At 43.8% G+C, this 57,671-nt stretch carries 55 protein-coding genes, 1 tRNA gene and 1 pseudogene (1 of these 57 running past the window's edge); 39 read left to right on the forward strand and 18 right to left on the reverse strand.

The genetic code is table 11. From position 1 onward, the window contains the following. Window positions 1-227: 227 nt before the first annotated feature. Entirely contained in the window at window positions 228-1,031 is an 804-nt protein-coding gene (locus tag OEV42_04810) for a transposase (GenBank protein MDH3973582.1), read from the forward strand. 57 nt (window positions 1,032-1,088) lie between these two features. Here OEV42_04810 and OEV42_04815 read toward each other — a convergent pair whose 3' ends face one another. The 4 genes from OEV42_04815 to OEV42_04830 form a co-directional block, all read right to left on the reverse strand. Continuing rightward, window positions 1,089-1,517, reverse strand: a complete 429-nt coding sequence (locus tag OEV42_04815) for a general glycosylation pathway protein (protein MDH3973583.1) — start codon at window positions 1,515-1,517, stop codon at window positions 1,089-1,091. Window positions 1,518-1,637: 120 nt separating this feature from the next. Beyond that, window positions 1,638-3,617 (reverse strand): glycoside hydrolase family 15 protein, encoded by a 1,980-nt coding sequence (locus OEV42_04820; protein ID MDH3973584.1) that lies wholly within the window; start codon window positions 3,615-3,617, stop codon window positions 1,638-1,640. Further along, window positions 3,610-4,770: a glycosyltransferase family 4 protein gene (locus tag OEV42_04825; GenBank protein MDH3973585.1), complete on the reverse strand. Its 1,161-nt coding sequence runs from the start codon at window positions 4,768-4,770 to the stop codon at window positions 3,610-3,612. The genes OEV42_04820 and OEV42_04825 overlap by 8 nt, the downstream gene beginning before the upstream one ends. A 721-nt stretch (window positions 4,771-5,491) precedes the next feature. Beyond that, window positions 5,492-5,818 (reverse strand): IS110 family transposase, encoded by a 327-nt coding sequence (locus OEV42_04830; protein MDH3973586.1) that lies wholly within the window; start codon window positions 5,816-5,818, stop codon window positions 5,492-5,494. 175 nt (window positions 5,819-5,993) lie between these two features. On the opposite strand from OEV42_04830, the gene OEV42_04835 reads away from it, so the two are divergent. The 13 genes and pseudogenes from OEV42_04835 to OEV42_04895 all read left to right on the forward strand — a co-directional run bounded on the left by OEV42_04835 (window position 5,994) and on the right by OEV42_04895 (window position 18,418). Continuing rightward, complete coding sequence (locus tag OEV42_04835) at window positions 5,994-6,404, forward strand: hypothetical protein (GenBank protein MDH3973587.1); 411 nt, start codon at window positions 5,994-5,996, stop codon at window positions 6,402-6,404. 37 nt (window positions 6,405-6,441) lie between these two features. Next, window positions 6,442-6,963 carry an ATP-binding protein gene (locus OEV42_04840; protein MDH3973588.1) on the forward strand — a complete coding sequence of 174 codons (522 nt, stop codon included), beginning with the start codon at window positions 6,442-6,444 and terminating at the stop codon, window positions 6,961-6,963. A gap of 291 nt (window positions 6,964-7,254) precedes the next feature. Beyond that, window positions 7,255-8,406, forward strand: coding sequence for a Fic family protein (locus tag OEV42_04845; GenBank protein MDH3973589.1), 1,152 nt, complete (start codon window positions 7,255-7,257; stop codon window positions 8,404-8,406). Window positions 8,407-8,549: 143 nt separating this feature from the next. Next, entirely contained in the window at window positions 8,550-9,485 is a 936-nt protein-coding gene (locus OEV42_04850; GenBank protein ID MDH3973590.1) for an NAD(P)-dependent alcohol dehydrogenase, read from the forward strand. A 165-nt stretch (window positions 9,486-9,650) separates the two neighbouring features. Then, window positions 9,651-9,803, forward strand: a pseudogene (locus OEV42_04855) (transposase). After that, window positions 9,802-10,023, forward strand: a complete 222-nt coding sequence (locus OEV42_04860) for a hypothetical protein (GenBank protein ID MDH3973591.1) — start codon at window positions 9,802-9,804, stop codon at window positions 10,021-10,023. The pseudogene OEV42_04855 and the gene OEV42_04860 overlap by 2 nt, the downstream one beginning before the upstream one ends. Next, window positions 10,020-10,916 (forward strand): hypothetical protein, encoded by an 897-nt coding sequence (locus OEV42_04865; protein ID MDH3973592.1) that lies wholly within the window; start codon window positions 10,020-10,022, stop codon window positions 10,914-10,916. The genes OEV42_04860 and OEV42_04865 overlap by 4 nt, the downstream gene beginning before the upstream one ends. A gap of 174 nt (window positions 10,917-11,090) precedes the next feature. Next, the gene (gene lexA / locus OEV42_04870; GenBank protein MDH3973593.1) at window positions 11,091-11,732 is read left to right on the forward strand and encodes a transcriptional repressor LexA; all 642 of its coding nucleotides are present in this window, start codon (window positions 11,091-11,093) and stop codon (window positions 11,730-11,732) included. Then, on the forward strand, window positions 11,729-14,803 hold the full coding sequence (locus OEV42_04875; protein ID MDH3973594.1) for an N-6 DNA methylase: 3,075 nt from the start codon (window positions 11,729-11,731) through the stop codon (window positions 14,801-14,803). Before lexA ends, OEV42_04875 begins: the two co-directional genes overlap by 4 nt. Further along, window positions 14,803-15,498 carry a hypothetical protein gene (locus OEV42_04880; protein ID MDH3973595.1) on the forward strand — a complete coding sequence of 232 codons (696 nt, stop codon included), beginning with the start codon at window positions 14,803-14,805 and terminating at the stop codon, window positions 15,496-15,498. Before OEV42_04875 ends, OEV42_04880 begins: the two co-directional genes overlap by 1 nt. 83 nt (window positions 15,499-15,581) lie before the next feature. Then, window positions 15,582-16,664, forward strand: coding sequence for a ribosome small subunit-dependent GTPase A (gene rsgA / locus OEV42_04885; protein ID MDH3973596.1), 1,083 nt, complete (start codon window positions 15,582-15,584; stop codon window positions 16,662-16,664). Between the two features lie 194 nt (window positions 16,665-16,858). Next, on the forward strand, window positions 16,859-17,374 hold the full coding sequence (locus OEV42_04890) for a hypothetical protein (protein ID MDH3973597.1): 516 nt from the start codon (window positions 16,859-16,861) through the stop codon (window positions 17,372-17,374). Between the two features lie 72 nt (window positions 17,375-17,446). Beyond that, window positions 17,447-18,418 (forward strand): bile acid:sodium symporter family protein, encoded by a 972-nt coding sequence (locus tag OEV42_04895; protein ID MDH3973598.1) that lies wholly within the window; start codon window positions 17,447-17,449, stop codon window positions 18,416-18,418. A 57-nt stretch (window positions 18,419-18,475) separates the two neighbouring features. Here OEV42_04895 and OEV42_04900 read toward each other — a convergent pair whose 3' ends face one another. Then, window positions 18,476-18,979 (reverse strand): hypothetical protein, encoded by a 504-nt coding sequence (locus tag OEV42_04900; protein MDH3973599.1) that lies wholly within the window; start codon window positions 18,977-18,979, stop codon window positions 18,476-18,478. Window positions 18,980-19,399: 420 nt separating this feature from the next. On the opposite strand from OEV42_04900, the gene OEV42_04905 reads away from it, so the two are divergent. Further along, on the forward strand, window positions 19,400-19,606 hold the full coding sequence (locus tag OEV42_04905) for a hypothetical protein (GenBank protein MDH3973600.1): 207 nt from the start codon (window positions 19,400-19,402) through the stop codon (window positions 19,604-19,606). Between the two features lie 218 nt (window positions 19,607-19,824). Here OEV42_04905 and OEV42_04910 read toward each other — a convergent pair whose 3' ends face one another. Continuing rightward, on the reverse strand, window positions 19,825-21,042 hold the full coding sequence (locus OEV42_04910) for a pyridoxal-dependent decarboxylase (protein MDH3973601.1): 1,218 nt from the start codon (window positions 21,040-21,042) through the stop codon (window positions 19,825-19,827). A 413-nt stretch (window positions 21,043-21,455) separates the two neighbouring features. Between OEV42_04910 and OEV42_04915 the strand changes: the two genes are divergently transcribed. Beyond that, window positions 21,456-22,001 carry a hypothetical protein gene (locus OEV42_04915; GenBank protein MDH3973602.1) on the forward strand — a complete coding sequence of 182 codons (546 nt, stop codon included), beginning with the start codon at window positions 21,456-21,458 and terminating at the stop codon, window positions 21,999-22,001. Between the two features lie 158 nt (window positions 22,002-22,159). Further along, window positions 22,160-22,636: a GyrI-like domain-containing protein gene (locus OEV42_04920; protein MDH3973603.1), complete on the forward strand. Its 477-nt coding sequence runs from the start codon at window positions 22,160-22,162 to the stop codon at window positions 22,634-22,636. Window positions 22,637-22,714: 78 nt separating this feature from the next. On the opposite strand, the gene zwf is transcribed toward OEV42_04920, so the two are convergent. Then, on the reverse strand, window positions 22,715-24,286 hold the full coding sequence (gene zwf, locus OEV42_04925; protein ID MDH3973604.1) for a glucose-6-phosphate dehydrogenase: 1,572 nt from the start codon (window positions 24,284-24,286) through the stop codon (window positions 22,715-22,717). Between the two features lie 3 nt (window positions 24,287-24,289). Then, window positions 24,290-25,258 (reverse strand): decarboxylating 6-phosphogluconate dehydrogenase, encoded by a 969-nt coding sequence (gnd, locus tag OEV42_04930; protein MDH3973605.1) that lies wholly within the window; start codon window positions 25,256-25,258, stop codon window positions 24,290-24,292. Between the two features lie 242 nt (window positions 25,259-25,500). Here gnd and OEV42_04935 point away from each other — a divergent pair, with 242 nt between their 5' ends. After that, on the forward strand, window positions 25,501-25,749 hold the full coding sequence (locus OEV42_04935) for a YfhL family 4Fe-4S dicluster ferredoxin (GenBank protein MDH3973606.1): 249 nt from the start codon (window positions 25,501-25,503) through the stop codon (window positions 25,747-25,749). Window positions 25,750-25,782: 33 nt separating this feature from the next. On the opposite strand, the gene OEV42_04940 is transcribed toward OEV42_04935, so the two are convergent. Continuing rightward, window positions 25,783-28,083, reverse strand: a complete 2,301-nt coding sequence (locus OEV42_04940) for an alpha/beta fold hydrolase (GenBank protein ID MDH3973607.1) — start codon at window positions 28,081-28,083, stop codon at window positions 25,783-25,785. 212 nt (window positions 28,084-28,295) lie between these two features. On the opposite strand from OEV42_04940, the gene argS reads away from it, so the two are divergent. Together argS and OEV42_04950 are read left to right on the forward strand one after the other, a co-directional pair. Further along, the gene (gene argS, locus OEV42_04945; GenBank protein MDH3973608.1) at window positions 28,296-29,990 is read left to right on the forward strand and encodes an arginine--tRNA ligase; all 1,695 of its coding nucleotides are present in this window, start codon (window positions 28,296-28,298) and stop codon (window positions 29,988-29,990) included. Between the two features lie 5 nt (window positions 29,991-29,995). Beyond that, on the forward strand, window positions 29,996-30,637 hold the full coding sequence (locus OEV42_04950) for an SPOR domain-containing protein (GenBank protein ID MDH3973609.1): 642 nt from the start codon (window positions 29,996-29,998) through the stop codon (window positions 30,635-30,637). 169 nt (window positions 30,638-30,806) lie between these two features. Here the strand turns inward: OEV42_04950 and OEV42_04955 are convergent, their stop codons facing one another. After that, a complete protein-coding gene (locus OEV42_04955) occupies window positions 30,807-32,312 on the reverse strand; it encodes a leucyl aminopeptidase (protein ID MDH3973610.1) in 1,506 nt (501 codons plus the stop codon). Window positions 32,313-32,537: 225 nt separating this feature from the next. After that, the gene (locus tag OEV42_04960; GenBank protein ID MDH3973611.1) at window positions 32,538-32,819 is read right to left on the reverse strand and encodes a hypothetical protein; all 282 of its coding nucleotides are present in this window, start codon (window positions 32,817-32,819) and stop codon (window positions 32,538-32,540) included. 273 nt (window positions 32,820-33,092) lie between these two features. Between OEV42_04960 and gap the strand changes: the two genes are divergently transcribed. The 5 genes from gap to OEV42_04985 all read left to right on the forward strand — a co-directional run bounded on the left by gap (window position 33,093) and on the right by OEV42_04985 (window position 36,749). Then, the gene (gene gap, locus OEV42_04965) at window positions 33,093-34,091 is read left to right on the forward strand and encodes a type I glyceraldehyde-3-phosphate dehydrogenase (protein MDH3973612.1); all 999 of its coding nucleotides are present in this window, start codon (window positions 33,093-33,095) and stop codon (window positions 34,089-34,091) included. Between the two features lie 166 nt (window positions 34,092-34,257). Further along, entirely contained in the window at window positions 34,258-35,466 is a 1,209-nt protein-coding gene (locus OEV42_04970; protein ID MDH3973613.1) for a phosphoglycerate kinase, read from the forward strand. Next, window positions 35,466-36,227: a triose-phosphate isomerase gene (gene tpiA / locus OEV42_04975; protein ID MDH3973614.1), complete on the forward strand. Its 762-nt coding sequence runs from the start codon at window positions 35,466-35,468 to the stop codon at window positions 36,225-36,227. The genes OEV42_04970 and tpiA overlap by 1 nt, the downstream gene beginning before the upstream one ends. Window positions 36,228-36,235: 8 nt before the next feature. Beyond that, a complete protein-coding gene (secG, locus tag OEV42_04980) occupies window positions 36,236-36,583 on the forward strand; it encodes a preprotein translocase subunit SecG (GenBank protein MDH3973615.1) in 348 nt (115 codons plus the stop codon). A gap of 79 nt (window positions 36,584-36,662) precedes the next feature. Further along, window positions 36,663-36,749 (forward strand) — tRNA-Leu (locus tag OEV42_04985). 163 nt (window positions 36,750-36,912) lie between these two features. Here the strand turns inward: OEV42_04985 and OEV42_04990 are convergent. Then, entirely contained in the window at window positions 36,913-37,299 is a 387-nt protein-coding gene (locus OEV42_04990) for a helix-turn-helix transcriptional regulator (GenBank protein MDH3973616.1), read from the reverse strand. A 562-nt stretch (window positions 37,300-37,861) separates the two neighbouring features. Between OEV42_04990 and OEV42_04995 the strand changes: the two genes are divergently transcribed. From OEV42_04995 to OEV42_05015, 5 genes are all read left to right on the forward strand, one after another. Then, entirely contained in the window at window positions 37,862-40,207 is a 2,346-nt protein-coding gene (locus OEV42_04995) for a PAS domain S-box protein (protein ID MDH3973617.1), read from the forward strand. A 227-nt stretch (window positions 40,208-40,434) separates the two neighbouring features. Beyond that, a complete protein-coding gene (locus OEV42_05000; GenBank protein ID MDH3973618.1) occupies window positions 40,435-41,064 on the forward strand; it encodes a response regulator transcription factor in 630 nt (209 codons plus the stop codon). Between the two features lie 397 nt (window positions 41,065-41,461). Continuing rightward, entirely contained in the window at window positions 41,462-41,812 is a 351-nt protein-coding gene (locus tag OEV42_05005) for a response regulator (protein MDH3973619.1), read from the forward strand. Window positions 41,813-41,853: 41 nt separating this feature from the next. Beyond that, on the forward strand, window positions 41,854-42,273 hold the full coding sequence (locus tag OEV42_05010; protein MDH3973620.1) for a response regulator: 420 nt from the start codon (window positions 41,854-41,856) through the stop codon (window positions 42,271-42,273). A 252-nt stretch (window positions 42,274-42,525) separates the two neighbouring features. Then, window positions 42,526-42,909 (forward strand): response regulator, encoded by a 384-nt coding sequence (locus tag OEV42_05015; GenBank protein MDH3973621.1) that lies wholly within the window; start codon window positions 42,526-42,528, stop codon window positions 42,907-42,909. A 119-nt stretch (window positions 42,910-43,028) separates the two neighbouring features. Here the strand turns inward: OEV42_05015 and OEV42_05020 are convergent, their stop codons facing one another. The 3 genes from OEV42_05020 to OEV42_05030 form a co-directional block, all read right to left on the reverse strand. Then, complete coding sequence (locus OEV42_05020; protein MDH3973622.1) at window positions 43,029-43,421, reverse strand: DUF2784 domain-containing protein; 393 nt, start codon at window positions 43,419-43,421, stop codon at window positions 43,029-43,031. A 72-nt stretch (window positions 43,422-43,493) separates the two neighbouring features. Further along, complete coding sequence (locus tag OEV42_05025; protein ID MDH3973623.1) at window positions 43,494-44,180, reverse strand: SagB/ThcOx family dehydrogenase; 687 nt, start codon at window positions 44,178-44,180, stop codon at window positions 43,494-43,496. 59 nt (window positions 44,181-44,239) lie between these two features. Further along, window positions 44,240-44,413 carry a hypothetical protein gene (locus tag OEV42_05030; protein MDH3973624.1) on the reverse strand — a complete coding sequence of 58 codons (174 nt, stop codon included), beginning with the start codon at window positions 44,411-44,413 and terminating at the stop codon, window positions 44,240-44,242. A gap of 379 nt (window positions 44,414-44,792) precedes the next feature. On the opposite strand from OEV42_05030, the gene OEV42_05035 reads away from it, so the two are divergent. The 8 genes from OEV42_05035 (at window position 44,793) to OEV42_05070 (ending at window position 54,814) form a co-directional block, all read left to right on the forward strand. Then, window positions 44,793-45,905, forward strand: a complete 1,113-nt coding sequence (locus tag OEV42_05035) for a Glu/Leu/Phe/Val dehydrogenase (protein ID MDH3973625.1) — start codon at window positions 44,793-44,795, stop codon at window positions 45,903-45,905. A gap of 108 nt (window positions 45,906-46,013) precedes the next feature. After that, on the forward strand, window positions 46,014-46,928 hold the full coding sequence (locus OEV42_05040) for a 2-oxoacid:acceptor oxidoreductase family protein (protein ID MDH3973626.1): 915 nt from the start codon (window positions 46,014-46,016) through the stop codon (window positions 46,926-46,928). Between the two features lie 140 nt (window positions 46,929-47,068). Then, the gene (locus OEV42_05045) at window positions 47,069-48,313 is read left to right on the forward strand and encodes a pyruvate synthase (GenBank protein ID MDH3973627.1); all 1,245 of its coding nucleotides are present in this window, start codon (window positions 47,069-47,071) and stop codon (window positions 48,311-48,313) included. Between the two features lie 96 nt (window positions 48,314-48,409). After that, window positions 48,410-49,318, forward strand: coding sequence for a thiamine pyrophosphate-dependent enzyme (locus OEV42_05050; protein ID MDH3973628.1), 909 nt, complete (start codon window positions 48,410-48,412; stop codon window positions 49,316-49,318). A gap of 122 nt (window positions 49,319-49,440) precedes the next feature. Continuing rightward, on the forward strand, window positions 49,441-51,147 hold the full coding sequence (locus OEV42_05055) for an AMP-binding protein (protein MDH3973629.1): 1,707 nt from the start codon (window positions 49,441-49,443) through the stop codon (window positions 51,145-51,147). 300 nt (window positions 51,148-51,447) lie between these two features. Then, a complete protein-coding gene (locus OEV42_05060) occupies window positions 51,448-51,843 on the forward strand; it encodes a hypothetical protein (protein MDH3973630.1) in 396 nt (131 codons plus the stop codon). 296 nt (window positions 51,844-52,139) lie between these two features. Next, window positions 52,140-52,733, forward strand: coding sequence for a cytochrome c family protein (locus tag OEV42_05065; GenBank protein ID MDH3973631.1), 594 nt, complete (start codon window positions 52,140-52,142; stop codon window positions 52,731-52,733). An 80-nt stretch (window positions 52,734-52,813) separates the two neighbouring features. Beyond that, the gene (locus tag OEV42_05070; protein ID MDH3973632.1) at window positions 52,814-54,814 is read left to right on the forward strand and encodes a diguanylate cyclase; all 2,001 of its coding nucleotides are present in this window, start codon (window positions 52,814-52,816) and stop codon (window positions 54,812-54,814) included. Window positions 54,815-55,251: 437 nt separating this feature from the next. On the opposite strand, the gene OEV42_05075 is transcribed toward OEV42_05070, so the two are convergent. Beyond that, window positions 55,252-55,992, reverse strand: coding sequence for an START domain-containing protein (locus tag OEV42_05075; GenBank protein MDH3973633.1), 741 nt, complete (start codon window positions 55,990-55,992; stop codon window positions 55,252-55,254). A 57-nt stretch (window positions 55,993-56,049) separates the two neighbouring features. Next, entirely contained in the window at window positions 56,050-56,610 is a 561-nt protein-coding gene (locus tag OEV42_05080; protein MDH3973634.1) for a class I SAM-dependent methyltransferase, read from the reverse strand. Between the two features lie 66 nt (window positions 56,611-56,676). Here OEV42_05080 and OEV42_05085 point away from each other — a divergent pair, with 66 nt between their 5' ends. Beyond that, a complete protein-coding gene (locus OEV42_05085) occupies window positions 56,677-57,435 on the forward strand; it encodes a Mut7-C ubiquitin/RNAse domain-containing protein (GenBank protein ID MDH3973635.1) in 759 nt (252 codons plus the stop codon). A gap of 19 nt (window positions 57,436-57,454) precedes the next feature. On the opposite strand, the gene OEV42_05090 is transcribed toward OEV42_05085, so the two are convergent. Continuing rightward, window positions 57,455-57,671, reverse strand: partial view of a porin family protein gene (locus tag OEV42_05090; GenBank protein MDH3973636.1) — the 3' portion only. The gene runs 731 nt beyond the window's last position; the window shows 217 of its 948 coding nt (coding positions 732-948); its start codon lies beyond the right edge, outside the window — the gene reads right to left on this strand; the stop codon is at window positions 57,455-57,457.

The following is a 57,671-nucleotide window of genomic DNA, read 5'->3' on the forward strand; positions in this document are numbered from 1 at the left end:
AGGTGTGCATGCTTAAGAAAGAAGAACATCGGAAAGCCGTATGCGGGAGAACCGCTAGTACGGTTTGATGAGGGGAGGCTGTGAACCATGTCTTATTATCGGCAGGTTCGCTGCCTTCTACTCTAAAGGTCAAGTGCTTGAAAATAAAGGATATTGCTTCAAAAAGAGGCCTGTTTTGGGCCTTAGAAGACCCATTTTAGGGTCAAAATGGGGGTTTTAAGAAAATAATGGCAAGAGCGAATAGATATTATATACCTGGTCATGTCTGGCATATAACGCACCGCTGTCACAAAAAGGAATTTCTCTTGAAGTTTTCGAGAGACAGGGAGAATTGGCTAAGCTGGCTTTATGAAGCAAAGAAGCGTTTTGGGCTGAGAATACTGAATTATACGGTCACGTCCAATCATATTCATTTGCTGGTCATAGATAGCGGGCAAAATGTCATACCAAAAAGCTTGCAATTAATAGCAGGAAGAACGGCTCAGGAATTTAATCAACGAAAAAGCCGTAAAGGGGCCTTTTGGGAAGACAGGGACCATGCGACTGCAATAGAAAGAGGTGAGCACCTGATGAGATGCCTGGTTTACATTGACCTGAATATGGTGAGAGCCGGTGTTGTAAAGCATCCCTCGGAATGGCTTATGTGTGGATATAATGAAATACAAAACCCTCCAGACAGATATACATTGATCGATCAGCAGGGACTTGTTGATTATTGTAGCGTGGGTAGTAAAGATCAATTGATAAAAGAACATAGACAATGGGTAGAGGAAGCACTGAAAAAAGAGGAGAGCCGCCGAGAAGCCAGCTGGTCAGAAAGTATTGCTGTGGGTACGAGGAGCTTCATAGAAAGAACAAGGGCGCAACTTGGTTTAACGGCAAATAATGGGCGATTAAAAGAAAAGGGTGACCAATATGTGCTTAGAGAAGAGGTAAATGCTTACAGTGTTCATTTTGACCCAAAAATGGGGGCTCTAAGCCCTGAAAACAGCTATTATTGGAATGATAATGCTTATATAACAACAGGTTAGCTTGGTCCGACCCCATTTTCGTCCATTTTCGCATTTTTATACTGCGATATTTTGCGACTATTTGGCTTCATCCTGAGTCAGTTTCTGATACACACCAAGACCGATCACCACTAAAACTGCGGCAACTAACAAGAACGTTGGATAAATCAAATGACTAATTTCTTTCTTCCCTGCATCAAAAATGAAGACCAGGGCTTCCAGGCTTACTGCGATAGCAATGATGACGAGAAACTTTATTAATGTCTCTCTCTGCTTTGAGGGAGACTTCGTTCCGCTGTTGTGGAGGACTTCTTCCTCCAGCAAAAACTTGGAAACATCAAAGACTGCCATACCAATCACCATTAATCCGATTCCATCGAGAAGGGCTTTCACAAGAAGGGTTTTTTCGTGTACTGAGAGCCAAATGCCCCATAAGCCAACGGCCATCATTGTGAGGCTGATCAGAGCCAGACTTAATCCGCTCAAACCATAAACTACGCGCCCCATTCGGTCAGCGAAGCATTGTATTCTATTCATGTAAATTCCTTTTCAAATAAACACATCCTATTAAATAAATGGAGAGTAAAAAGAAGGACCGTTCCCTTTGAAAATACGGGGGCACTTCACCTATTTACCTCTTTTTTTAGCTTTTTCAAAGTCCTTCTTTTTTTCCGTGTACCTGAGGACCGTCCAGACATAGGCCGAGTGACTCCAGGTAAGGGGGGAGACGCAAAGCGGTTCACCGCTCAGGGGATGGACCTGCTCGGCAAGAACGCCTGAGGGAAGGGCATATTTCCCGCACCACTCGATATAGGGGAGCGCTTGAAGAAGCTCTGACCTGTCTTTTGCCAGGTCGATATAGTATTCAGCCAGCCAGAGTGTTGAAATAAACCATGGATTGCCCGGAATGCTATCGGGGCTGTCGTCGGCACGCTGATAGACATCCCCCTCGTATCTGGCGCACCCTTCTACGGGCGTTTTCAGCCAGAGCTGTTCACGTATTGCTTCGGCTGTTTCAACCATCCGCTCATCACCGGGGTCTAGAACGCCAAGAGTAGCCAGGCTTAGGAGACTGATATCGATCACCTCGTCAAGCTTGTATCCCTCCTTAGTCCTGGAACCGGACCGGGCAAAGCGCTTCAAGCCCTCATGGTAGAGGTGGCTACAGACAGCATCTGTCATTTCATGGGCCGCGAGATCGTAGTTTGCGGCCAGGGCGTCATCCTTGAAGAGTCTCGCAAAATTCGCCGCCGCCCTGAGACCGGCAATAACGGAGGCCACCGTATAGGTATGCAGCGCGTAACGCTCTTCCCATAGATCGTAGGAAGGCAGGGGAAGCATCGTTTCAGGGTCGCGGTAAGAGACTAGAAAGTCGGCGGCTTTTTTAATGATCCTGCCGTAAAGGGGCCTGATAAATTCTATATCCTTCAGGCTCTCATAGTGCATCCAGAGTGCCCATAGCGTGAGTGCCGTCGAATCTTCCTGGATGGGAAGGACCTCCTTGCCTTCAACGAGCCAGGAATGCCAGTTGCTGGCTAGAGAGCCGTCGGGATTGTAATGCTGGAACATATAGCCCTCGTCGGAGAGGATGCGGGCGCAGAAGTCGAAATATTTTATGCAGGCGTGGGAGTATCCCGCCTTTGCCAGCGCAGCAGCAACGAAGGCGCCGTCCCTCCCCCACATGTAGGAATAGGTATCTTTGCCGAAACGGATGATGTCGGAATCATTGGCGGCAATAATCGCTCCGCCGTTGTCGATCTGCGTCCTTAGTATAAGCAGGCTTCGCCTGTATATGTCGGTCACCGATCGGGGCAGGCCTTCCGGCTGAGGGGAATCTTTATGTACCCATGTATTCCAGTATCTGGAGGACCGCCTGATCAGTTCTACCGGACTCTTTTTGTGAACTTCCAGGTTGAGGTCTGCCACCTCTTTGTAGGTGGTGCCTGCCGCCATCCAGTAATAGGTCTTTATTTTCCCTCTTGCAGGTAGATCGAGCCAGATCCCGATAGTGGAATGAGGAGAACCCCAGGCAGAAGGATTAGCGCCGAGCTCCCCCTTTTCGGCCTCTTGTGCGGTGCCGAGTTCCCCCGGCCCCCCTCTTCCCCCGCAGGTGAAATGTTTTACTCCCCATTGCTTCTGAGACCAGCAGCTGATCAGGAAATAGCGGTGCATCTTGTAGTGAATGATGGAGGCGCTTCGCGGGTCGAAATAGGCCGTTCCGCCGATACCGTTTCCGTAGATGTTAAAATCGTGGCTGAAAAAGAGCCTCACCTGACGGGGTTTATCCTCGAGGTTGATGACCTCCATTTCTTTAACGTAGATATTGAGATTCATATCCACCACGTCGGAACATCTGAGTTTAAGGCCGAGAAGGTTATTCTTCAGGAAGACATTCGTCACAAGAGAGTTGTCATGATACCTTAAGTCTTTTTCCCACTGAGGCCCCATCCATGAGTAATTGCCGTCGGCCCATACGCCGAAGCGGAAGGGCTGGCCACTTGAATGGTTTTCCTGCCCCACATGAGGGAAATAAACGTCGCGGATCTGGTAATCGGAATCGAAGTTCAGATGGAAAGAGCCGTTGCTTACGGGGATATCTTTAGGCATGAAGCCCCTTTCTCAGAATATTCTCGTAAAGCTCGGAATATTTCCGGGACATGCTGGCAATGGAGAAGTTCTCTTTGATGTGCTTGCGGCAGTTGGTGGGACTGATCGTCCTTAAGGCACCTACCGCCCGGACCATCTCATCCATCGTTTCCACGGCAAAACCGGTCTCGCCGTGAATGACGATCTCAGGTACGGAGCCTTTATTGAAGGCGATTATGGGGGTTCCACATGCCATCGATTCAATGAGGACAAGGCCGAAGGGTTCGCCCCACTGGATAGGGAACAGGGTGGCCCGTGCATGGGCGTACCAGAGTTTTTTTCGATCGCTGTCCACCTCCCCGATGTAGATGATCTGCGCATCTGAGTTGAAGATGGGTTTCATCACCTTTTCATAATAATCGGCAGTCGAGAACTCTTTGCCCGCGTCAGTCACGAGGTCTATCGATTTTTTGAGGCTCTTGAAGAATGCCCGGTCTTCAGGCTTGTTCTGAACATTACCGGCGAGGATGAGGCGGGAGTCCGTTATCCTGGCAATCTCGATCGCCTTGTCCTGCCCCTTGTCGGCCGTGATCCTTCCGATGGAGAAGAGATAGTCGTGCTTGCCCGTAATGTCTCTATAGGGGTAATCCCCCACGTCGATGCCATGATGGATGACCTCCTGCCCGTTTACCAGCCCTTCATGCTGTCTCTTCTGGTACTCGCTGATAGGGACAAAATAGGCTCCTGAAGAAGAATTGAGCGATTCGTTCCACACCTTGAAGGGCCCTTTCTCTTTGGCAGGCACATGGAGGGTCATGACGATGGGAACGGGGCTTTTCATAACCCCCTTGAACATATACTCAACCATGATGGCGTCATGCATATGGATGATGTCTATATCCCCCCCCTTCGCCCTTTCCAGCGATCTTTGGAGATGGCTTTTCATACTCGCACGCTGAACGCGTGTATCTTTGCTCCAGTATTCGCTGAAACTCTCTTCGATGGTGGTGTAGCGTTCCCCCACGACTGAAGAATCGCCCGAACAGGCCACGATGGAGCGGTGTCCCAGATCATTCATTCCCTTGTCTATGTTATAGATTACCGTTTCGATGGGACCGTACCCCAGATTCTGCCTGATGGGCCGGTTTAACGTAGCTACATGAAGTACGTTCATTTTATTCCTCCCTATATGCTTAAAGGTTATTTCCTGATAATGCCAGGAATACGCGCCTGGGAAGATTCAGAAAGGACGGGTCAACTACCGAAGAAATGAAAATAAAAAAAGTGCTTGAGTAGGAATGCGTAAAGAGCTTCAGGGAGGGTTAGAACAAACCGGTATGTTTGGCCGCGAAGCAACTATAGTTGATTGGGATTAAGTGTAACACAAATGGAAGAGGATAGATACGAGTAAGAATAACGTGGTAGTGGTTCTCTCTAACAGATAATATCCCCGGCAGGTATAAAAATCTTAAAAGTTTTTTTTCTCCTGAATCTTTCATAATATTTATTCCACGCAGTTGAACTAAATTAAAATAGGGACATCCATGATAAGTAAAGTCAACAGGAAAACGGAGATTTCCCTCTCCCTTCGGTTGACCTCTCCCGATGGTTTAATTTTTCTGCTGCATTAGTAACAACCTTTTTTATCAAGTCATTGGGTCCACGATCATTCGCGACCAGACATCCATTTGCCGTCTCGGGCCAGGCAATGCGGATCATTTTCAGGCATTACCCCTTTTTTGAGGCCCTTACAGAAGATTGAGTTTGGGTTAAACCCGCCAGTCTCAAAACAGCGACAATGGAGTCTCTCAAATATTTATATCTGATTACTCAGACCCTATTATGTGAGACCCGGCGGGAAGATCGTTTGCAAATACAGCGTTATGGTTTAGCCCTTATGCCGCTTCCGAAACTTCTGATGCGTTAAATCCTGTTCTCCGTTTGTCTACAGCAAGCATATAGGCTACAAGCTTTCTGGCCACTGCCAGCGTTGCGCGATTTCTATTTCCTTTTTGAACTTCCCGTTCATGCACCCGGGCAAGTTGTCTATTCCAACGGGGCGCCAGTTTGGCAGCCTCTACCAGCACAGTCTGGAGATGTTTATTTCTCTGCTTTGACAGAGGACCTCTCTTAATTTTTCCGGCAGATTCCTTTTGGGCGCTGCACAGACCGCAATAGCTAACAGCTTGTCCTATAGAACTAAATCGCTCTGCATCTCCCACTTCAAGAACCCAGGTAAGCGCTGTTACTTCACCAATGCCGTAGGTGTATCCTTAATGGGTCGGACCAAGTTAAGTAGCTGAAAACAAAAGATAAAGCCATCAAAAACGCCATAAAATCAGCCTTAAAAGGCCCATTTTGGGCTTAAAATGGGGGCTTTAAGGTAAAAAGGAACATATGAGCTGCTTCTTAAGAATTTCCGGTGAAACATTAGATATTGATACTCTGCTATCTAAGCATTCTCTTGTTGCAGATCGGTTTTGGAAAAAAGGCGAACCTCACACACTTAAAGGAAAACTTCATTCAAATTCTGGAGCAACCTTTGTTGCCAGCGATGCTGACTTTGATGAGTTCGACCGTCAAGTCTCGGAAGCAACAGAGTTCTTGGCTTTGCACGCACCGGCTATTTCAGAAATGTCTACATTCCCAGGAGTACAGTATGCCATGCTTGATTTCGGCGTCTCCTTCTATGAGGGGTGTTTTGCTCAAAACTCTTATTTGCCACCCAGACTTATCCAGCTTGCTGCAAGCGCACAAATTGGTATTGAAATATCTCACTATGCATGTAACGATGATGAAGACAGCTAACCTATAAAAAGTAATAATGGGCAGCAAGGTAGAGATAATGAATAAAAAAGGAAATTTGATTTTTTTCTGCGGGAAAATGGGGGTTGGAAAATCGACTTACTCAAAAAAGCTGGCCAAAGAATTAAAGGCAGTTTTTTTATCGGAAGATGACTGGCTTTCTGCTATTTATCCGGAAGAAATAAAGAACTTTGACGATTATATAAAATATTCATCACGCTTAAAGCCCTTGTTAAAGGAGCATGTTCGAAGAATTTTAAAGTCGGAAGTTACCGTAGTTTTGGATTTTCCGGGGAACACAAAGAAGCAGAGAGCATGGTTTAAAGAAATATTTTCCCATGACCATATCCCCCACAAATTGATTTATCTGCAAGCAGATGATCAATTGTGCTTAAAGCGGATTGAAAAACGTAGAAAGAGTTCACCGGAGCGTGCCCGATTTGATACGGAAGAGGTCTTTCATCAGGTAACCGGTTATTTTCAAGCTCCTACTGATGATGAAGGTTTTAATATTGAAGTTGTGAATCAATCGATGGGGGCTGATGGGGTCGGAGTAAGCTAAGTAGCTGAAAACAAAAGATAAGATTCCTGAAAAAGGCTTAAAATCAGTCTTAAAAGGCCTGTTTTAAGCCCAAAAAGGGGCTTTTAGGGGAAGGGGGGAAAAGATTCTCCCTTTAGTTGAAATAACTGTTTTGTTTGTCCTCTGAATTCCATGACCATTACCCACAGGGGAGTTCCTATAATAAAGTTAGGCTTGCATATAATAATAAACTTGCTCTATATTAAAGGCAGCCTTACATATAAAAGATTTTTACCGCTATATTAAAGCTTAGTGTAAATAAGGATACATTAAATGAAGCATATAGGGCGTGCAGGTAAATATATTCGCCAATCCCAGGGCTATTCTGCTTTTATTCCAGCCTCTTTGCCACCTCAACCACCTATCGCGATAGACCAGGAAATGCAAACGCTCCTTTCAAAAGCAGACCGTGCTTTGGGAAGACTTGACGGCTCTATCCAAACGTTGCCGGACCCTGACTGGTTTGTCTATATGTATGTTCGAAAAGAAGCTGTTCTATCGAGCCAAATTGAGGGAACGCAAAGTTCATTAAATGATCTGCTTGAGGTAGAAGCAAAGGTATTTAGTGAAGACCGCCCACATGATGTGAATGAGGTACTTAATTACGTTACTGCAATGAATTATGGTTTGCAAAAACTTGCAGAACTCCCCGTTTCAACCCGTTTGATTCGTGAAATTCATGAAAAACTACTCAAAGGGGTTCGAGGTGCCCACAGGCAACCGGGTGAATTCAGAAGTACCCAGAACTGGATCGGCCCGGCCGGTTGTACACTCAGTGAAGCTACCTTTGTGCCACCTCCACCTTCCGAACTCCCGCCGGTTCTCTCGGCTTTTGAAAATTTTCTACATTCAAGCGCCCCTTTTCCTGTTCTGCTCAAGATCGGTATAGCACATGCTCAGTTTGAAACGATTCATCCCTTTCTGGATGGAAATGGGAGGGTAGGAAGACTGCTAATAACCTTTCTTCTTTGTGAACTGGATATATTACAAACTCCGGTACTTTATCTTTCCTATTATTTCAAAAAGCATCGTGATCGATACTATGATCTCTTACAGGAAGTTAGAGACAATGGCAACTGGGAAGATTGGTTGAAATTCTTTCTCGACGGTGTAGCTTGCATTTCCATTGAAGCGACGGAAATAGCACGTAAAATCGTAGACTTGAGAGAGCGACATCGCTCACTTATTGCAGAGAACTTTGGGCGAATAGCCGCCAACGGACTTAAAGTTCTGGAAAAGCTCTACTCTATCCCTATTATTACTGTAAAGGATATTATTGATCTGACAGGCACCAGCTATACAGCTGCAAATCAGCTAATGAATAAATTTGTTGACAATAATATGCTTTCGGAAATAACCGGCCATAGCAGAAACCGCCGTTTTCGCTATACTGATTATATTGATATTTTCTCGGAAGAGAAATAAAGCCAGGCAGGGCGGAATAACAATGTGTATTCCGCCGCATAAAAAAATAGGGTGTTATCAGGAAAATACATAATTACTTGTCAGGTTTTCGGGTGCAGAGTTTAAATTCAGTTATTTAGTTTTAAAAAGGAGAGGTAATCAGTATGAAGGCCTGGGTTTTTGATAAGTACGGTGAAGCGGATGTTTTATACCTTGATGATATAAATAAGCCTGAGCCAAAGGATAATGAAATTCTCATCAGAATATGCAGCACCACTGTTGCTGCTGCTGATTGGCGAATGCGGAAGGCTGAACCTTTCGTAATGAGATTGATGAATGGACTGACAAGGCCCAAAAAAATAAGAGTGCTTGGCTTTGAATTAGCCGGTGAGGTGGAGTCCGTTGGTAAAGACATAAAGCGATTCAAAAAAGGAGATTATGTCTTTGCCTTCTCGGGCCTCCGTTTTGGAACTCACTCCGAATATATATGCCTCCCTGAAAAGGGCTCAACCAGGTCAGGGTTAGTGGAAAAAATGCCGGAAGGAAGCACATTTAGCTCGGCATCAGCAATTCCCGCCGGAGGCCTGACATCGATATATTTTCTAAAGGAAAAAGGAAATATAAGCAAAGGAAAGAGAGTTCTTGTTTATGGGGCGTCGGGTAGTGTAGGCACATTCTCTGTACAAATAGCTAAATACTATGGTGCTGAGGTTACGGCTGTATGCAGTTCAAAAAATGTAGAGTTGGTAAAGTCTCTCGGTGCCGATCACATTATTGATTACACGAAGGAAAACTACTCCCATAGTCAGAAGGAATATGACATTATTTTCGATGCCGTAGGGAAAACAAGCAAATCTGAAGCGAAAAAGGTTCTGGCAAAAGGTGGCCTTTACCTTTCCAGTAAACAAATAGCTACTTTCAGCATGGAAAACCTTGGTTTGCTAAAGCAGCTCTACGAAAACAGTGATATTAAAACAGTGGTTGACAGAGAGTATTCTTTTGAGGAAATTCCTGAGGCCCATCGCTATGTTGAAGGGTTTCATAAAGTTGGCAACGTTGTAGTTAAGGTGGAACAGAAAACCTGTCAAGAACCTTCGTAATGCCGGCAATGGGATCGGACCATCTTGAATAACTGAAAACAAAAGATGAGAACTGAATGGGGTCGGACAGAGTTAACTAATTGTACTTAAAAGAAAAAACACTGAAAACAGCCCCGTAGGGCGTATAAGCCTGCGCCATACGCCGAATGATTAAATAACACCATAATGCCAAACTACAGACGACAAAGAATCGAAGGTGCCGGCTACTTTTTCACCGTTAATTTGTTAGAAAGAAAAAAATTACTTTTTACCGACCATATTGAGTTACTTCGGGAATCGGTTCAAAAGATAAAGAAGCGAAGGCCTTTTTACATTGATGGATGAACATGTCGATGATTGGCATCATTCGACTTTTCATAAGCTTGCTAAAAAGGGTATTTATCCTGAAAATTGGGTGAGTTGTGATATAAAGGATGTTCAGGCTGGTGATGAGGGGGATTATTTCATGCGGCGGATGGCGCAGGCTTATCCATCCTACGGGTCTGCGTATTTGATAAAGTTGCATTATCTGGGCAATGCCCAGCCTGTAAAACTATGAAGCTAGAAAAAGCCTTATCACTAGAACTCGGTCAGAATTTAGCAGCTGAGAAAGCGGACCAGCTTTACCTTACTGGAAAACTCCGCTCAAAGTATGAGTTTGAATGTCCTGACCCGAATTGCGATGCTCAAGTAACATGTGCAAATCTTGATAGACCGAAGCACCTTCGGAAACGCGACCCCTACTATAAATTTGTTTCTCAACATAAAGATAACTGTAATATCGGAAAAGAAATTAAGTTAAAGAGAGGGTATACAATAGGTCAGACAGACGATCTTTATGGTTACGAAGATGTATTCCATGAGAATTCTGTCCGCTTAAATCTCCAGCCACCTTCTGTGTATCGATCTGATTCTAACCGGAGAACAGAAGAAAATAAAGGTGACTACAGGTCCCTCGGTCACAAAAACCAGTATTCCGGAAATCGAAAAATACAACAAAGAAAAACACTCAGTGCACTAGTAGATTCTTTTCTTAATGGAGAAAACTTCGATGTGCAACTTCCAAAAACAGGTTTTATTTCCCTTCAGGATTTATTTATTAAGGTAGATAATCAAGATATTTCTGAACTTCAAGATGATTACCGCGTTTATTATGGCAAGGCATGGTTAAATAAAACTGTATCTGGCAAAGAATTCTACGTTCGTTTTGTAAATAAGCTGCGTCATGGAAAATTAGAGATTAGACCTACTTTCTTTATCAGTAGTGAGTTGATTGAGCAATATAGTTACAAGAAATTTCATCGGCACAGCTTAGAGACTTTAGTGAACAGGACTCAAAAAGACATATTCCTGATCTCTGAAACAGCGCCTGTCTTGGATCGAGCGGGGAAACATATCAACTTTTATTTAGAAGGATTGAGTTACATGGATTACCGTATTTCTCGAGCATAACAATGAAGGGGACATTGAATTGTAGATAGTATCTACTTGGAGAGTAGAATAAAGGGAAGGAATTAAGGAGAGATCTTCCCTTATTTTTTTGCTATTTCATATCTTGATTTTTAGAATAGTGTACATTAATATAGTGTAAATAATAACACTATTGCGACCTCATACTATATTCTCATGAAGAACCTTACTAATAAGCAATCAGAAATTTATGAATTTATTGTTTCGTGGGTGAGGGATAATGGTTATCCCCCTACATATATGGAAATATGTAATTACTTTAAGTTCAGTAGTATTACATCTGTAAAGAATCATCTGCTGCTTATAGAGAAAAAAGGTTATATCCACTTGAACCCAGGGAAAGCTCGCGGGATACAGTTAACATTTCAAAATGAACCGACAAGTCAGCAACAGGTGGATTCAATTCCTCTATTAGGTTGTATCGCAGCAGGTGTTCCTATATGGGCAGAGCAAAATTTTGAAGAACATCTACCTATACCACCTGCAATGTTTGGAGATGGTGAACTCTTCGCTCTTCATGTTGTTGGTGACAGCATGACAGGTGTAGGGATCAATAATGGTGATATTGCTGTAATACAGAGGCGAGATAGTGTCGAAAATGGGGAAATTGCTGCTGTACTTATTGAGGGAGAAGCTACGTTAAAAAGAGTTTATTTGTCATCTAATATGTTTGTTCTTAAATCAGAAAACCCTGCCTTTAAAGACCTCAGCTATACTAAGGATCAAAGACATTATATCCAAATTCTTGGACGATATCAGGGAATTGTGCGAACTGGGAATAATAGGCGTTACTTATGAATATTTTAAATGAAGCAAAATCTTTTGGCTGTCACGATCTAGTCATATTAGGTGATGAACCTACCCCTAGACATCTTGACTACCTTGATTTGTTGAACACAGCAAGTAAGGGTGATTTAAAGGTAGATGCAGTTGCTGAATTCCAGGCAAGACCTTTGCTTTATATTGTTTCTGGTGATCGAAAGCAAAATATTGATGACAAGACTATATTGGATTTGCAGTGGCTTTTGGCTAACCGTGGAGAAAGGGCATATGTAGGTATCATGAACCCAGGCGAACTAAATGTTTACCCTGTCAACTTGGACCGTTCAGTCCTGGCTAAAGGGAATAAGCCGAAGACAATTAAACAGGAAGCCCCGGAGGCCCCCCTCTTTTTTCAAAGTGTTGTAAGCGGCTCCTTTACAATGGAAGGCCAGCCAGAAGCTGCTGATTATGTTTTCAAGACAATTCATGACGCCATGACCTATTCTTCTAAAGACCTGATAGGGCATGGACTAAACCCTCTGGATGTTCTTTCATTTCTCGGCAGGGCACTGTTTTTCCGTTTTCTTTGCGACCGTAAAATAGTCAAATGTAGTGAGCTTGCTTCAATAAGCCCTCAAGCAAAAACGCCCGGTGACTGTTTCCGTAATGTGGAAAGCGCGGTTGCAACATGCAAGTGGCTAGATGAAACCTTCAATGGCGATTTGCTCCCTCTCTCTGATGATTATTCAATTGCATTTAATAAGGCAGCACAACAGACCAATGGTAGTTTGTTTAAACATTTGTGTGCCATCATGGAAGGCTGGGATCGTGTTGGAGTTGAAACTTTTCAATTAACCATCGACTGGGGTGACTTGGACTTTGCTCATATTCCAATTGGAGTTCTCAGCCAGGTTTACGAGAACTTCAGCAGAATATGGGATAAGCGGGCGGAAGAGACAAGTGTTTACTACACGCCTAAAGATATAGCGCGATATCTTGTGGATGATGCGTTTGAAGGAATTAAAGACAAGAAAAATGCAAGAATTCTGGACCCTAGTTGTGGAGCCGGTATTTTCTTGGTTCTTGCCTTCAGGAAGCTTGTGGCGGCCCGATGGGAGCATGACGGGAAAAGGCCGGATACGAAAACGATCCAATCTATTCTATACAATCAGATATGCGGCTTCGACATCAGCGAATCGGCTCTTCGCTTGGCTGCGTTGTCTCTATATATCACCGCTATAGAACTTAATGGAACGCCTCGCCCCCCTAAAAGCTTGAAGTTTCCAAAACCATTACAAGGTGTAGCACTTTACAATCACAAACGCCCGGAGGAAGAGGAAAACACAGGTTTTGTGCTGGGTAGTTTGTGGGATGATCTATCCGATAATTTTAATGGCAGTTTCGATATGGTTATCGGAAACCCCCCATGGAGCCGTCTTACAGGTAAAACAGATGCGGAAAAAAAAGAGGTCAAAAAACATAACGTATCTTTTACCAAGCTGATTCGCAAAGCCTTAAATGAGCGTGGCCTCAAGAATATCGCTAAGAATTACCAAAATCCTGATAACAATCCTGACCTCCCGTTTTTGTGGAAAGCAACACTTTGGGCTAAACCTGATGCTATTATTGCCATGGTATTGCCTGCAAGAATCTTTCTCAAACAATCTGGCCCCGGCACGCGCGCTTTTAATGCGATATTAAAAGGCCTCGAAATTACGGGGATTCTTAACGGATCGAACCTGTCGGACAGCAAAGACGTATGGCCTGATATGGGCCAGCCTTTTATGCTCTTTTTTGCGCGTAACCGCGTGCCTGACGAAAACCACTATTTCCATTTTGTTACTCCTCATTTTGAAAAACGACTAAATGACAAAGGACGTATTCGAATTGATTATCAGGCCGCTCAACCTATAGCTGTTGGCAAGGTTATAGAAGATTCTAATCTTTTGAAAATTTTAGCAGTTGGAACGTTTCTTGACGTGGAGATAGTTCATAAAATTAATGCTATGGAGTGGCCAACAGTTAAAGCCTATTGGAAGAAATCAGGTTTATATACAAGTAAAGGTTATGATCTGTCGGCTAAGCAAAAACAAGAAGATGCTTCTTTTTTGCGAGACTTACCCAATTTCTCACCTCCGAACAATAATGGATTTTCTGTTAATATTTCATTGTTACCAAAGTTCAAATTCACTACAGCACAAATTAATCCTGAGAAACCTACTGCACATAGAACGCGTGACCCTGAGCTATACAAGCCACCATTATTAATTGTATCTCAATCGCCAAGCAATTCAGTAATTTCACCCAAGTCATGGATGGCACGAAACCCTATAGCGTTTAGAAAAAAGTTTTATGGTTACTCTGCTTATGGCTGTGAAAAAGCGGACGGGATATTGGCACTTCTTTATCTACTTACTCATAGTATGTTATTCAGATATCATGCACTAATAACGAGCTCTATAATGGGTGCTGAACGGAGGTCAATGACAAAATCAGATCTTGACAATTTCCCATTTCCTGAGATTAATGCCTTGTCAAAAAAGCAATATGAATATTCCTTAGAACTATCCAATGAGCTTGAAAATGCAACGATAAAACCTTGGCAGGCAATCAATAACTTTATTTTTGATCTATATGAATTGGATGAATTTGACCGGCAGGTTATTAGTGACACGCTTGATGTTGCACCTCCCTATAAGGAATTTCGTGACCGTGCTAATTCATGGCCAACGAAGAATGAACGGAAAACTTTTTATGATGAACTTCAAAGATTACTTGCACCATCTTTTACGGTAACTAATGAGACTGTATCTATCGATGAAATTGATAATGTAGGGAAGGGTATTCATTCACCTTGGCATTTTTTTACTATTTCTTCGACTGCCAGTTCTCAAAATATATCGAAGGAGGTATTGTCTTCTTTGATTTTCCAGATCACTAGAGAAGCTAACAAGACAGGATGCAGCCGCGCTATTATCCATGAAGAAGGGCTTCTTCTTGTTGGCATTATTGGGCAATATCGCTATTGGACTTTAAGCCGTGCCCGCCTTTGTGCGATGGATATTATACGTAATCATCTTGTTGTCTTTCCTGTAGGGCGTAACTAATGGCGGTAGGCTTTTTCACTCACGGCATAGAATATACCTTGCCGCACCCACCGATTCCAAAGCGTACAATTCTGCTGTTGTGCAATGTAATCAAAAGAGCATGGCAGTTGCTCCAAGAAAAGCCACCGTCAGGTTTTATTATTCATTCGGCGCATGAGGATACTATTACCCAAGTGCTGGTTGAGATTATTGAAAACCATTTGCGAAAAAATGGAGATATTCCCGGATTTAACTATGCTCTCTTCGGCAAGGTTATCCGTGAACCCAAGATCACAAATTTTGACAAGAAACACCCCGACAAGATGCCTGATATCTTCTTTGATTTAAAACGGGAAAAACAACCAGTTTTAAATGATCAAGATGGCCTCTTTGTGGAATGTAAACCCGTTGGCAAAACACATCCTATTTTATCGTGCTATTGCAACAAAGGGCTGGTGAGGTTTGTAAATGGAGACTATGCATGGGCAATGCAGGATGCTCTGATAGTTGGATACAACAAAGATTCATATTCATTTACAAAACTTGCATCTGTTCTTGGTGATAACAGTAAAAATGTTGATTTGAACGTAACTGCGCATTCTATTGTTAGTAAATCTGAATTCTACACTTCAACTCATAACAGAGATTTTGAGTGGCTAGAAAGAAATGGTACCGCTTGCCCTATAGAAGTATCACACCTTTGGCTAAAGGTGTAGGAAATACAAGAGTGGATAAGCTGCGTCATCCACTCTGCCTGACTACCGTAATGCCCCTAAAACATTAGGTATTTTAGTTTCACATGAATAATATTCCCAAAAATTTGAAAAAAATTGGTTTTGACAAATGGTTCCTGGAGTCGGTTAGCCCTGAAAGTCAGGAAAACTTTGAAATAGCCAGGGTAGTCGCTGTACACAAAGATAGCTACATAATAAGTAATGGCGTCGTTGACGTTTTAGCCGAATTAGTCGGAAAAATAACATTCAGCGCTTCATCTCCCCTTGATTATCCCGCAGTGGGTGATTGGGTCCTTGCCAATTTTTACGATGAAAATAGCTTCGCAATCATTCACGAGGTCTTACCACGCAAGTCCTTGTTGAAAAGAAAAACACCGGGGAAGAAAATTGATTTCCAGTTGATTGCCGCCAATATGGATGTTGCATTTATCGTTCAATCTTTGAATGAAAATTTTAATCTTCGACGCCTTGAACGTTATCTCGTCATGGTTAACGAAAATAATATCGACCCCATTGTACTGTTGAGCAAGAGTGACCTCCTTTCCGACAAAGACATATCGAAGAGAATTGAAGAAATACAAAAAATTATGCCCCGCTTGCAAATAGTACCTTTTAGCAATGAAAATGAATCCGGCCCGGGCAGTGTAAAAGAAATGATGAAACCTGGACTAAGCTATTGCCTGTTGGGATCGTCAGGAGTCGGCAAAACAACGTTAATAAACAAGCTCATCGGTGAATCAATTTATAAAACCAAAACGGTCAGTAAGAAAGAAAGTAAAGGAAGGCATGCCACAACTCACAGGCAGCTTATTAAACTGGAATCGGGTCCAATGATAGTCGACACGCCGGGCATGCGTGAACTGGGGAATTTCTCGGTAGATACGGGACTCGATGAAACATTTGCCGAAATCATCACTCTGTCTGAAGAATGCCGCTTCAATGATTGTACACATGTTGGAGAAAAGGGCTGTGCCCTTTTGGATGCCGTTGAAAAAGGGCAATTATCGGCTGACCGCTATCAAAATTATATAAAAATGTCTAAAGAATCTACTTACAATGAAATGTCATATTTGGAGAAGAGAAGAAAAGACAAGGAATTTGGAAAACTCTGCAAGACGGTAATGAAGCACAAAAAAAGTCAAAGGTAGTGCCTGGCATTAGAGAAGGGGGCCTTCCGGGGATTGATCAGGTAACTAACTGTAATCAAAAGTAAAAACATGAAAACAGCCCCAAAAAATTAAAATTACTTTTGTATCGTAAAAGGTGTGTTTTAGAGAGGGAAAAAAGATTTTTTCCAAAAGTTGAAATGATAGTTCTATAGAAACTGTGAATGAGGCAAACGATGTGTAAAAAACAATTTAAAGTTGTTCGGGAATGTAATTACAAGAAATATTTTTTTACTTTTTTAACCCTGTTGCTATCGGCACTTTTTTTGATATCCTGCGGTGGGGGAGGAGGTGGTGGTGATGGTGGTGGTGGTGATGGTGGTGGTGGTGATAATGTTGGAGGTGTTGGACCTAACGTACTTGTATCCGAGGGCACAGTTTCCTCACCAATTGTTATCGACTTTACAAAAGATATTCCCTATTCCGGGCAGGTTAATACGACAGAAAGCTTCTATAACATAAGTAGTGTGACGGCCGGTACAAGTTACAATATAACAATTAGTAGCTTGTCCGATGATATCGATCTTTTTGTCTATCGTGATGCAGTTTTTTCCTCACTCTTATGCTCTTCTGAACTAAACGGCACCATAAATGAGAGTTGCACTGCTATCCCTACCGGGAAGTCTATATATATAAACGTAGATGGCAGGTTCACCCTGGCAGGTACTGCCTTTACGCTGGAAATTTTCTAGATAGAGCACCGTAGATAGCCTCTGGGGAATCAGGCAGAAATAATATGATTCCAGGATGGTATCTACATGATCATGGATTTTCTATTAAAGGAAGAAACTATTTTCTGGTTGAACATAGTTTCTACAAAACAGGTATCGCAAAATATGCAAAATAGTCAATTATTATCCCTCATTGCCCCCTTAATCCTTGCCCTTATGATGCTGGGCATGGGGCTGTCATTAACGGTGAATGATTTTAGCCGATTGTTTATCAAGCCCAAGGCCGTATTACTGGGGGTTGGTCTGCAAACCATTGCCTTGCCTGTCACGGGCTACTTCCTGCTTATCTTCTCCGGCTTAACAGCGGAATTAGCCGTTGGCTTTATGCTTTTGGTTGCCTGTCCCGGAGGGCCGGGGTCAAACCTGGTTTCCTATATCTGCCGGGGGGATGCGGCATTATCGGTTACATTAACGGCCATAAGCAGCCTGTTGGCGGTCATCACCATTCCTTTGGTGGTCAATTTTAGTATTGCAGAGTTTATGCAAGCCGGCCATGTAAATATATCGGTCCTGAAAACAGTGCTTGCCGTGCTATTTATCACCTTGGTACCGCTGTCACTGGGGATGGTGATTGCCCGCCGATTTCCTGCTTTTGCGGCAGCTGCGGAGCAAAAAGTTAAATTTTTCTCCATTCTCTTTTTATTGGCCCTCGTGTTTTACACCTTCTATAAAGAGCGTAATCATCTGTCTGAACTTATTCAACAGGTGGGGCTACTCACAATTTTGCTGTGTATTTTAACCCTTTTGATCGGCTTTCTGGTGTCCAGAATGCTTGGTTTTAACAGCAGAATTCAAAAAACCATTGCCATAGAAGTGGGTATCCAAAACAGCGCTTTGGCCATTGTTGTTGCCGGTTCCATACTCCAGTCAAATTTAATGGCCGTGCCTGCGGCAATGTATTCTCCGGTAATGATCTCGGCCTCCCTCATGTTTTTACTTTATGAATTTTGGTTCAGGTTTATAAAGCGTCGTAGGACGGACAAGCCTGCGCCATCCGCCGCATGATTGAAGTTTTCTCTTGGCTCCTTCAGGATGACCTGCTGCCCTTTTTGTTGCTTTTAGTCATCTTATATGCTTATTCAGTTGCTTCTTGTATTTATAGGCTTTTTTGGATGCTTTTGGATGCGTTGCCAATACTTTCTTGTTTTTGTATAGCGTTTTTGAAACCTTGGGATTAGCATTCAGATACGCTTTGTTTTTATAGGCCTCTTTCGCAACTTTCGGGTGCTTGTTGAGCCATTCCCTATTGGAGTAGAGCTTTTTTGCGACTTCAGGATTGTTGTTCAGCCACGCCCTGTTTTTATAAATTTCTATAGTCACATCAGGGTGTTTTTCAAGCCATTTTCTATTCTCAATTGCTGACTGAAGTACAACCGGGTGATTTTCAAGCCACTGTCTGTCTTTAAATGCTGATTTAGCCACCTCTGGATGATTTTTCAACCATTTAACTGTATTTTGATTGTCCGGCATCTGGTCAAGATCTTCTGCAAATGACTTCATGGCAAGTCCCGATGTGATAATAAAGGACATTAGCATGACAATAGATATTGTTTTTGAACATTTCATAACAGTAAACTCCTTATTAAATTATTTTTTTTATATACTATAAACATTTCAACCTGATAAAAGGTTTCTGTCTTTATATTTTTTTTGTCGGAGTGGGGCAACAAGAGTTCTTGGGACACAATACCGAACTCCAGCAATGAAGAAATATGTCTCGGGAACTTCCCGTCGAAATGACAAGGAGGCAATATTATGAATCCCCGATTCCACTTTTCTGTATTTAGGCTATGGGCTGATAATCGGAAAAGAGAGGGTTACACCTCGAATCGTGAAAATTAAAGAATAAAAACTTTATCCCCATCACTTATTTCCCTTGCAAATCAGGGAATAGCACTCCACAATTGCAAGGATGATTAAGCGATATTTATATTCAAAACTCATTGACTTGGTTAATCAATATCCGGCGGTGGTGCGGAGATTGATTTGCTGTTGTCCTGGCCCAATGGTGAGCTATGGGCTATCGAGGTTAAGCGAAGCCTTGCTGCCAGGGCAGAAAAAGGTTTTTATGTCGCTTGCAGCGGCCTGAATCCATCGCGCAAATTTATCGTTTATCCCGGCACGAAATGCTACCGGATTACATCGGATATTGAAGTTATTTCTCCTTCTGTGCTGGTGTCAGCAGTCCGGTAGAAACTGATATGGCTCGAAAAGATAGCTCAGCACTAAAGATTGTTGTTCATTTAGGATTGTTTATAACATCTATTTATTTTTTGATAATCTTGATGGAAGGAACTTTTGAAATATATAAAATTTCATTAATTGCTGTGCTAGTTGTTTTCTTTATATTACTGGAATTCTTATTATAAGTGGATAGGTTGAGTCGAAAAAAACCGTAGAAACAATTAATCTTAATAATTAAGATGCGACTCTTTTGTGCTCCCTTTTGTACTCCTAAAAGTGCATTCTAAATATTTATTGAGAAATTCTTCCATCGCTTTTTCAGTGACATGCTCCATTGTAAAAATGTGCGTAAAATTTCCTTCTGGAGAAGAATAAAAAGGTAAATGATACTCTTTTATCAACTTATTGGAGGGAGCAGGTAAAACTACGCATGGAGAATATTTATGACACCAGGCATCAACACCATTTTCATTTAAAAGGCTTACAAACCATAGCGCCTTTTTTATAATCAAATTGGTTCGTTGAACCATGCCTTCATACCCTGTTTTTTTAAGTTTCATTAGAGTTACAAAGGGAGAAAAACCGTCACGAGAACCACCGATGGTTGTATCATATGATGAATAATGTTCAGCATATAATTCAGAATGCAAAAAAGGCAAGCTATCTATTTTGTTTTTGCGTGCAAGAAATAATGACCCTGGTATGGGAATACCTAATCTTTTATGAAAACTAACGGACAGAGAATCGACTTCTCCCAGGCTAAAGTCTAAATTTATCGGATTACCTTCTAAAAATGGGGTTATCATCCCGCCAAGAGCAGCGTCAATATGTAAATAATATCTACTTTTATCAACATTGAGATGTCGAAGTATTTCCAGTAATTTATCAGCATCGTCATAACATCCTTTTGCTACGGTTCCAGAGCAAAATACAATGGTATAATGTTCTTTGTTACATCTTTTAATTTGATTCTCAAAATCACTTGCTGATATTTCACCATATTTATTGGTTTTTATTTTAACTATTTTTTTATATCTTGTTATAAGGGCTGCTTTTTCAAAACTATTATGTGCTTCTTCGGAAATGATCAATGTAGATTCTTCTGACATTCTTTTTCCCAGGTGAACACCGTGCAGATTTGATATTGTTGAACAAGGGGTATAATAGCCCCATGCTTCATCAGCGGGAAGCCCCAGGAGACCGGCTACTAATAATACTAACTCTTTTTCATAATTGAAGGTAACTAAATGACCTCCATCGCCTGTAAAAGGATCGCCCAGATTATTCAAGTTGTAAGATAAAAGCGGAGCAAATATTTGGCAATCCTTCGCATCTTGATTTATTTGAATACCAAAACATTTTTTTTCCTCTGCATCTAAATAACTTATAAACGATTCAATTTCACTATTTAATTGTTCTGATGATAAGGGACTAAATTTATTCATTTAAAACTCTTTTTATCTAAAGTGACGACAATTAAGGTAAAAGATTTTGCCCTGTTGCTTCGAACGGAAAAAGTGAAGTTGCCTTGTTATGAAACGGTATTTTCCGGGTCCGGGCCTGTTTGCCCGGCAGATATTTTTTATCCCAAAAGCTACCATATGAAATATAGCATTGCAAATAGAATGTGACAAATTGAGCAATAATGCTTGATAATTCTCTGATTTAGTGGCATAACATTACTTATTGCCTGATATGAATAAGAAGATTATTGGGGTAATATCTTAACTGTTCAGTATTGGCCCTTATACTAAAATAGTTAAGGTGCGGCCCTTTTGTGCTCCTTGATAACGTTTTATGGGGGGCGACTTGTTTTGGTAATAGCTACGCGAAATAAATGTATAGGAGAAGGTTGATTATGTTTGAAAAAATTATTTTAATCCACAACAGGTCTTTACTGTTTTTATATTTATTGATCATAGGCATTTCAGTCGCCTTTTCCTCTTTCTCTCTCTTTGCCATGGGTGGTATGAGCATATTTGACGGCGTTCCCACAGAAGAGGCTTGCCGGGATTGCCATGAAGATCTGATAAATTTCCCCATGCTGGAGAGAAGTAACCCGGATAAGCATCACTTGCTGGTGGGAACACCGATCCCCTTGCCTGAAGACTCAACGGCGCCCAATGCGCCCGGTGGTTTTCCCGGTGAAGATTATGAGTGTATGTCTTGCCATGAAATGGATTTTATTCCAGAGACCCAGACGTACGGACTGGCCCCCTTTAGGGATTGCCTTCTTTGTCATCCTGAATGGGTTGTTACGGGGAGTCCCATGATGGGAACAAATATCCATCATGAGACACAAACCTTTCTTCTTGGAGATTGTCAGGCGTGCCATGGGAGTGGGATGGATGATGGTGGTATGGGAGGTGGCGGCATGGGTGGTGGTGGCATGGGTGGTATGTAAAGAGATTAAAAAAGTAAAAGCCCTGACCGGTGACGGTTATAGTGACACTGCGGTGAGGGAGTTGGACCCGGTCCTGCAGCGTGCGCAATGCGCACGATTGGAAGACAAATATCATTGCGCGCATGACGCACACTATAAATCTATTTTAAGGAGCTGTGATGGATACAAGGATTGAAGTGATTGAGGAAAAGAAATTCGTCGGTATGCGGCTGGAGACGAGCCTTTCAAAGGACAAGACCCGGGAATTATGGGAAACCTTTATGCCAATGATGGGGCAAATCAAAAACAGGTTAGATTCAGGTTTCTATTCCATCAATATATTTGGTGACTTAACAGATTTTAGACAATTTACCCCGCATACGCTCTTTGAGAGATGGGCAGCTGTTGAAGTTTCTGATTTTGAAGGTGTCCCTGATGAAATGGAGACTTATCTTCTGCCGCCGGGGAAGTATGCTGTTTTTATTCATAAAGGGCCTGCTTCCAACTTTGTTAAAACCTCGCAATATATATTCGCAAGCTGGCTGCCAAATTCCAAATATGAACTGGACCTGCGGGCGCATTTTGAAATCATGGGAGAAAATTACCGGCCTGATGATCCAAATGCCACGGAAGAGATATGGATTCCCATAAGGTAAGGTTGGTTGGCTTGAAGAATAAAAACCCGGCGCGTGAATTAAGTCTTCCTCTTAACCCCGCTACAGTTTAAATTTCTTTTAAAGCCCCCGCCACTTGCGTCCATCCTTGCCGATAAGCCTGTCTGCCAGTTCAGGCCCCTGGCTTCCCGACTCATACATTTCAAAAGGTGCAGATTTCGGGTCCGATTCTATCGCTTCAAGCACCGGCGTGAGGAGCTTCCAGGCATAATCGACGCCGTCTTCACGGACAAAGAGGGTATGGTCCCCTTCGAGGCAATCGATGAGGACTCTTTCATAGGCATCGACGCCGGCACCGCTGTAAAAATCCTTGTATTTAAAGTCCATTACCACTTCCCTGAGACAGACCTTTGTGCCGGGCATCTTGGTCTGTAGCGTAAGTTTTATTCCCTCGTCAGGCTGAATGGTAAAAACGAGCGTATTGGGATTGATCTCATCTTCCATGACGTTTCTGAACATGAAGTGGGGCACATGCCGGAACTGGACGGCAATTTCCGTTTTTCGCCTTGCCAGTCTTTTCCCGGAGCGCAGGTAGAAGGGAACGCCCTTCCAGCGCCAGTTGTCCAGGTAAAGCTTGATAGCTGCGTAGGTGGCTGTATGGGAGTTATCCTTTATGTCCTCTTCATCCCTGTAGGAAATAACGGCGTTATCATCTATCGCGCCTTTGTCGTATTGCCCGAGGGCAAGGTGCTTATTTATTTCACTCAAAGGGATAGGGCGAATCGACCTTAAGACCTTTACCTTTTCATCTCTCACGGCATCGGCCTCAAAGGCGGCAGGCGGCTCCATGGCTGTCAGTGCTACGAGTTGCAGCATGTGGTTCTGGAACATGTCCCGCATAACGCCCGATTTATCGTAATAACCGGCCCTGTTTTCGATTCCTATCGATTCGGCTGTCGTAATCTGCACATGGTCGATGTAGCGCCTGTCCCAGATGGGTTCAAAAATGCTGTTGGCAAAGCGGAACATGAGAATGTCCTGTACCGTCTCTTTTCCAAGATAATGATCTATCCTGAAAATCTGGTTTTCCTTAAAATAATGACGAATGTGGGCATTCAGCGCTCTTGCAGAATCAAGGTCCCGGCCGAAGGGTTTTTCAATAACGATTCTGCGCCAGCCGCCGTTTTCCATGGAGAGGTGGGAGAGACCGAGATTTTCCGTAATCGTCGTATAGACGGAAGGTGGCGTTGAAAGGTAGTAAATCCTGTTCCCGCCGGGAATGCCTTCGCTTTCAAGTTCCTTGAGTTTATGAGACAGTTTTTCATAAGCAGTAAGGTCGGAATAATCAAGCTGCTCATAGTAGAGTGTTGACAGGAATTCTTTTATTTTATTCTCTTTGTTTTTAAAAGCAGAATCATTGCCGAGGGCCTTTTTCATTTTATCTCTGAAAGCGTCATTGCCCATGTCCTTTCGTCCTGTTCCGACAATGAGAAATTCAGAGGGCAGGAGACCGTTAATATAAAGCCTGAATAGGGAGGGGATGAGCTTTCTCTTCGTCAGGTCTCCCGATGCGCCGAAGATGACGATTGCGCAGGGTTCTGTGGCCCTTTCAATTTGACAGGGTGATTTTTTTTCTCTCTCAGTTGCTTTAATGGTTGCCTGAGCGGGGGAGCTATCTTCAACCTTAGCCATTTTTTACTCCTTGTCTGCCCTGGCATGGCTTACTGCTCCTGCTCCTTTTGAGGTGAGCTTACTCTCCTCACCCTTCCTCACCACGGCATGGCCTCCAAATTCCCGCCTCATGGCGGCAAGGACCCTGTCGGCAAAGGTGTTTTCCATGCGGGAACGGAATCTTTCAAAAAGAGAAAGCGTAATGACCGGGGCAGGGACTCCGGACTCAACGGCCTGCTGCACCGTCCATCTTCCTTCACCGGAGTCTTCTACATAGCCCCGGATTTCCTCTAGTTCGGGATCTTTTGAGAACGCTTCTTCGCAAAGTTCGAGAAGCCATGACCGGACCACGCTTCCCCGGTTCCAGAGGTGTGATACCCGGCCCATGTCCAGCTTGTTGCCGTAGGGTGACCCTTTGAGTATTTCGAAACCCTCGGCATAGGCCTGCATCATGCCGTATTCAACGCCGTTATGGACCATCTTGACGAAATGCCCTGCGCCGGAAGGGCCGCAATGAAGGTAGCCTCCTTCGGGAGCCAGCGTTTTTAAAATGGGTTCTATGTGATTAAAGGCTTCTTTTTCGCCACCCACCATGGTGCAGTAACCGATTTCAAGGCCCCAGATGCCGCCGCTCACACCGGCATCGATGTAGACTATTCCTTTCTTTGCCAGTATTTCCGATCGTCTTGTGTCGTCCTTGTAGTAACTGTTTCCCCCTTCGACGATAATGTCTCCTTTATCAATGTATTTTGTAAATTCCTTAATATGATTATCGACGATTTCTCCGGCAGGAAGCATAAGCCAGATGATTCTTGGCGGTTTAAGGCGATGTGCCACTTCCTCCAGGCTATAGCAGCCGCCGGCCCCTTCCGATACAAGTTCATCGGTTTTTTCCGGACTCCGGTTATAAACCATGACCTCATGACCACCTTTTAGAAGGCGTCTTGCCATGTTGGCTCCCATTCTTCCCAAACCGACTATAGCTAGCTGCATTTGTCCTGACCTCCTCATTCTTTGAAAAAACGCTGTTTTTTTCTTCTATTTACTCATTCAGTGAACTTTAAAATTGTGTAATTGTCAAGTTAGTTGTTCAACACTGCAAAGGCTCTCTTTTTTTATCACAAAATGGAAGACAAAAAAAATAATATCAATCCGGAATAATTTTTTCTTGATATTATCTTTTTCACTTTGTATATTTGTTTTAAAAAATGAGAACAACAATATAGGAGGTAACAATGGCTTTAATGATAAATGAAGATTGCGTCAACTGCGGTGTCTGTGAACCCGAGTGCCCCAATGACGCAATTTCAGAAGGTGATGACATTTACGTAATAGACCCTGATCTCTGTACCGAGTGTCACGGAGCCTTTGATGAGGCACAGTGTGTCAGTGTGTGTCCCGTAGATTCATGTGTCCCCGATCCAAATCATGAAGAGGATACTGCTGCTCTTCAGGCGAAATACGACAAGATTCACGGATCTTAATATAAAAAGCCCCTTTCAAAAAGGGGCTTTTTATTATCTTTTCCCCAGAAACTCCACTATGGCATCAAATACGGGCAACTCTTCGTCAAGAGTGATGACGTGTTTGTCGATATCTACTTTCAACAAGCTTTTATCTTGAGCAGGAACTCTTTCAAAAGCTTCATAAGTTGCTTTGGGATCTACCGTAAACTCATGTTCCGCCTGAATAAAAAGTGTGGGCACATTGAGTTTTTCAATGTAGTCTCTTGATTCTCTTGTTGTCTGGTAGAGTTCAAAGAGCCCATGGTAGGGGATCTGGCTGTAGTTGATGTCAGGGTTTTCGGGCATCGAATTAATGTAAGGCCAGTCCGCTTTTAATTCTGCAAAGACCCTGTAAAGCCTTTGTGCTGCATCGACATAGGTAACGTATGGCAATCGCTTGTCCTTTACCCTGAAAGCGGGAGCAATGGCCACAAAGCCTGATACAATGACAGGGCTTGCAGTCATTGCCATGAGACTAAGGAGTGCACCCATCGAATTCCCGATGACGAAGAACCTGGGGCAGTACCGGGAAATCAGCGCAAGACCGAGGGAAACTTCTTTCAGCCATTCTTTCCTGCTTCTTTCCCTCATATCAGCCGGTGATGTGCCGTGGCCCGGCAGCCGCAGGCCATAGACTTCGTACCCTTTTTTAAAGAGCCCTTCACCGATAACCTTCATTTCAGCAGGGTTTGCCGAAAAACCATGGACAAGCAGCACGCCCCGTCTTTTTTTATATGCTTTTCCCGTACGGTAAAAAAAGGGTTCTCCCGAGCTTGTTCTTTTTTCTGATTTATTGATGTCGTCATATTCCGGGGCGGTAAATTTGAGCAGGTCGCCTTCAAAAATTTTATGGGCCCTGCGCTCCAGCAAGAGGGAAACTTTTTCCTCGATGACACTTTTTTCATCGCTGTAGAGCCTGTCAATTGCCTCGATGGCTTTGGGAACGGATTGGGCCTCATTGTCAAGGACCATGGCCGGATTTTCTATGCGTATAACGTCAAAGGGGAAATCTTCTTCCAGCTTTTCTTTTAAGATAAAGGACCTTTTTTCTTTGATTTCCAGTATCCCTGCTTTTTCAAAACGTTCAAGCATCTTGAGGAGATGAGGTTCATCTCCTGTAATGATGGAGTTAATGTAATCTCTTTTTTTAATGCTCCTGTGCAGGTGAAGGTCAAATACATTTCTAAGATCGCATATGCAGGCAAAGAGAAGCGATCTTAAATATTCTATTTGAAACTCTCTCTTTTTATTTTTCCGGTTAAGATCATAGAGCGCATGGGCGATGAGGTGGCCGAGGTTGATTGTAGTCAGGTCATAAATGGCCTCCATATAGTCATCTCTTATTTTTTCCGTGCATTTCCTGATCCAGCCATAGATGGCAGAGTCAAACTTTTTTCTAACCAGTTCAGGTGTTATTTTTGTAAGAAACCTCCCCTTTCCCCTGGTAAGCAGGTCCGCATCATAGCGAAGTTTTAATATGATTTTGTAGCCCCTGGCAAGGTAATCTTCAACCCTGATGGGGTTGCCGAAACGCACGTCCATATCGGTCTGTTTAAGAAGAATATTTCCCTCGATCTTCAGTTCTTCGAGAATTCTCTTTGATTTTACGCCTGAATATTTCTGCACATATTTTTCAAGGATATTTTCATCTCTTCTCATAGGATAGAAGGTAATGTTGGCAGGAATTATTTCAACACTCTTTTTTGCAAAAGCATCTGTTTCCTCTATCGTTTTGAAGGTGGAAAACTTGCTCCTGTAGTATTTAACCATGACATCATCATTCTTCTCTCTTGCCATGAGGTAGAGGTCGCGGAGCATTCTGCTCTTGAGAGCAATAACGGCAGCTCCTGTGTGAGGCTTCCTCCTGTAACCACCCTCTCTCTTATAGATATTCAGCCTTCCTTTCCGGTCACGGACCCTGCGGTCCTTGATCATGGCTCCTTCCGGGAAAATGACCAGCTTATGCCCATGGTTAAGTTCCTCTACCATGAAGTCCATCATGTTGGGAAGATTATCGGGCACAGCGCCTACACTGCTTAAATAATCACGGAGCATGGAATCGTTGAAAAGGGAGGCATCTGCAACAGAGCGGCAGAAAACCTTTTTTCTGTCGTAGAGTACGTACTGGGGAATGAAGGTCTCGAATCTTGTAAAGTGGTTAAAAAGGAAAATGCTTCCGCTGCTGCTCTGGTCGGTGAGGCCGTGAATGTTTAAATTAAGCGGAGATAAATTGATAAGGACCTTTAGGGCGGAATAGGTAAACTTGTAATTTTGGGCATTAATTTTATATTTGTTTTTATCGGACTCTGACATGCTTCCACCCTTTTTATGGCATTGAATACAGATTTAGATAAAATATATTATATACTGACGGGAGCTGCAATATCTTTTGTAAATAAGAGGGTGAAAGTGAGATGAAAAATGCCTTTTCAAATGGAAGCCCTTTTTTTGCAAAAAAACAGGCCTTATGGTAATATTGCTCGCTAATTTCGAAAAAAAGTAAATAGGGATTGGATTAAAAAAGAATGAAATCATCAATTACGGAACTATTCAGTCATGCCGTGGAAAAAAGCTTTCACGGGGAACATGGCCTGCCTTCTGTCTTTCTTGAGAGGCCGAAAAACAAGGAACATGGTGACTATGCCCTCAATATTGCCATGGTTCTTGCCTCCAAGCTAAAGAAAAATCCGAGAGAAATTGCAAAAACGATCATAGAAAACGTTGTCGATGAAGATAATATTATCAAAGAACTTGGCATTGCCGGTCCGGGTTTTATCAATATTACCCTGTCGGAACGATACTGGCAGGGCATACTGACCAATATTTACGAAGCGGGTGAGCGATATGGTGAAGGGACTATCGGTAACAATGAAAAGGTAAATATCGAGTTTGTCAGCGCCAATCCGACGGGGCCCCTTCATGTCGGTCACGGCAGAGGCGCCGCCGTGGGAGATGCCCTTGCAAGGGTACTCTCGGCAGCCGGCTTTGACGTGACAAGGGAATATTACTGGAATGATGCCGGCAGCCAGATCAGGAACCTCGGCGTATCCATAAACTATAGGGTCCGTGAAAAAAGAGGCATTGATTCAAAAGGCATTCCCTTTCCCGATTATGGTTATCAGGGTGACTATGTAGAAAAGGTGGCTTTAACATTAATCGATGAATCGTTACTTGATTTTGATAAAGTCGGTTTTCTCAGTGATGATGAACTTGTCGATTCGTCCAATCCTCTTGCCTTGTCTTCGGGCTTTGCCGCCTCGAAAATACTTAAGTCCCGGATTATGGGCACGCTGAAAAGCTTCGGCGGGATTGTTTTTGACGTGGAGCAGAGTGAAAAGGAACTCCATGAAATTGGAGAAGTTGCATCGGCCATCGATTACCTCGATAAAAAGGGGCTTATTAAAGTGGAAGCCGGCGCCAAATGGTTTAAGTCGAGCGATTTTGGCGATGAGAAGGACAGGGTTGTTGTTAAGGAAGATGGTTCCCTTACCTATCTTGCGGCAGATATTGCCTACCACAAAAAGAAGCTCGACGGAGGTTTTGACAGGATCATCGATGTGTGGGGCGCTGATCATCACGGTTACATACCGAGAGTAAAAGGGGCCATTGAGGCCATGGGCTCTGATCCCGGCAAGTTTGACGTTCTTCTTATCCAGATGGTTACTCTTACGAGGGAGGGCAAGCCTGTTCCCATGTCGAAACGGTCGGGTTCTTTTGTTACCCTTAACGAGGTTATCGAAGAGGTTGGAAGTGATGCGGCCAGGTTTTTCTTTCTTATGAGGCGCTATGACAGCCAGCTTGAATTCGACCTTGAGCTTGCCAAGAAAAGTACGGCTGACAATCCCGTATTCTATGTTCAGTATATGCATGCAAGAATATGCAGCATTCTCGGTCATGCAAAAGAGGCTTCCCTGGAAATTCCTTCTCCCGCGTCGGTGAATCTTGCCCTCCTTTTAGAAGCCGAAGAAATAGATATTATCAAGCAACTTGCCGCCTATCCTGAAGTGGTGGAAGGCAGCGCCCTTTCCATGGAGCCTCACAGGCTGACTATTTACCTGACTAACCTTGCTATTGCTTTCCACAGTTACTACAATAAAACAAGGATAGTCGTTGATGATAAAGAACTCAGCCGGGCCAGGCTTTTTATGGTTTGCGGCGTAAAGACGGTTGTGAAAAATGCGCTTGCCCTTCTCGGTATCTCCGCACCTGAAAAAATGTAGGCCTAATGAGGAAAACACAGAAAAAACTTGTTTTTGAACTCAATGCAAAGCAGATTCTCCTTGTTTTGACCGGCCTCTTTATTGTTGGTTTTATGGTGTTTAAAATCGGCGTTGTTACCGGTTCCAGGGCTGCCAGGGCAGAGATGCTGCAAGCCAGGCTGAAGGAAGACCCCCGCCGGAAGATCACGGCGCCTTCACTGTTGAAGAAAGAAAAAACAGTTCATAAAGAGAAGAAAAAGCTTGAAATAGAAGGCATTCTCTTAAAGGCAAATGAAGAGGATAAAAAGAAGGAACAGAAAAAAAAGTTACCCCGGCCCGAAAAGGTAAAGGCTGAGGAAAAAAAGAGGGTGGCGTCATCTGAAAAAAAAGCACGCCCCGGAACGGTTAAAGTTAAACCGCCAAAGGTAACGGATAAGCATTACTTTGTTCAGGTTGCCTCCTTCCCCAATAGCGCCGATGCCCGTAAGCGAGGGGCAGAACTGGAGAGCAAAGGTTACCGTGTCGTTATTGTCAAGGCGGATATTCCCGGAAAAGGAACTTATCACAGGGTCCGGCTGGGACCCTTTGGCTCGCTTGCCAAAGCGAAATCTTTTGCCCTTAAGTTTGAAAAGAAGGAAAAGGCCTCGACATTTATTCCGATTGACTAGGAGCCTGCCGGACTTAGGGCAAATCTGCTGCGAAAAAGCCCTTTTAGCCGGATTTCCCGATTAAATTCGTTAAATATGTTCAACATTCGCCTCATTTAATCAAAAAATCTGACTCAAAATAGCTTTTTCTCTGAACGGTTTCACGGTAAAAGCGAGTGAAGAATCGGGATCAGGATGAAAGCGTATTTTCAAGGTACCTGATGATAAGCCTGATGCCCACCCCGGCTGCTCCCTTCGGTATGAAAGGTTTTCCCTTTTTTTCCCAGGCTGTTCCTGCAATGTCGATATGAGCCCAGTGATATTTAGTTGCAAACTTGTCGAGAAAGGCGGCAGCTGTTATGGCGCCTGCTGCCTTGCCGCCTACATTCTTCATGTCGGCCACATCGCTGCTGATCTGTTTTTTGTAAGGTTCCCAAAGAGGTAACTCCCATAGTTTTTCCCCTGATTCTTCACCGGCCTTGACAAGCTCTTTTTTAAGGCCTTCATTGTTTCCGAGCAGTCCTGATGCATGGTTGCCCAGGGCAATAATGCAGGCGCCTGTGAGGGTCGCAATATCAATAACGGCTTTGGGCTTGAAACGTTCAGCATAGGTCAGCGCATCGGCCAGTATGAGCCTCCCTTCTGCATCTGTGTTCAAAACTTCAATAGTCTGACCTGACATGGATGTTAAAATGTCTCCCGGTTTGTAAGCCCGCCCTCCGGGCAGGTTTTCCGTGGCAGGCACAAGGGCGATGAGATTGACAGGGAGCTTTAGGGATGCCGCTGCCATTACTGCGCCGATAGCTGCCGCTCCTCCCGACATGTCTGTTTTCATCTCTTCCATGCCGGGAGAAGGCTTTATGGAAATACCTCCGCTGTCAAAGGTAACGGCCTTTCCTGCAAGGACGTAAGGCTGATCCTTCTCTTTCCCTCCCCAATATTCGAGAATAATCAGTTTGGGAGGTTCGGAACTTCCCCGGGAAACGCCCAGCAGGGCGCCCATTCCCAGTTCTTTCATATCTTCTTTTTCGAGCACCCTTGTTTTAATTCCCCTTTCCTTAGCCATGTCCCGGGTTTTTTTGGCAATATAGGAAGGTGTCGCTACGTTGCCGGGGTTTGAGATGAGATCTCTTGCAAAATAAACGCTTTCAGACAGTTTGAGGCCCTTTAATGCGCCTTTTTCGATTTTTCCGGGTCCCTTGCATTTGAGGGGCAAAACGATATTTAATAGTTTGATTCTTTTTGATTTTTCTTTTTTGTCTGTTTTGAAATCATCGAAAGCATAAAGAGAAAGCATGGTCCCTTCAACAACTGTCTGCGCCGAGTCGGGAGGGGTTAATATTTCCGCCGTCATCTCTGTAAGCGTGGTAGATAAGATTTTAACGCCCATTTTTTTGGCTTTAGATGCGGCCGTGCCTGAAGCTTCTCTTAGTTTGTCCCTGTTGAATTCACGCTTGTTTCCAAGGCCGATGAGAAGGATTCTTTCTGCCGATAGCTTGCCGCCGCTATAAAAAACAACGGTCTGGTTAAGCTTTCCTTTGAAATCGCCCGATTTTGTTGCGCTTGAGATCAGCCCGTCCATGACTTCATCGATTTCATCAATGAGAGGGTTTTCTCCCCTGCCTTCAAAACGTCCAATAATGAGACACTCTGTTTTATGGACAATCAAATTTTTTCTTAAAACCTTTAACTCCATATGAAAGGCTCCTCTAAAATAGTTTCAGAAAAAAGAATAATTTGTTCAGATTTTCCTTTTTTACAAGTTTCCCATAAAAAAAATAAAAAAACAATATTCAATAGCCTCTTTGATCGGGGTCCCTCCCTTTGTCCAGCTGAATGGCCTTTGAAGAGTACGCTCTGTTACCGGTATACCAATAAGAGGTTCTTTTATTCATAATAGGGTAAGAATAAAGGAAAATACTTACTTTTTTTTGCCATTTTCAACTTTTGTATTACCTTCTCTTAAAAAAGCGGCGAAAGTATTTGTGCTTTTGTCCAGGTAGGCTTCAATTTCATCGACAAAGGCGTCGAACTGGCCAAGCGTTGGGTCTATGTTGAGACGGGCGAAACGGTTAATAATAATGTGCATAATGAGGAGTTTTTCAATCTGGTGAGGATTAAAAGATTTGTTTGTAAAAAAGTTGTTGAGACGCTGCAACTTCCTGAAAAGCTCCTTTTCATCATCTGTGAAGATAAGGTCCATACCATTTCCCTTCTTATGAAAAAGTATAGCAGAAGATTTTGTCCGGGCAAGTGAGCGCTCTCTTTGACAATTATCAAAAGCTTGTTAAACTTGTAATTGTAAGGGGCAAAAAAAGGCTCCTCCAGAGAGGTGTTTTTCTGGTTCTTTCCCCTTTTATTTAAGCTTTGTCCGCTTTTTTATGATTTATTGGCAATAAAGGAAAAAATATTTGACTATAATGGTGAATAGAGTATAATTCCATTCTCTATTTATACGATTTTTCGGGAGGAAAAGATGTCTGTAAAAGTTGGGATCAACGGGTTTGGCAGGATTGGCAGGAATGTTTTCAGAGTGTTGAGTAAGAATAATAATATTGAGGTGGTGGCTATAAATGATTTAACCGATGCAGGAACGCTGGCCCACCTTTTGAAATATGATTCCGTTCAGGGTATTTTCGATGCCGCTATTGAAGCAAGGGAACACTCCATCGTTGTGAACGGGAAAGAGATTGCCATCAGTGCGGAAAGAGATCCCGCTGCTATTCCCTGGAAGGACAACGGTGTCGATGTCGTTCTTGAATGCACAGGGTTGTTTACTAAAAGAGAGGCCGCTTCAAAGCATTTGGCTGGTGATGTTAAGAAGGTGATTATCTCTGCGCCGGCGACAGACCCTGACCTTACTGTCGTTGTCGGCGTCAATGATTCCGAGTATGACGGCAGTAAGCACAGCATTATATCCAATGCGTCCTGTACGACCAATTGCCTGGCCCCTGTCGCCAGGGTGCTTGAGGAGAACTTTGGCATAAAGCGGGGTCTGATGACGACCATTCATTCTTATACAAATGACCAGAATATTCTGGACCTTCCTCATAAGGATATGCGGCGAGCCAGAGCGGCTGCACTTTCCATGATTCCCACAACAACGGGCGCTGCAAAAGCCGTTTCACTTGTTTTGCCTGAACTGAAAGGCAAGCTTGACGGGATGGCTGTCAGGGTTCCCACACCGAACGTATCCCTCGTTGATCTGGTGGCAGAGCTTGATAAAGAAGTGACTGCTGAAGAGATTAACGGCGCCGTCAAGGCGGCATCGGAGGGAAAGATGAAGGGGATATTGCAGTATTGCAATGAACCTCTTGTCTCTATCGACTTTAACGGTAATCCTCACTCCTCTATTTTTGATGCAAAGTCGACAGTGGTGATTGAGAAAAACCTCGTAAAGGTGCTTTCCTGGTATGATAACGAGTGGGGCTTCTCAAACCGAATGGTAGATTTGCTGGAAATTATCACCAAATAGCTGCCTTGCAGACAGTGTCAGGGGTGATGTAGCGTTTCCCTCCCTCCATTAAGGATTTAGAAGTGAAAATGCCTTCAGGAAACTTTTCTGACTTTATGTTTTTTGCTGAAAGGGGCAAACATAAAGGCGGTTATATAAAGGATTTAAGGAATTTAGCTTGGAAAAGATCAGCTATATAGATGACGTTGACCTTCGGGAAAAAAGGGTGCTTATCAGGGTAGACTTTAATGTTCCCGTAGATGAAAATGGAAATATTACTGATGATACACGGATAAGGGGATCGCTTCCGACAATCAATTATGCCCTTGACGAAGGCGCTAAAGTCATTCTCATGTCCCATATGGGCAGGCCCAAAGGGAATGTGGTGCCTTCCCTGTCGCTTTCGCCTGTTGCCAAACGTTTGGGAAGGCTGCTTCATAAAGAGGTGCAGATGGCGCCTGACTGTATCGGTTCCCAGGTTGAATCGATGATTCAGGGCATGTTGTCCGGTGAAATTGTTCTTCTTGAAAACCTGCGATTTCATGGTGAAGAAGAAAATAATGACAGCAATTTTGGTAAAAAACTGGCTTCACTTTGCCATGTTTATGTTAATGATGCCTTTGGGACAGCCCACAGGGCGCACGCTTCAAATGCTGCCATTATAAATTATGTTGATGAATCGGTCGCCGGTTTTCTTATGAGAGACGAAATTACCTATTTTGAGCGGTCCATGGAAAACCCTATGAGGCCGCTTGTTGCTGTGATTGGAGGCGCAAAGGTATCGGGCAAGCTCAAAGCCGTCGAGAACCTGCTTCATAAGGTCGATAAGCTGATAATCGGTGGCGGCATGGCTTTTACCTTTCTTAAGGCCTGGGGATATAATGTGGGCAAGTCGCTTGTTGAAGAAGAAATGATTGATGTGGCCTTTAATGTGATTGAAAAGGCCAAAAAAAGCAGAATAAAGCTCTATCTCCCTATTGACTGCGTTGTAGCAGACAGGTTTGACGCCAATGCAGAAACAAAAGTGCTGCCTATTCAGGAGATACCTGATGAATGGATGGGGCTCGACATCGGTCCGGCGACTACAACGCTTTTTGCCGAGGCTTTGCAAAATGCAAAGACAATCATCTGGAATGGCCCCATGGGAGTATTCGAGATGGATGCTTTCAGCCGGGGTACTTACGCTATGGTATCGAATGTAGCCAATTCGTATGCCCTGACTATTGTCGGTGGTGGTGATACGGACGTTGCTATTCACAGGGTCGGTGAATCATCAAAAATTTCCTACATATCTACCGGGGGTGGTGCCTTCCTTGAACTTCTTGAGGGAAAACAGTTGCCTGCCTTTAAAGCGCTCATGGAAAGCAGTGAAAAAAAGAGGGGAGAAATGTCCTGATGGGAAGAAAACCGGTTATTGCAGGTAATTGGAAGATGCATACTCTGCCTTCAGAAGGGGCGCGGCTTGCTGCCGACCTTGCGCGTTTGCTTAAGGAAGTTGATGGAGTCGATGTTGTTATTGCTCCTCCTTATACCCACCTTTCTCCGGTTGAGCAGCGCATTAAAAGCAGTCCTGTTAAACTTGCCGCTCAAAATTTGAATGCCAATGATTTTGGCGCCTATACGGGTGAAGTATCATGCCCCATGCTAAAAGAACTGGGCTGTGAATATGTTATAATCGGTCATTCCGAGAGAAGGCAATACTATGGAGAGACCGATCAATCTGTTAATGAAAAGGTTCAGGCTGCCGTCAGTCATAATCTTATACCCATTCTTTGTGTTGGTGAGACACTGGATGAGAGAGAGTCGGGCAGGACCCTTGATGTTATTCTCAGTCAGCTCGAAGGTGGTTTAAAGGGCTTGTCAAAAGAGTCGGCCATGATTATAATAGTTGCCTACGAGCCGGTCTGGGCTATTGGTACGGGAAAGACGGCTACTGACGAGCAGGCTCAGGAAGTTCATCTTTTTATCAGGAATTCGCTTTCCAGGCTCTTTGATGAAGGACTTTCCCGTGCTGCAAGGATATTGTATGGAGGCAGCGTTAAGCCGGAAAATATTGATGGGCTTATGACACAGCCGGACATAGATGGCGCTCTTGTTGGTGGTGCGAGCCTTAAAGCGGAAATTTTTGAAAGAATAGTAAAGTTTAAGAAAGGTTAAATAAAATAATGGATACACTGATTTTGGTAGTTCATCTCATCGTTTCTCTCTTTTTAATTGTTGTTGTACTCTTGCAGGCCGGTAAAGGCGCAAGTATAGGCGCATCTTTCGGCGGCAGCAACCAGACACTTTTTGGGACTTCGCAGGGTTCTTTTGTCGGAAAGACGACAGCCGTTGCAGCAACCTTGTTTATGCTGACATCACTTTCCCTTGCCTATATTTCATCTTCAGCATCCAGTTCTTCCGTTATGGAAGGTTATGAAACACCGGCTCCCATTGAATCACTGGACCTGGGCAGCCAAATGCCTGATCAGGGCGCTGCCGGTGAGGGACAGGAAGCGCCAAAAGCAGAATAGTCTTTTTGTGGCGCTGCAAATATTGTTGACCTTTTGCTGCAAAAATGTTACCTTATCGATCCTCGTAAATCATCAAATTGCCGAAGTGGTGGAACTGGTAGACACGCTATCTTGAGGGGGTAGTGGGAGTATTCCTGTGCGAGTTCGAGTCTCGCCTTCGGCACCAAGCATAAATAAAAAAGGTTCTTGAATAATCAAGAACCTTTTTTTATGGACAATGATGAATACCCCCCCCCCTTTTACCTGTTCCGAAAAACAGGTCACTTATCATATCCGGCCCGGCATATCCGGCCCGGGGATTTCTTTTCAGGCGAATTAAGCAGTAAAGCTTAGTCGTCAGATTTGAAGCAGACTAATAAATCATCAATGACTTTAACGATTTTTTTGAAAGCGTCTTTATCTTTTTTGCTTAATTCCTGGAGACAGGCCATGATATATGCCACATCTTCATTAAGGAGGTCTTCTGTGAAAATTTTTCTTTGATCAATCCCTTCACCCCTGGAACTGGAAGCAGACGTGAATGGATACAAAATTTCAACATCCACACAGAGGCCATTAGCTATTTTTTCCAGGGTTGGAATGTAGGGATTTCTGATTTTTCCGGACTCGATTTTTGAGATATAGGTCCTGTCTATACCGCACTTCTTGCTTAACTGTTCCAGTGTAAGCTTTTTTTGTTTCCTTATTTTTCTTATTTTCGTTCCAAAATTATTCATAGCACCTTTTTAAATAATTAGAATTAGAGATGTTGTTGGGTTGATACAATAAAAATGTCGTAAGCAGTATAAATGTTAGAAATACGGCAAAAAAATTAACTTACGATAAAAATACTAATAATCACAAAGTTTTGCAAGCTTAAAATGAGATAGATAATATTTTTTTATATTGTTTCTCTGCCTTCTGCCTGCTCTATATGCGGCACGTGATCTATTATATTCCGCAGGCCATTCACCCCTGGGGCTACGTAATTTGGCTGTGCCTTATTGCTTCTGTCGCAGTCGATTTGCCTGGTAGCCCTTATTCCTCCTTGCTTAATTATCCCGGAGAAAGATACTTCTGTCAAATGCTTGCAAAAAAAAAATCTCATACTGACAGGTACGGGAGAAGTGATTGTGCTATATCGGCCAATGCTGCTTCAGGCTTAAATGTACAATTTTATTGCTATATTTCAATAATTTGTTATTGTTAAGGCATAATTTTGAATAGATAATTTTAGTTGAAATAATCTATTTTTTATCTAATTATTTAAAAAGTTATTTAAGAAAAGGTGTTGAAGTTTTGTCAGATAGTTTATGTGATACACCAAGTCCCCTGAAGATTCTCCTCGTAGAGGATGTCACCTTTGATAGAGCCCTTTTTAGAGAGGCCTTAAAAAAAAGTCCTGTCAATATTGATATTACTGATTGTACAGGAGCAGAAGAGGCTTTGAAAATTCTGGATAGTGATCCTTCCTCATATAATGTCATTGTCATTGATCATACTTTACCGGGCATATCGGGCCTTGAACTTTCCAGGATTATTATTTCAAAAGGCCTGAATATTCCCATTATACTCCTTACAGGAACAGGTTCTGAAGAGATAGCCTCAGAAGCGATAAAAATAGGAATTAATGACTACATTATCAAGGGAAGTGACAGCCATACAAAAATGCTTCCCTTTCATATAAACAGAGTATTTCAGGAAGATATCTCGCGTAAGTGCCATCTGGAATCTCAAAAAGAACTTAACTATCAAAGAGTGCTCCTGGAAGGGATATTCAGCCATACTCCTGATGCCATGATCGTTGCTGATAAAGATAATCGTATTATCATGTGCAACCCGGCATCAAGGACTCTGTTCGGCTATTCTGATGAAGAAATGATTGGTGAGAAGGTTGATTTTCTTTATGATGAGAATACCCGTTTCGCGTTTAAGGGAAAATTATATATAAGGGATAGTTTAAACAGGTCCATTCCATCGGTAATGATGTACAGACGAAAAAAGGGAGAGGTATTTCTCGGTGAAACGATTGCTTCATTGATTAAAGGCACATATGGTGAGGTCATCGCCTATTTCAGTCACATAAGAGATCTTTCAGATAGAGAAAAAGTGGAAGAAACAAAAAAAAGACAGTTTCAGATTAATAATGTTTTGCACTCTATACTTCAAATATCTTTTGAGCCTTTGTCACTAAGTGCAGTTATTGATTATACATTGAAAGCGGTCCTTTCCATACCCGGTCTCTCATTTTTAAAGAAAGGCGCCATTTTTTTAACTGATGAAGATGGTAAGTATTTAAAACTTGAAGCGCAACTCGGGCTCAATGAAGAGAGTCTGAGTTCTTGCGGGGCCTTGCGGTCAGGACAATGTGACTGCCAGTGGATTCAATCTAAAAATATTTCCGCTCATATAGGGAGAACTTCTTTATCAGAGAAAGTTGAATATAGCAACATGGATCATGAGGGACATTATTGTGTTCCCATTCTTTCCGGAAATCAGGCCATGGGTATAATCAACACGACTATTGAGGCGGGTCATGAAAAAAGACCTGAAGAAGAATGGCTGTTAAATATGGTTGCCAATACGCTTGCCGGCATTATAGAGAGGAAGAGGGCTGAAGATAAACTGAGGTTTCTCGGCAAAGCGATAGAGACTACCAATATGGGCGTTACTATTTCTGATCTTACCGGGAAAATAATTTATGTTAATCCTGCGGAAGCAGAAATGCACGGTTATCGTGTAAATGAAATTTTAGGGCAAAAGACGGATATATTTGCCCCTGCCGAGATTGTCAAACCGCTTGGTTTGGATCAGTTGCCTGAACTGAGTGACAGAAGAAGAGAAAGTATCAATGTTCGTAAAGACGGAAGTCGTTTTCCTGTTTATCTCTTGTCGGATGTTGTTAATGATGAGCAGGGAAACCCTGTCGGATTTGTAACCACCTGTGAAGACATTACGAAGCGTAAAAAGGCTGAAGAAGAACTGAAGGATTCTTATGAGCAGATCAGAAATCTTGCCAAGCACCTTGAAACAGCGCGTGAAGAAGAAAGAAAGCGGGTTTCAAGAGACATTCATGATGAACTGGGGCAGATGCTTACAGTGATTAGTTTCGATGTTGCCTGGCTTGCTGGAAAAATTAATAAAAAGGACCAGGCTGCCCGGAATAAGATCAAGGAAACAATGGAGCATATCGATCTTCTTATTGAAAAAGTCCAGGCAATTACATCTGAATTGCGACCTGCTATCCTTGATAACCTCGGTCTCGTTGCCGGTATGGAATGGCATGCCGGCCGCTTTGAAAAATCAACGGATATCAAATGTATTGTGAATATTTTGAACGAAATACCCGAACTGGATGAAGCTTTGTCTACAGAGATATTCAGAATCTTTCAGGAGTCTCTTACTAATGCCGCAAGGCATTCAAAGGCCACAAAAGTGGTTGTTAATATGAAGAAGGTTAACAACAGATTGAGCCTTATTATTCGAGACAATGGTGAGGGCATTGAAGAGGAAAAAATTAAGGCCCTGTCTTCCGTCGGTATTATCGGTATGCGTGAACGGATAAGACCCTGGGGAGGTAAACTTGATATTACCGGAGTAAGGGGTGTAGGCACAACGGTTGAAATAATAATTCCCACCTGCTGAAGAAAATCCATTTTAGCAATATATGTCGCACATTTAGCAATATATGTCGCGCATTTGCATGAAAAATATGCTATAAGTTTTGATTAATAAATCACTTCGTTGTGATCAATAAAACACTTCGTCGTAAAGAGCGGATTCTAGCTGCGGGTTTGTCTTTTCTCTCCGATTGTGAGACTACGAGGACTTTACCCTGTGAGAATTCTTTTAACAATTAATATGTGGTACAGATGATTAATTTATTAATTGCAGATGACCACCCTATTGTGCGGCAAGGCTTAAAACAGATCTTGAGCAACTCTGGAGATATTAAAGTTGTTGCTGAAGCTGAAACCTGCCAGGAAACCCTGAACAAGGTTAATAATAACAAATATGATGTTATCTTGCTGGACCTCTCCATGCCCGGACGGGGAGGACTGGAGATAATCCAGGACATCAAAAATTCTAAGCACCAGCCACCGATCCTTATTTTAACGGCCTACGCAGAGGAGCAGTATGCTTTGCGGGCCCTTAAATCAGGCGCCTCGGGCTATCTGGTTAAAAAAAGCGCACCTCATGAGCTGGTGACTGCCATTAAAAGGGTATCCTCAGGAGGTAAGTATATAAGCCTGGCTCTTGCTGAAAAGCTGGCATTCAGTCTTGCTTCTGATGTAAAGCTTCCCCATGAATCTCTGTCTAACCGTGAATACCAGGTTATGTCAATGATAGCCTCAGGGAAAATGGTTAATGAAATTGCCGGTGAGCTTTCCCTTAGCGTCAAAACAATCAGTACCCACAGGGCAAGAATTCTTAATAAAATGGGGATGAAAAGCAATGCCGAGATAACCTATTATGCCATTAAACAGGGGCTGGTAGATTGATTTATCGGCTTTACCTCCTTAACCGTCTCCCGCAGTTTAATTCTCACCACAGCTATGAGTGATTTTTATCGCATGTTGAAAATAGGGGCAGTTTATAACCACCCTATTGCAAAGGAAGGCTTAACGCATGTTTTGGCTGATTCTTACCAAAGTATCCTTGTTCATGCTGCTGAATCCTGATTGATCACATTGAATGAGTACTAGGAATCTGTCCTACAAGAAATACTAAATAGGACTACGCGCTTTTATTGTCAGGACTACAGGAAATACAGACACCTTCCCATTTTATTACCGGCATTGTTTAAGTATTATTAAAGTAAGCTTCCTTTTACAGATTCCCATGGCAGCTATCCCATCTTGAAAAGTTATATTAATTTTCATTATGAAGAGAGGACTTATGAAAAAAAGAACTGTACTTATTGTCGATGATGAACCTGGAATTCTCCGTTCTCTGGCTTTGTACCTTAAAGATGAATTTCGTGTATTAAAGGCTGCATCAGGCCTTGAAGCCTGGCAGGTTATTCAGCGGCTGCACATAGATTGGCTTGTAACGGATTTAAAAATGCCCGGTATGGGAGGCCTGGAATTATTGGAAAAGGTGAGAGGCAGCGGTTACAAAATGAAAGTTATTTTGTCATCAGGTTATGTCAATGATGTTGAAGACAAGGTCTGTCTTCTGAAGATTGATCATTGTCTTCAAAAACCTTATTCACCCATTACGCTTGTAGAAATACTGAGGTCCTGCTGAAAAGAAGCCATTTGGTAATCATAGAGTAAAGGGAGGTAATTATGGAAAAGGAAACGATTCTAATCGTAGAGGATGATGAAAGGTTTAGGAAAATGCTTTCCTTTTTATTTATTGCCAAAGGTTTCAATGTCAAGACCGCCTGTGATGGTATGGATGCCTGGGATTATCTTGCAGAGAATAGGCCTTCATTAATTATTCTTGATCTCGTTATGCCCGGAATGGATGGATTTTCACTCTATAAAAGAATCAAGGAGCAGGACAGGTTAAATATGATGCCCGTGATCATTTTAACGGGGCTTTCAATGCAGGAGATTATTGGAAAATTTGAGTCTGTTGATTTAAAGCGCTACTTGAGAAAGCCTTTCAGGACGGCTGACATTATGACAATGACGGCCGACGTCCTCAACAATCAGGGGGAGAAGCGGTCACTGCAAAGGTTGCATCCAGGCCAGGGAACATAATGAAGCAGGCAAAACTTAAGGGAAGCTCTAATAATTTATGGTCCCTGTCTGCGGGTTCAAAAAAGTGAACTTTTACGTTAAAAGTTTTACCTCCAGACTTGCTCTCGTCTGTTATTTTTACTTTGAACCTGATTTTGTTAATTCCTTTATATTCTATGAATTATTAGAGGTTCCCTTAAGTTAATAGAGGTGCTGAGAGTATGGGGGATCAGGACATTATTTTTTCACTCAAGCCATGAGGAGGTTAAGATTATGAAATGTTTGGCCATAGATGATTCAAGCACTGTTCGATTAGCTCTCAAACTTGTCCTGGAAAGTCAGGGTTATAAGATGGACATGGCCGTTGATGGTGAAGATGCTATGAGAAAAATCAGGGTGTCAAGTGATTTTGATCTGATTATTACCGACATTAATATGCCTAATATGGATGGTCTTGCTTTTATTAAAGAAATCAGAACGTTTTCCAATTACAGTTCGACTCCCATACTTGTTGTAAGCACTGAAACAAAACCCGAAAAGATGGAGGAAGGGAAAAAGGCAGGTGCAAGCGGCTGGATTGCAAAACCTTTTAAACCTAATGAACTGATAAGCATATTAAAGAGTATAAAAGAAAAAGTCTCTTCTCAGGTCGCCTGAAGAATACTTTAGATATGACGGTTTTATGTAAGAAAAGAGGCTGTATATTTTATCGCCTCCCTTCCCTTGATATTGCCCAGTTGCGGCGCCGGTCTTTCAGGATTCATAATTTCCTCAATTCATGAATCCACCCCCAGCCGGCGCCGCTTATTTTTATTCCACTTTAGCCAGATGAGGAAGTAAATAGAGATATTTACGAGAAGCAGCGCTGTGCCGAGCAGTAGCTGAATTTCCCTGGTAAGCTCACCGGGATAGATGACAGGCAGGAGGTAATGTTCAATAAAACTTCTATTATATCCCGTTTCCCCTGCCATTGCTCTTAACCTGTTTTCAAGGGGGGTAAGGGGACAGATCCAATGGAAATATTCTATCAGTATCCCCCACAGCAGAAGAGGAAGATGAAAGCAGGCGGCCTTTTTCCATTTAAATGTCAAAAGACCGCCGAATATGATGAAGAGTATGAAAAGGAAGTGGATAAGGAGGACAATGTCGGCAAGAAGCGTATAATTCATTTTCTTGGCGCTTTATGCGGGAAGGACCGTTGACGTAACTTTAATGGTAAAAGGTTTTTCACAGAAACCTGCTTATTTTTCTTTCCCCATTGTTCCGACAGGCATGATGCCCAGCGGTTCTTCATGTATATTGAGAACTTTCTTTACCCCCCTATCGTAAAAAGCGCCGACAAATACGGTGCCGAGATCAAGTGAGCGGGCCTGTAAATAGATGTTTTGAGCAATATGGCCCACTTCCATGTGAACATAGCGAATGCCTCTGTCCCTGTATTTTACGGTCGTTCGCTCATATACAGCTGTTATGATGATGACGGCAGCGCCCTCTTTGATGCACTCCTGCCCGAGCGCTGCTTCTGCCAGCTTATCTCTAAAGTCCCCTTCTGCAACTGTCTGCATATCATGCTCCTCAGGTCTGTATCGGTAAATGCCCTGGGGGAGGTTTTCCACGTAGCCTGCAAGGAGGTAGATTTCCATAGGGTAAAGGGCGCCCGCCGAAGGGGCCGTTCTCATACCGTCGGAAGACGTTATTCCCTGAGCAGCCCAGAGCAGTTGAGACACTTGGGCAAGTCTTAACTTTTTGCCGGAATATTCCCTTACAGATCTTCTTTTTTGAAGTGTTTTTTCAAGTGAAAACTTGCCATTTAAAATTGGTGGAGGCAGCTTAATGGATTCCGGTATTGTTTTGTTTTTTGCCATAAGCGAACCTGTCAGGGCCAATAATATAATACAAGCTGAAGCAGTTTTTTTCAGTATGCTCATTTCCAAAGCCTTTCCAGGGGGAAGGACTGTACAAAAAGAAGCAGAACTCTCTCCACTGACTACATGGAAAGACGACTAATAACATCCTTGAGAAAGGCCTCCTGTTCTTTCAGCGCCTCTCTGTATTTTTTTGAATCTGTATCGGCTACTTCCATCCTGAGGTCGGAAAGATAGCTTTCAAGTATTTCTTTGAGCATCATTTCTTCCTTGCCGGTGAGTATCAGTTTTGCCATTTTTTTCTCCTTTTTGTTTTCAGTTTGCCAGAGAATCTTAAGTAGTGTCCATCCAGAAACTATAATAAATCAAACTATGTTTTCAATTCGGAAAGGAGGGGTTTTTTGCAAGGTCAAGGAAATCAAGGGTTTCGCCGAGTCGTACTGCTGTACGTCGCACAAGCAAATCTGAAGATTGACGCAGAGATTGCGAAAAAGCACCCTTGACCGATGAAAACTAAGTAACATTCTAAAATATAGTGTAGCAGGCTGTCCCCCTTTTCGCTAGTTGAGGGGGTATTGATTACGGCTAAAATTGTCTTGACTTACTTTTCTGCCCTGATTAAATATGAAACTATATGCTGAATTATTTATTTCAATCTGAAAGGGGAATAGAGGAATGGACGATACCTTTAAATACGCCGATCAATTGGGACCGCTTAAAATTATGCATGTTCATGAACCGAAAATAGGTCTTAAGGGGATTCTTGTTGTCGACAATGTGGCTGCCGGCCCATCCATAGGGGGGCTGAGAATGGCGACGGATGTAAGCCTCGATGAGTGTTTCAGGTTGGCGCGGGCTATGACGATGAAGAATGCAGCCGCCGGCCTGGCACATGGTGGAGGCAAGTCGGTTCTCTTCGGTGACCCCTATATGCCGCTTGATCAAAAAGAAGAACTCATCAGATGCTTTGCCGCAGCGCTTAAAGGGGAAGAGCATTACATTTTCGGTCCCGATATGGGTACCGACGAAGTCTGCATGGCCTGGATAAAAGATGAAATAGGGCGCTCTGTCGGCCTTCCGGCTGAAGTGGGAGGCATTCCTCTCGATGTGATAGGCGCTACCGGTTTCGGCATCAGTGTTGTCGCAGACATTGCCATAAAATACTGTGATTTTGATATGAAGGGCGCCCGCATCGTCGTTCAGGGTTTTGGATCAGTCGGTAAGCATGGAGCAAGGTTTTTAACGGAAAAAGGGGCTGTCCTTGTCGGCGCTGCCGACAGCAGAGGCTCCGTCTATAACCCTGATGGTTTGGATGTAGAGGCGCTTATGAACCTTAAGAAGGAAGGGAAAACCGTCGCTGATTATAAAGAAGGTAAAAAAGGGGACAGGGAGGACGTTATTGCTATGGAGTGCGACATATGGATACCTGCAGCCCGGCCCGATGTTATTCATGATGACAATGCAGATCGACTCAAAACAAAGCTAATTATTTCCGGCGCAAACATCCCTGTCACCCATTCAGCGGAAAAGGCTCTCCATGAAAGAGGCATATTGTGTGTTCCCGACTTTATTGCCAATGCCGGGGGCGTCATCTGCGCTGCCGTCGAATATCACGAGGGTAATGAAACCATTGCTTTTCAAACCATTGAAGAAAAGATACATACCAATACGAAAGAAGTGCTTGAAAGGATGGATAAGGAGAGAATTCTTCCCAGGCAGGCGGCAGTTGAACTGGCTACAGAAAGGGTGAAAAATGCCATGACTTATAAGCGGTGGAATGTTTTTTGAGGGGGGTAGCCTTTTAAAAAGCAGGAAGGCAGGAATGACAACTCCCTGCAATCGAAATCAATTCCCGCTATACTTAAACAGATAAGCAAACCTTAACCCGGAGGCAGTATGTATCGTATCCGCTTTCATGGCCGTGGTGGGCAGGGTATGAAAACGGCAAGCCGCATTCTCGGCGCTGCTTTTTTTCTGGAAGGGTATCAGGTTCAGGATGCGCCGCGATATGGAGCAGAAAGACGCGGCGCTCCCATCTTTGCCTATGTGCGGGCCGCAACAGAGACTATCCACGAAAGGGGAATTATCGCAGTTCCTGATCTTGTCATTGTTGCTGATGATTCCCTTGTTGCTATTCCTGCGGCGGCTGTATTGCAGGGTGTCGGCAAAGAAACAGTTCTTCTCATCTACAGTGAAGAATCACCGGAAACTTGGAAAGAGCGCCTGAATATTGACTGCATGCTGCTTACATTACCCCCCTTTGACGTTACCGAATCCTTTGATATCCGGTTTATAGGCGCTGCATGTGCCGGCGCTTCAGCGCGGTTGACCGGTATTATCTCGCCGGAATGTCTTAAATCAGCCATCGAAGAAGAACTGCATTTGCAGGGTAAGGAAATCATAAAGATTAATTGTCAACGGGCCATGGCGTCTTATGAAGAAATGGCGGAGCATGACGGAAGTGTAGAGGAAAAACAGCACGTCAGGGCAGACGATTACGTCCCTCCCGACTGGATCGATATTCCTTTTGAAGCAGCCAGAATTTCAGCTCCTGCCATTTTCGGTTCAGCTACAAGTGAACTTATCAAGACAGGTCTCTGGCGAACGCTTAAACCGGTTATAGACTACCATGCCTGCAACCATTGCTGGTGGCTGTGCAGCGCCTTTTGTCCTGACGGCGCGATTAATGTGGGTGAAGATGGAAGACCTGAAATTGATTATGAACATTGCAAGGGTTGCCTCATTTGCATGATCCAGTGTCCACCCCACGCTATCAGGGCAGAAGCGGAGCATGAAGGGAAAGGGAGGTAAAATGGAACGACAGAGCATAGAGAAGCTCTGAAATTAGACAGAGATTGACAGGGATTTATTATGATTTTCACAGCTTTGAATCATAAATAATCTGTGAAAATCAGTGTCAAAATATCTAATCAAATAATACGATTAAAAAGATGATAAAGAAACTGCTCACAGGAAACGGAGCCGCCGCCTGGGGCGCCAGGCTGGCCGGGGCCGACTACATTCCGGCCTTTCCCATTACGCCGCAAACGGAAATTATCGAAACGCTCGCCGCCTGGATCGATGGCGGCGACTTTAAAAGCAAGCTGGTAACGCTTGAGTCGGAGCATTCCATGATAACAGCGGCAGGTTCTGCCGCAGCGACAGGGGTACGTGTCTTTACGGCCACCTCAAGTCAGGGACTTCTTTACGGCATGGAGATGTTATATACGGTGGCAGGCTGGCGGGCGCCTTTTGTCATGGTCAATGTTTCCCGTGGCCTCTCGGCTCCTATTACGCTCGAACCGGATCATAATGATATTCTGGCTGCACGTGATTCCGGTTTTCTCCAGATCCACTGCGCAACCTGCCAGGAGGTGCTTGATGCCGTCCTTATTGCCTATCGCCTGGCGGAAGATGAGAAAGTAAGGCTTCCCGTCATTGTTAACCTGGACGGTTTTTACCTCTCCTTTACACGCGAGCCTGTAGAGATACCCCATAAAGAGGAGGTGGCAAGGTTTTTGCCCTCTTATGACCCTGAAAATATACGCTTTCGCGCAAGTACACCGGTAAGTCAGGCCGTGGCCGTTCTTGGCGGCGGCCCTTATTCCTATTTTCGATATGAAACGCACCTTGCTTCACTTAATGCGCTTACTGTTTTTGATAAAATATCAGAAGAGTTTAATGAATATTTTGGCCGCACATACGATGCTGTTGAATCCTATAAAGCTGATGATGCCGGAATTGTCTTCCTTATGATAGGCGCCTTTGCCACCAAGGCGAAAGATGCTGTTGACAGGCTCCGCGAGGCGGGACAAAAAGTGGGACTCATCCGGCCACGGCTGATTCGCCCCTTTCCCGTGGAAAGTTTGATAAGGCATTTAAGGGGGAAAAGAGGGGTAGCCCTTATCGACCAGAATCTTTCTGTGGGAAATGGCGGTATCCTTTATTCTGAAATTGCCGCTGCGCTTTATGGCGTGAAAGATGCGCCTCTTATTGCAAGTTTTATAGGGGGGCTTGGCGGGCGGGACATTAGCCGGGAAGAGTTTTTTGAGATAACCGGGGTAGTCAATGAGGCCGTTGAAAAAGGAGAAGCGCCGTCACCGCGGCTGCTTTACAGGGAGTGTGAACTTAAAGAGCTGAGAAAGCTTCAAACACTGGCTCATGTGGAAAGGCAGGGGAGGGAAGGGGAAGGCTAGAAACGTTCCCTCATCTGTCATGCTGAGCTTGTCAATAGATTTGGGGGATTTGGGGGATTTGGGATTATAATCGATAGCGTTGTGCAGGACAAAGCGATGACGGAACCGAAAATAAGAAAAATAAGTGATCTTCCCTCAAGCCACCTGCTGGGCACAGGTACAGCCATGTGTTCCGGTTGTGGAGGACTTGAGGCAGTTCACCAGATCTACGATATACTGGGTGAAAAAACGGTTTTTATCAATGCCGCAGGCTGTATGACGCTCCTTTCTGTTTATCCCTTTACCCCCTTTCGAGGTTCATGGCTTTATACGGCCATGGCTTCCGCGCCGGCAGGGGCGCAGGGGGTAAGAGACGCACTCGACATTCTTATAGCGAAAGGATTGCCTGAAGAGGAGGACCTTCAGGTTGTGGTTCTCACCGGTGACGGTTCAGCCTATGGTATGGGCCTTTCAGCCACATCGGCAGCTATGGAGCGTAACCTCGATTTTATCTACCTCTGTTACGATAACGAGGGCTACGGCAATACGGGGCAGCAGTATTCAGCCTCTACTCCCCACGGCGCAAAGACCTCTACCAGCAAAGGCCCTTCCGGTTTCAGGGGCTACAAAAAGGACCTCTTTTCCATCTGGGCGGCCCACAAGCCCTCCTACCTTGCCACCGTGACAGGCGCTGAACCGCTCGACCTTGCCAGAAAGATAGAGAGGGCAAAAGAGATGAAGGGCCCCCGCATGATCATTGCCCTTTCCCCCTGCCCCACAGGTTGGGACTACGATCCGAGCCAATCCGTAGAAGTGGGAAAATTGGCCGTAAAAACCGGTGTCTGGCCCCTCAAGGAATATGCAGACGGCAAGGTAATTCATACAAAAACCCCGAAGGAAAGGCTCCCCGTTGAAGCCTATCTCGAAAAACAGGGCCGCTTCGCTCACCTCTTTGAGCCGAAGCGGAATGAGGAATTGATCGGTGAGATTCAGAGGGGGATCGATGAATATTGGGATGGGGAGTGATTGTCTCTAAAGTGCGGGATGGGCGCAAGGCCGTGAAAGCCGTCAATGATTTCCGATTCCGGTTTTTACCACATTTTAGGACAATAAGTGATATGGAATTTTCAGTCTTATGAAAAGTTTTTATGAAAAAAATAAACAAAAGCTATTTCCATAGAGGCGCTCAATTTCCTCTCCTGGGAGCGACCATTCCTGAACATTTCTTGTCTGTTGCCGACAGCTTTCCTGACGGTGAAGCCCTTGTTTCCCTCCCCCAGGGGAGGCGGCTCACATATAAAAGACTTGCCGCAGCAATAGATGAACTGGCCCGGGGGCTTATAGGCCTCGGTTTCAAAAAGGGAGACCCTATCGGTATCTGGGCGACGGACAATATTGAATGGCTCCTTCTCCAGATGGCAACGGCCCGCATCGGTGTCATTCTCGTTAATATTAATCCTGCTTATAAATCATCTGAGTTGGCCTATGCGCTGAGGCGATCTGAAGTGCAGGGTTTATTCCTTATCCCTTCTTTTAAAAACAGTGATTATGTGAAGATGGTCCTTGAACTGGTTCCGGAAGTCGAAAGGAGCGCCCCCCATGAATTGAGGTCAATGGAATTTCCCAATTTAAGGCGCCTTGTACTCTACGATGCGGCATCTCCCATGGAAACGGTAAGGCCACAGGCAGGTTTTACCCTCTGGCAAGAGGTTATTCATGCGTCAAAAGCTGTTTCAACTGACGAGCTTGATCTTATTACCTCCCGTCTCGACAGGGACGATCCTGTTAATATCCAGTATACTTCGGGAACAACGGGTTTTCCCAAGGCTGTAGTTCTTAGCCATCACAATATTCTCAATAATGCCTGGTTTTGCGCCAAAGCCCTTCATTTTACGGAGACCGACCGGCTTTGCGTCCCTGTTCCCTTTTATCACTGCTTCGGTATGGTGCTGGCCAACCTGCTCTGCCTTTCCGTCGGCGCCTGTATCGTCATACCTGCCGAACACTTCGATCCCCTCAAGGTAATGGAGGCTGTGGAAAAGGAAAAATGCACCGCCCTTCACGGCGTTCCCACCATGTTTATTGCCCAGCTCGAACATGCCCGGTTCAATAATTTCGATCACTCAACACTCAGAACAGGGATCATGGCAGGCGCCCCCTGTCCGCCGCCGCTCATGACGCAAGTCATGGAAGATATGAAGTGCCGCGAAATTCTCATCGGTTACGGCCAGACGGAGGCCTCGCCGATCACCCATTTGACGCTTATCGACGATAGTATGGAGCGGCGCACAGAGACGGTGGGAAAGAACCTCCCCCACCAGGAGGTTAAGATTATCAACCATGATACGGGTGAAACAGTCCCGCTCGGTGAAACAGGTGAAGTCTGTTTCCGGGGCTATCACGTCATGCAGGGTTATTATGGTGATGAAGAAGCGACGCACAAGGCCATCGACAGGCATGGCTGGCTCCATTCGGGTGATCTTGGCGCCATGGATGAAGAGGGTTATGTAAAGATTACAGGGCGGCTCAAAGAGATGATTATCAGGGGAGGAGAAAATATTTATCCCCGGGAGATTGAAGAATTTTTATTTACTCACCCCAAAATTGCCCAGGTGGCTGTTTTCGGCATTCCTCATGATTATTATGGTGAAGAGATCATGGCCTGGATAGAGCTTCACAGCGGTGAAAGCGCTACGGAAGGGGAAATAAAAGCTTTCTGTAAGGATAACATTGCCCACTATAAGGTTCCCGGACATATTCGCTTTGTCAAGGAATTCCCCATGACGGTAACAGGAAAGCTTCAAAAGTTCAGGATGCGTGAAATTACTATTGGAGAGATGAAAAAAGGTAAGTAATTTTTTTCCAAAACGAGTTGCCTGCAAAAAGTTTCACTAAAGGGATGATATAAAAACAGGGTCCTCTTCCCTTGCGAAGTGAGATAAACTCAACAATATAAAGCCTTCTTTTTTATTGCCCCTTTCACCTGTAAAAAAGGAACATTTCTTGCGTCACAAAAAAAATGAGATGGATATAAACTTCTTGCAGGAGGAGTATTTCAGAACTTAGCTAGAGCGGATAAGAGGGTGTTATCCTGGAATCTTTTTCTTTTTTCCTGTCTAAATGACAGACAGGAAATATAAAAGGAGGGGCTAAAAATGGAACCTGTCATTTTTGCAATTATTCTCATACTTTCGACATGGATGTGGTGGGAAAACCAGTGCACACATTTCAATTCACATCATCCCGGCGAAGATAATAAGGATGATTTGAGGTGGATATTCAGGGCAAACGGCATCGAACCAGATGAAATGACTTATTTGAGTGTCATGAAGCTCGTTGAAGAGGGCAATCTGGATGACGCCGTTGAATTGATCTGTTCAAGCTGCCATTCTTCCCATGTTGTTTCAAAACGGATAACCTGGCTCCTTGACCATGAAGTTACAGCCAAAATGATGGACAAGTCATCGGCCTTTTTTATATGGTCTGTGGCTATTATTTTTCCGGCCGTCACTATTATCTCCATATTGTTCTGGTCCTTGACATTGCTTTAGATTTTTAATGGACAAAGGGAAGCTCTAAAGTTTTCAGGCAGGCTTTTCCAATAGATTTCCCCTCCTCCATTTGTTTGTCTGTCTTTTCAAACTCACTTTTATTGTATGCAGGATTTAGTTACTCCCAAACGATAAATGAAACAAGCGACTTTTTCCTTTCTAACATTCTTCTTTTTTTATAAGATAATAGTACAGTCGAAAAGTTGTCCTTACTCTTAATTCCCATTAGATATATTTCCACTGTTTTACAGCGGAGGGGAAGCTTTTTTATGGGAAACTGCAAATGAAAGGATAAAATGATGATAAAGAAGGAAGTTGTCCTCATGCCGGTTTTGTTTTTTTTCCTCTACCCGCTTCAATCCTTTGGAGGGTCACCGGCATATGTAGGGAACAAGGGGTGCAGCTGCCACAAGGTAGAGATGACGGACTGGGAATTAAGCGCCCATGGCAGGGCCTTTGATACCTTGAAAAAGGGCAGAAAAGAGAGAGAAAAAATAAGGGCAAAGCTCGACCCTGAAAAAGATTACACAAAGGATAGAAAATGCCTTAAGTGCCATACGACGGGCTACAGAAAAAATGGCGGTTTTGTGGACCTTAAATCGACACCTCTCATGGCTGGTGTTGGTTGTGAATCATGTCACGGGCCCGGGAGCGAGTATCGCACATTGCATGAGGATAATCCCGCCAGAATAGATCGTAATAAAGAAAAGGCCTATGGCGCCGTTTATGGTTCGGAAGATGCAGCCGTATGCACCTATTGCCATAATGAAAATAGCGGACATTTTGACAGGCATTCCGGGAAAAAATATGAATTTGACTGGAAAAAAGCCTTGAAGAATAAAAGAAGTTACCACCGTAAGAAGGTATTTAATAAACCCAATTTTTTCTAGCCTGACAGAGGTCATCAAAGAGCGCTCCGGGGGAATGCCGTTTTAGATATGCCTTTTAAAGCAAGAGGAGTGTACTTTCTGTGGAGAGAAAACTCTCTAAATTCAACATAAGCGCCAAGTTCCTGGGCGCCATCGGCATCATCCTTGCCATTTTTACCGCATGGGATATTAGCTACAATGCGGAAAAAGAGAAAAAAATTACGGAAAAAGTGGTGAAAGACTGGGCTTTTTTCTTTGCAGAGAATGTGAGAGTCACACTTAATGAACTGATGAGAAAAGACCGGATGGACATGCGTTTTGATATTTTTAAATCCATGTCTGAAGAGTTGACGGGACTAAAAGATGTAAGGGTTATTCGTGGAAAAAGGACGGATGAGATCTTCAGGGAAATAAATGAGCGGGACATTATTCCCCTGCTGGAAACGAATGTAAAGGCCTACCGGCGGGAACTGTCCCAACTGGAAGACCAGTTGCATGGCCTGAAGGATGCTGATAAGCGCTATGATATGGAAGGAGAAATTGCTTACCTTAAAGAAGATATTGATAATACTGCCGCTAAAATCAGAAAATTGCGGCAGGTCAGGCCCATTGATAAAAGAGAAGAACCGCGTGATGAGGCAGACAGGATGGTCCTGGAAAAGGGGGAGCCTGTTTACAGCTTTGAAGGAGACAATGCAAGGGTGCTTATTCCCTATACGGTCAGGGAAAAGGGATGTGCCGAGAAATCGGGGTGCCATAAGTATGCCGGGGAAGGAGATGTCCTTGGTGCTATCAGTCTTGAATTTTCCATTGAATCGATCAACCGTGAAATAAGTGAAAATAATGTAAAAATGGCCGGTCTCTGGCTGATGAGAGTCGTCATTCTTTTTGCCATTATCAGTTTTTTGCTCACCTTTATTATAACGAAAAATCTGCGTCGCATGCTGAATACATTTAAACTTATTTCTCAGGGAGATTTTTCGACGAGAGTTCCTGTGAAAAACAGTGATGAGATCGGTATCCTGTCGGATGGTTTTAACAACATGGCTTCCTCCCTGGAAAGAACAAAAAAGGAATTGGATCAGCATCTTCTCGAACTTTATACGCTTTATAATATCAGCAAAACAATGAATTCAACGCTGGAGACGGAAACCTTATTAACTCAGCTTGTTAAAGATATCAGCGAAAGTATGAAAATTGATAAAATCATTATTATGCTGCTTACCGTTGTAAAAGAAGAGATTTATGTTGCTTCTGCGGCGGGCTTTGATAGTAAGGCCATTCTCGACTTCAGGGTCAAAGCCGGTGAAGGGCCCTATGGCAAAGCTGTGCTTACCGGTAAAAGCAGGCTCATAGACAATGTGGAAGAATATTCCCCTGTTCTGCCGGAAGAGTACTTTTCTCCCGAAATTAACTCCGCCCTTATTGTTCCTTTTTTAAGGAGAGGAGAGGTTCTCGGACTTATCTGCGGTTATAAGGAAAAACCGAACAAGTTCAAATCTTCTGATGAGCAGCTTTTCAACAGTGTTGCCGAACATGTCTGTCTTGCCCTGGAGAATGCGAAGCTCTTTGAAGAAACGAAGACGATGGCTATTACCGACGGTTTGACAGGTCTCTACAACAAACAGTTTTTCCAGGAAAAACTGGACCTGGAAATAGAGCGGGCAAGGCGCAAAAAGCACGATCTTTCTATTATTCTTATGGACCTTGATAATTTCAAACATTATAACGACACAAACGGCCATCCCGCCGGTGATGTTCTTCTAAGGAGTCTCGCTGCGCTTCTAAATGAGGTTGTCAGAAAAATTGACCTTGCCTGCCGTTACGGCGGTGAGGAGTTCGTTATTATTTTGCCGGAAACCGATAAGGCAGGCGCCGGGAAACTTGCCGGGACGATTGTTGAAAAAATAGCCGGCCATCCTTTTGATCACAGAGAAAAACAACCGCTTGGATTTGTATCGGCAAGTATCGGCGTGGCTGCATTTCCTTCTGATGGCAGGAAGGCCGATGAGATTGTCAAAAAAGCCGATCAGGCTTTATACAGGGCCAAAGAAAAAGGAAAAAACAGGGTTGTTGCCTATTCCCGGCATGATGATTATTAAAAAGATATGGTCCTTTCTTCCCTGTTTCTTTCCGCTTATTCAAGTGTCCTTTGCCGGACCTGAGAAAGTCCTGTCTTCTGTAATCATTCCTGTTTTAGTAAAGAATCCACACCCAGAAGACGTTGCCTTACTTGAGTCCTAAAAGGGCTTGCTTTTCCTTCCCGTTAAAAGGCAGCCGAGTGTAGCCGTTGACTGAGGATGAAGGGCACAAACTGTCTGAGCGAAGCGAGTTTTTGTGCCCGCCGAAGGCAACGGTGGAAGGAGGGGAGTCCCGCTTTGGCGGGACCAGGTTTTAGGGCGGCCTTTCTTTTGTTACTTTTCTTTGTCCGCAAAAGAAAAGTAAAATTATTATGGCATAGCTTTTTAACTCTAACCCCGCCCAAAGGAGGAGGATTTCAAAGATTAATTAAAATAATGGTAAAAGGAGAAAGGGAATATCAATATTCTTTTAACCGGGCTTTTCTGTCTTTATACTTTTCCGCCAGCGGAAGGTAATATTCGAAAAGAGAGTTATAGACGGGATAGACCTTCTCTTTTTCAAGTTTTTCTGCCTGTTCTTTAAGGCTCTTGAGTGTGGTAAAGGGCCAGCGTCGCTGAAAAAAATTAGCTATCCATGCAGGAACCCAGCCTTTGGGGTCACCATGAAACTCGGCTTCAATTGATGTCTTGTTATCATCAAGGATGGTCAGGACATATTTGCTTTCCATTAATTCCGCTCTCACTATCCCGTCTCGTTCCGGCATGGCGGAATCCGTAACGGAATGCATAAGAAGGACCACTTCTCCCTTCACTTGATTGATGATTGCTTTGCTGTGGAAAACAACGTCCCTGTCGGCAATTGGCCAGATGCCGTAAACGTGGGTATACTCGATGCTTTCAAGGGGAGTAAATAATCGTACCGTATCCGATTCGGCCAGGCGCGTGACCCATTCCTTATGACGGGGCTTGTCATTAATGACATTGATTAACGTGCCTATAGAGGTATTCACCGTTGCCATGCCTTTAAAGGCAAGGAGAGAACTTCCTTCCACTTTTCGGCTGAATATTTTTATGCCATTCTTGCTTTTAATCTTTTTCCAGCCCACATCGGCTCCTGCTTTCCGGGGAGCGGAAAGGGAAGATGCAATAAGTATGATAATGCAAAATTGCAGGAACAGTCTGTATAAAATATTATTCATCTTGTCTGTTTATATAGATTCATCAAGCCATCACTGTATATGACGGCTGTGCTTTGGTCAAGCGCGCCGTCTGGCAATGAGTGTGGCTATTCCCTTTCTCCTGTTGTTTTCAGTGAAAATTCCTTCCCTGTAATGATGGGCCTGAAGCTCCCTGAAGAGGTGGGGCAATTCATTCATACCCAGAAGGTAATCGGCATTTGAGGGAGGACCTATCGATTTTTGCATTTCCGTATAGGTTTCAAAGAGAAGAGCACCTCCTTTCTTCAGTCCCTTAATAATTTGGGGAGCAAGCGACCTGTCGAGATAGTAATAACATATAATGAGATCATATGTTTGAGGATTGATTTTATAGGAGGTAAGGTCGGCGCAGATAAAATTAATTTTTAATCCTGCTTCTTCTGCAAAAGCCCGGCTTTTTTCAATAGCCACTGATGAGTTGTCTACGGCGTCCACGTCAAATCCCTTGCCTGCGAGAAAGAGGGCGTTTCTTCCCGTGCCGCAGGCAAGGTCGAGGGCCTTGCCCCGTGGCAGGCGATGAAGGAATTTTACCAGTGATGCCGAAGGGGGTCTTAGGCCTTCTTCATCAGATTGAGAATAGACAGTGTCCCATTTCTTCATAATCATTAATTATGCCTTTAAATGATCAAAATTCAAGGGTAATATTAAAAAGAACCGGCATCTTTAATGAATCTGTTTGTGAGCATAATGGCCAGGCTGTCTGAATTTGAATTTTTCAGCTCTCTCAGGTATTTTCTGCCCGAAGAGTTTAAGAATGGAACCCTTGAATACCCTTTCAATGGCTCACCATCGGTGAAAGATGCCATTGAAGCCCTTGGCGCTCCCCATACGGAAGTCGCTTTTATCATCTGCAACGGCAGGCCGGTGGATTTTACATTCCAGCTTAAGGGAGGAGAGAATATTGCTGTTTATCCCTACCATCATCGCCGTGGCAAAACTGAAAAACCGATCTCTCCTCTCATGCCGCCGAAGCGTCCCTCTTTTATTGCCGATGTGCACCTGGGGAGACTTGCAAGGTTTATGAGAGTTGCCGGTTTCGATACCCTCTATGAAAAAGAAGATCCGGGAGATGAAACTATTGCCGCCGTTGCTTCAAAAGAAAGCCGCATAGTCCTGACGAGAGATGTGGGCCTGCTGAAGAGGTCGGTCGTACACTACGGCTATATTTTGAGAAGTTCAAGCTCAAGACTGCAATTTAGTGAAGTCGTTGAGCGATATTCCTTAAAACCGATTTTCAGACCTTTCGGCAGGTGCGTGCATTGCAACGGCCTTATCGGAAAGATTAAAAAGAAAGAAATCGAAAGCTCACTTCCTGAAGGAATCAGGCGTGATTTTGATAAGTTTTTCATTTGTTCAGAGTGCAGCCATGTTTATTGGGAGGGGAGCCACTACAAGCGGATCAGCGACATGCTTAAGCATGTATGAGGGATAGGAAGATTAAGCCCTACCATAAATAATAAACCATATTCAGATTGACGGTGACAGGGCTGTAGTCAACTTGAGCTACGATTTTTGTAGCGCCGACGATGTATTCATCTTCCAGCTTGAGCGGTGTTCCCGCAATATCGAGGTAAAAGGAAAAATTGGCGCCCAGATCATATTCCAGACCGGCAAAGACACTGTAACTATCGGCTTCAATGGAGTACTCCCGGCCTAAAATG

The organism is Deltaproteobacteria bacterium, assembly GCA_029860075.1.
GTDB lineage: Bacteria > Desulfobacterota > JADFVX01 > JADFVX01 > JADFVX01 > JAOUBX01.

Coding starts and splice junctions, on each gene's coding strand:
- OEV42_04810 (MDH3973582.1), top strand. CDS start 228: ATGGCAAGAGCGAATAGATATTATATACCTGGTCATGTCTGGCATATA.
- OEV42_04815 (MDH3973583.1), bottom strand. CDS start 1,517: ATGGGGCGCGTAGTTTATGGTTTGAGCGGATTAAGTCTGGCTCTGATC.
- OEV42_04820 (MDH3973584.1), bottom strand. CDS start 3,617: ATGCCTAAAGATATCCCCGTAAGCAACGGCTCTTTCCATCTGAACTTC.
- OEV42_04825 (MDH3973585.1), bottom strand. CDS start 4,770: ATGAACGTACTTCATGTAGCTACGTTAAACCGGCCCATCAGGCAGAAT.
- OEV42_04835 (MDH3973587.1), top strand. CDS start 5,994: ATGAGCTGCTTCTTAAGAATTTCCGGTGAAACATTAGATATTGATACT.
- OEV42_04840 (MDH3973588.1), top strand. CDS start 6,442: ATGAATAAAAAAGGAAATTTGATTTTTTTCTGCGGGAAAATGGGGGTT.
- OEV42_04845 (MDH3973589.1), top strand. CDS start 7,255: ATGAAGCATATAGGGCGTGCAGGTAAATATATTCGCCAATCCCAGGGC.
- OEV42_04850 (MDH3973590.1), top strand. CDS start 8,550: ATGAAGGCCTGGGTTTTTGATAAGTACGGTGAAGCGGATGTTTTATAC.
- OEV42_04860 (MDH3973591.1), top strand. CDS start 9,802: ATGGATGAACATGTCGATGATTGGCATCATTCGACTTTTCATAAGCTT.
- OEV42_04865 (MDH3973592.1), top strand. CDS start 10,020: ATGAAGCTAGAAAAAGCCTTATCACTAGAACTCGGTCAGAATTTAGCA.
- lexA (MDH3973593.1), top strand. CDS start 11,091: ATGAAGAACCTTACTAATAAGCAATCAGAAATTTATGAATTTATTGTT.
- OEV42_04875 (MDH3973594.1), top strand. CDS start 11,729: ATGAATATTTTAAATGAAGCAAAATCTTTTGGCTGTCACGATCTAGTC.
- OEV42_04880 (MDH3973595.1), top strand. CDS start 14,803: ATGGCGGTAGGCTTTTTCACTCACGGCATAGAATATACCTTGCCGCAC.
- rsgA (MDH3973596.1), top strand. CDS start 15,582: ATGAATAATATTCCCAAAAATTTGAAAAAAATTGGTTTTGACAAATGG.
- OEV42_04890 (MDH3973597.1), top strand. CDS start 16,859: ATGTGTAAAAAACAATTTAAAGTTGTTCGGGAATGTAATTACAAGAAA.
- OEV42_04895 (MDH3973598.1), top strand. CDS start 17,447: ATGGATTTTCTATTAAAGGAAGAAACTATTTTCTGGTTGAACATAGTT.
- OEV42_04900 (MDH3973599.1), bottom strand. CDS start 18,979: ATGAAATGTTCAAAAACAATATCTATTGTCATGCTAATGTCCTTTATT.
- OEV42_04910 (MDH3973601.1), bottom strand. CDS start 21,042: ATGAATAAATTTAGTCCCTTATCATCAGAACAATTAAATAGTGAAATT.
- OEV42_04915 (MDH3973602.1), top strand. CDS start 21,456: ATGTTTGAAAAAATTATTTTAATCCACAACAGGTCTTTACTGTTTTTA.
- OEV42_04920 (MDH3973603.1), top strand. CDS start 22,160: ATGGATACAAGGATTGAAGTGATTGAGGAAAAGAAATTCGTCGGTATG.
- zwf (MDH3973604.1), bottom strand. CDS start 24,286: ATGGCTAAGGTTGAAGATAGCTCCCCCGCTCAGGCAACCATTAAAGCA.
- gnd (MDH3973605.1), bottom strand. CDS start 25,258: ATGCAGCTAGCTATAGTCGGTTTGGGAAGAATGGGAGCCAACATGGCA.
- OEV42_04935 (MDH3973606.1), top strand. CDS start 25,501: ATGGCTTTAATGATAAATGAAGATTGCGTCAACTGCGGTGTCTGTGAA.
- OEV42_04940 (MDH3973607.1), bottom strand. CDS start 28,083: ATGTCAGAGTCCGATAAAAACAAATATAAAATTAATGCCCAAAATTAC.
- argS (MDH3973608.1), top strand. CDS start 28,296: ATGAAATCATCAATTACGGAACTATTCAGTCATGCCGTGGAAAAAAGC.
- OEV42_04950 (MDH3973609.1), top strand. CDS start 29,996: ATGAGGAAAACACAGAAAAAACTTGTTTTTGAACTCAATGCAAAGCAG.
- OEV42_04955 (MDH3973610.1), bottom strand. CDS start 32,312: ATGGAGTTAAAGGTTTTAAGAAAAAATTTGATTGTCCATAAAACAGAG.
- OEV42_04960 (MDH3973611.1), bottom strand. CDS start 32,819: ATGGACCTTATCTTCACAGATGATGAAAAGGAGCTTTTCAGGAAGTTG.
- gap (MDH3973612.1), top strand. CDS start 33,093: ATGTCTGTAAAAGTTGGGATCAACGGGTTTGGCAGGATTGGCAGGAAT.
- tpiA (MDH3973614.1), top strand. CDS start 35,466: ATGGGAAGAAAACCGGTTATTGCAGGTAATTGGAAGATGCATACTCTG.
- secG (MDH3973615.1), top strand. CDS start 36,236: ATGGATACACTGATTTTGGTAGTTCATCTCATCGTTTCTCTCTTTTTA.
- OEV42_04990 (MDH3973616.1), bottom strand. CDS start 37,299: ATGAATAATTTTGGAACGAAAATAAGAAAAATAAGGAAACAAAAAAAG.
- OEV42_05000 (MDH3973618.1), top strand. CDS start 40,435: ATGATTAATTTATTAATTGCAGATGACCACCCTATTGTGCGGCAAGGC.
- OEV42_05005 (MDH3973619.1), top strand. CDS start 41,462: ATGAAAAAAAGAACTGTACTTATTGTCGATGATGAACCTGGAATTCTC.
- OEV42_05010 (MDH3973620.1), top strand. CDS start 41,854: ATGGAAAAGGAAACGATTCTAATCGTAGAGGATGATGAAAGGTTTAGG.
- OEV42_05015 (MDH3973621.1), top strand. CDS start 42,526: ATGAAATGTTTGGCCATAGATGATTCAAGCACTGTTCGATTAGCTCTC.
- OEV42_05020 (MDH3973622.1), bottom strand. CDS start 43,421: ATGAATTATACGCTTCTTGCCGACATTGTCCTCCTTATCCACTTCCTT.
- OEV42_05025 (MDH3973623.1), bottom strand. CDS start 44,180: ATGAGCATACTGAAAAAAACTGCTTCAGCTTGTATTATATTATTGGCC.
- OEV42_05030 (MDH3973624.1), bottom strand. CDS start 44,413: ATGGCAAAACTGATACTCACCGGCAAGGAAGAAATGATGCTCAAAGAA.
- OEV42_05035 (MDH3973625.1), top strand. CDS start 44,793: ATGGACGATACCTTTAAATACGCCGATCAATTGGGACCGCTTAAAATT.
- OEV42_05040 (MDH3973626.1), top strand. CDS start 46,014: ATGTATCGTATCCGCTTTCATGGCCGTGGTGGGCAGGGTATGAAAACG.
- OEV42_05045 (MDH3973627.1), top strand. CDS start 47,069: ATGATAAAGAAACTGCTCACAGGAAACGGAGCCGCCGCCTGGGGCGCC.
- OEV42_05050 (MDH3973628.1), top strand. CDS start 48,410: ATGACGGAACCGAAAATAAGAAAAATAAGTGATCTTCCCTCAAGCCAC.
- OEV42_05055 (MDH3973629.1), top strand. CDS start 49,441: ATGAAAAAAATAAACAAAAGCTATTTCCATAGAGGCGCTCAATTTCCT.
- OEV42_05060 (MDH3973630.1), top strand. CDS start 51,448: ATGGAACCTGTCATTTTTGCAATTATTCTCATACTTTCGACATGGATG.
- OEV42_05065 (MDH3973631.1), top strand. CDS start 52,140: ATGATGATAAAGAAGGAAGTTGTCCTCATGCCGGTTTTGTTTTTTTTC.
- OEV42_05075 (MDH3973633.1), bottom strand. CDS start 55,992: ATGAATAATATTTTATACAGACTGTTCCTGCAATTTTGCATTATCATA.
- OEV42_05080 (MDH3973634.1), bottom strand. CDS start 56,610: ATGAAGAAATGGGACACTGTCTATTCTCAATCTGATGAAGAAGGCCTA.
- OEV42_05085 (MDH3973635.1), top strand. CDS start 56,677: ATGAATCTGTTTGTGAGCATAATGGCCAGGCTGTCTGAATTTGAATTT.